This is a genomic window from Microbispora bryophytorum, from assembly GCF_006874465.1.
In the GTDB taxonomy this organism is placed as follows: Bacteria; Actinomycetota; Actinomycetes; order Streptosporangiales; family Streptosporangiaceae; genus Microbispora; species Microbispora bryophytorum.
In genome coordinates this window covers 1-56,648 of the sequence record NZ_VIRL01000021.1, presented here as the reverse complement: position 1 = coordinate 56,648, position 56,648 = coordinate 1, and the positions used below count along the sequence as shown (strand labels likewise).

Here is a 56,648-nt window from a genome sequence, read left to right as displayed (position 1 = left end):
CGTCGCGGCGATGGCCGCGGGCGCGATCTGGCTGCTCGTGCGCTTCGCGCTGAACTACCTCATGCTGCCCGAGTTGCCCACCCCCACGGTCGGCCGGGCGCCGTGGCCGACCGTGCTCCTGCTGGGCGGCGCGCTGGCGGGAGTGCTGATCGCCGCGCTGTGCCGGGTGTTCGCCTGGATCGGCGGGCGGCGCAGGGCGCGCAGAGCCGTCAAGGCGTCGCGCGCCGGCATCGAAGAGGTCGCCGGGGAGCTGATCATCGCGCCCACCAGGGACGAACTCGCCCGCTACGCCAGGTTCGCCGACCGCGTCACCCGCGCCCTGGGGAGTGCCTGACACGACCTGGCGTGATCAAGCTCGGCAGCGTCATGCGGGCGTCATCACGACCTGTGTTCCACGGCCTTCGCCCTGCGGCCCTGCCACAGGTTGTCGGCGGCGAGGGCGCCTCCTCCGCTGAAGGCGATGGCGAGGCTGGCCGCCGCGAGGCTCAGGACGAACTCGACGCCGTCGTCGGCGATGAAGAAGCCCTTGCTGCCGTGGACGAAGACGATCGCTCCCAGCATGTCGAGCGTGAGCAGCGTACCGACCACCGGCAGCAGCAGCCCGAGCACCAGTGCCACGCCTCCGGCCAGCTCCAAGGTCGCGATCACCACGGCCGACACCCAGGGAACAGGCACGCCCTGCGATGCGAAAAACGCGGCCGTGCCGCCGATGCCCGACATCGCGAACTTCTCCCATCCGTTCGCGATGAAGACGGTGCCCAGGCCGATGCGGGCGAGCAGCAGCGCGATCCGCCGTGCCCTCTCGATCAGAGTCGGCTGTTCATCCAACGCCTGGCTACCCATCATGGACGTCCACGGCGGACCGTCGAGCGACGAGACGACATATTCACGACGCTATGGACCAGTCGGATAGGCGGACAATCCCTGTCCGGTCAACGGTCCGTTCGGTAATTCACGTCCTCGGCCGCCCGGCCCACATGCTTCATCCGGGCCGCCGGACGGCGCGACGCTCGACGAACACGTCGGCGACCCCGGCGGCCAGGGCGGCCAGCACGAACATGATGTTGACCAGCAGCGCTTGCTGGAACGACGCCGCATAGATGCCATGAGCCGAGCCCACCGCCGCGATACCGACGGAGGCACCGATGCGCTGTCCCATCTGCAACATGCCGCCGGCGACCCCGGCCTCGGCGACGGGCACCGCCGACAGGGTCAGCGTCTGGTTGGGCGAGACGATCAGGCCGTTGCCCACCCCGGCGACGAACAACGGCGCCGCGATCGCCCAGGCCGCGTTCTGGCCGGAGACCAGTCGCGTGGCGGGTTCGGTGGCGCCCAGTCCGAGTGTGACCAGCACCAGCCCGAACACGACCAGCGGGCGGCCGAACCGGACGACGACCCGGCCGCCCAGGGCGGCGCTGAGCGCCGATCCCAGCGCGAATGCCGCGCTCACCCAGCCCGCCCGCAGAGCGGAATAGTGCAAGCCCTCCTGGAGGTACTGGGTGATGATGAAGAAGATCGCGGTGAATCCGCCGAAGTAGAGCAGCGCGAGCAAGGTTCCGAGGGCGTACGAGCCCCGGCGGAACAAGGAAAGATCGACGATCGGGTCGTGGCGCTTGCCGTACCAGTGCTCCCAGCCCACGAAGCCGGTGAGCACGACGGCCCCGGCCAGTATCAGCAGCCACTTGCCCTGTCCCGGCCATGCGCGTCCCTCCACGAGCGGAAGGATCAGCAGCAGGACGCCGGCGGCCAGGAGCAGCACTCCCACAGGATCCATGCTTTCCCGCTGCCGCTTCCCGGCCGGCCGCCCGGGGATGTACCGGTACGCCAAGATCATGGCGATCAGGCTGATCGGAATGCTGACGTGCAGGACGTGGCGCCACCCCTCGCGCTGACCGCTGAACTGGATGAGCAGGCCGCCGAGCAACGGGCCGACCGCGGTGGAGATGCTCATCGTGGCACCCAGCAGGCCGAACGCCCGGCCGCGCTCCGCCCCCTGGAACAGCTGTTGGATCAGGCCGGTGACCTGCGGAGCGATCACTCCCGCGGCCGCCCCCTGCACGACCCGCGCCGTGATCAGCCAACTCGACTCGGGGGCGGCTCCGGCGGCGGCGCTGGCCAGGGTGAACAGGGCCGCGCCGAAGAGAAACACGTTGCGCCGGCCGTGCGTGTCGCCGAATCGCCCGGCGGGCACCAGCAGCAGCCCGAAGGCGAACGCGTATCCCGACACCACCCACTGCAGGGCGCTCGGCGGGGCGTCCAGCGCGACGCGGATGGAGGGCAGCGCCACGTTGACGATGCTGATGTCCAACCATGTGACGAAACCGGCGATCAGGCAGACGGTCAGCGCCTTCCAGCGGCGGGGGTCGGCACCCATCTGCCCGTGCCTGCCGGGCGTCCCGTCCGCGGGGACCCCGCCGCTCGACCGGTCAGGCACCGGTGCGCGCACCTCGCCCCGGCGAAGCGGCGGGGAGCCGCCCACCCTTCACGGAGATGCCCACACACCAGGTCACAGCCTTCCCCTCACGTGTCCAGCAGCAGTGGTCCCCCTGATCGGGTACCCGTCAGGTCACCGCTCACTTATCGCGATGACAGTCGTCACGGGGATTTGGGAGGCGATCGCCGCCGCGGGGCATGACAGGCGCCTGACAGAGGTTTGGCAGAGCGGCCTGTCACGGTCGGGGCATGCATGAGAACACGGACGTACTGATCGCCGGGGCCGGGCCGACCGGGCTCACCCTCGCCGTGGACCTGGCCCGCCGGGGCGTCCCCTTCCGCATCGTCGACCAGGCGCCCGAGCCCGCGGCCGGCTCCAAGGGCAAGGGCCTGCAACCGCGTTCGCAGGAGGTCTTCGACGACCTCGGGGTGATCGGCCCGATCCTGGCGGCGGCGACGCCCTACCCGCCGCTGCGGGTCAGGATCGGTGCCGTGCCGATCTGGCAGGCCCGCATGCACAGGACCGCCGCGGCCACGGACGCGGTGCCGTACCCGACGGTGCTGATGCATCCGCAGTGGCGCACCGAGGCGGTGCTGCGCGAGCGCCTGGCCGGGCTGGGCGGGAAGGTGGAGCAGAGCAGCGCGCTGACCGGCTTCGAGCAGGACGCGGACGGGGTGACCGCCAGGCTCGGCACGGGACAGAGCCTGCGGGCGCGTTACCTGGTCGCGGCGGACGGCGGCAGGAGCCAGGTGCGCAAGGCCCTCGGCATCGGCTTCGCCGGCGAGACCCGCGAGGAGGAGCGGATGGCCCTCGGCGACGTACGGGCCGAGGGGCTCGACCGGGACCACATCCACGTCTGGGTGCGGCCGGGCAGGGGAATGGTGGCGCTCTATCCGATGGCCGGCACCGACACCTTCCAGATGCTCGCCTCGCTGAAGCCGGGGGTCACACCGGAGCAGACGTTGTCCGGATATCAGCGGATTCTCGCTGAGAGGTCCATGCTGCCCCGGGTGCGCCTGACCGAGCTGCTCTGGTCCTCCCTCTACCGGGTGAACATCCGCCTCGCCGACCGCTACCGGTCCGGCCGGGTCTTCCTGGCCGGGGACGCCGCCCACGTGCACCCGCCGGCGGGCGGGCAGGGGCTCAACACCGGCGTCCAGGACGCCTACAACCTGGGCTGGAAGCTCGCCCGGGTGCTCGCGGGGGCGCCGGAGGCGCTGCTCGACACCTACGAGGAGGAGCGCAGGCCCGTCGCCGCCGGGGTGCTCGGCCTCAGCGTGGATCTCGCCGACAGGAAGTCCTACAAACGTGGCGAGGACACCTACCAGCTCTCGCTGAGCTACCGGGGCGGCTCGCTCGCCCGGCGCGGCGGCGACCGGGTGCCGGACGGCCCGCTGCCGCTGGCGGACGGGACGCGGGCCCGCATGTTCGACCTGCTGCGGGGCCCGCACTTCACCCTGCTGTCCCCCGACCCCGCTCCGCGCGTCCCCGGCGGTCCCGAGGTGCGGGCGTACGCGCCGGCCGGGCCGTACGGCGGCGAGCGGCACACCCTCGTACGGCCGGACGGCCACGTCGGGATCTCCACCTCCTCGGTGGAGGAGCTCGCCGCCTACCTGGCCATGGTCTGACGCCGGGCTACGGCCGCTCGTCTGGGCGCACGGCGTGGGCCGGGTCGGGGTTGGGGACGTCCGCACCGAGGACGGGGCGGGAGGCTTCGATCTGGCGCGGTCCCAGCTCGCTGTCCTCGGCCGCCGCCTTGGCCTCGGCGGCGGCGCGCTCGGCCTCGGCGACCGCCTCGTCGCGCGCCGTCCTCCGCTCGTGCTCCCTGCCGTCCGTCACGGTGGCCCGGCTCGCGGGCAGCGATTCGGTGAACGCCTTCGACAGCGTGCCGAGCGCCGAGGTGACCTCGCTCGGGATCACCCACATCGTGTTGCCCTGACCCTGGGCGAGCTGGGGCAGCACCTGGAGGTACTGGTAGGCGAGCAGCTTGGGGTCGGGGTCGTTGCGGTGCACGGCCTGGAACACCTCGTCGATCGCCTGCGACTGACCCTGGGCCTTGAGGATCTGGGAGGTCCGCTCGCCCTCGGCCCGCAGGATCGCGCTCTGCTTGTCACCTTCGGCCGTGAGGATCTGCGACTGCCGCTGGCCCTCGGCCGTGAGGATCGCCGCGCGCTTGTCCCGCTCGGCGCGCATCTGCTTCTCCATGGCGTCCTTGATGGTCTTCGGCGGGTCGATCGCCTTGATCTCGACCCGGTTGACCCGGATGCCCCACTTGCCGGTCGCCTCGTCCAGCACGCCGCGCAGCTGGCTGTTGATCATGTCACGAGAGGTGAGCGTCTTCTCCAGGTCCATGCCGCCGACCACGTTGCGCAGCGTCGTCACGGTGAGCTGCTCGACACCCTGGATGAAGTTGGCGATCTCGTACTCCGCCGCCCGGGGATCGGTGACCTGGAAATACAGCACCGTGTCGATGTCCACGACGAGGTTGTCCTCGGTGATGACCGGCTGGGGTTTGAACGACACCACCTGCTCGCGCAGGTCCAGCAGCGGGCGGACCCGGTCGATGTAGGGGATGACGAAGTTCAGGCCGGGGCCAAGCGTGCGGTAGTACCTGCCCAGACGCTCGACGTTGCCGGCTCTCGCCTGGGGCACGATCCGGACCGCTCGCAGCACCGTCAGGATCGCGACGAACGCGATGACGATTCCGGCGATCAGTGCAGCGTCCATTGCTCACTCCCGGGGATATACGAGGGCGGTGGCGCCCTCGATCTCTATGACATCGACCGTGGCCCCCGGCGGGATCACGAGCGTCTCGTCGTAGGCACGTGCCGACCACTCCTCGCTGCCGATCTGCACCCGGCCTTCCCTGCCGGTGACCTCCCTGGTCACGTAGGCGGACTTGCCGACGAGGGCGGACACGCCGAAGCGTTTCGGCGGCGGCTGCTTGATGTGCCGGAGCGCGATCGGGCGCACCCCGGCGAGGCCGGCGGCGGAGGCGATGACGAACACGGCGAGCTGGAGCGCGGGCGGCAGTCCGACGGCTGCGACGGCGGTCGTGAGCAGGGCCGCGATGGACAGCAGCCCCAATGAAGCGGTCAGCGTGAAGATCTCTGCCACGCCCAGTGCCGCCGCCAGGATGAGCCAAATGATCCAGGGGTCCATTGCCGCCTCCATAGCGAGGAACGAACACCGCTCGGGTGGGGTTCCTCCTCAAACCTAACGCGTTAGGTCGCGTTGTCCCAGAGGCAGGGCCTTACTCAGGGAACCCGGGGCCTCACCCAGGGGAAGCGGTGACGCGGAACTCGTTGCCCTCGGGGTCGGCCATCAGGATGTGGTCGTCGAACGCCTCCAGGATCGTGCCGCCGGCCCGCACCAGCCGGGCGGCCTCCGTCCTGATCCGCTCCCACCGGTCGGCGGCCGTGCCGTCTCCCGGCACGCGCACGTCGATGTGGAGCCGGTTTTCCGCCGTCTTCCGCTCGGGGACCCGGACGATGGAGAACCGGGGGCCGGCCCCCTCGGGGTCGCAGAGGCAGGCTCCGTCGTCCTCGGCGCCGCCGGCCGGCAGGCCGAACCGCGCGAGCGACTCCTCACTGGTCGCGTGCCGGGCCGCCGGGATCTCGTCGACGTAGCCGAGCGCCGTCTTCCAGAACTCGGCGAGGAGCCGCGCGTTCTCGCAGTAAAGGGTCAGATCGATTGCTACTGCCATGCCTCGACCGTAATGCAGGACGCTGACTCGAACGCCACCGTCTCTGTCAAGAGGCGGTGGAAGGGGTCTCGGCGCCGTCCTGCCGGAGGGCGCTGCCGGCCAGCCAGCGGGGCCAGGAGAGCTGCCAGTAGCCCCAGCCGTTGTTCCATTCCAGGTCGCGCGTGGTGCCGGTGACGATGACGGGATCGCCGCGCAGCGCATGCTCGTAGAACCACCGCGCCTGGTCGGGGCCGACGTTCACGCAGCCGTGGCTGACGTTGACGCGGCCCTGCGCCCACACGTTGTCCAGCGCGTGGACGTACTCGCCGCTGTTGGAGATCCGCACGGCGTAGTCGATGAGTTTGTCGTAGTAGCCGGGGTCGCCCTTGTCGCGGCCGGGCGAGACCATGCGGACCGGGTTGCCCCTGTCCATCGTCAGGTGGATTCCGCTCGTGGTCGTGTATTCCCTGGTGGTCGCCATGCCGGCGCTGATCGGCATGCGCTGGACCACCCTGCCGTCCTGCCGCACCACCATCTGGTGGGTGCGGGCGTCGACCGAGCTGATCATGGCCCGTCCCACGGTGAAGGCCACGCTCCGGTCGGCGGCGCCGTACGTGCCGGGGGCGGCGCGGACGCCGGCGAGATGGGCGGTGACGCGCACCTCGCCGCCGGTCGGCCACCACTTCCGCGGCCGGTAGACGACCTGGGTGGAGCTCGCCCAGTGCCACGCGCCCTCGGCCGGGCCTCGGACCTCCAGCGCGCGCTCGACCGCCGCGCGGTCCTCGACCGGTCTGGTGAACGTCACGACGATCGGCATGCCGATCCCGACGGTCTCCCCGTCGGACGGGACGACCGAGGCGACGGCGAGCTCATGGTGCGGGGTGAGCGTGTGGAACCGGGCCGCGACCTGGGCGGTGACGCTCTGGGACCCGGTCGCGACCGCGTTGACGACATACTGCGTGCCGGGGCGCAGCGTCCACGACGACCGCCACACGGTGTGCGCCGGATCGAAGGCGCCGGGCACCGGGTCGCGTCCCGCGAACGCCAGCACACTGGTCAGCCTGCCGCCCTCCGCCCTGACGACCAACCCCGCCTCGGGCGCGACCGCCACCGCGCCGGAGGCCGGGGTGATCGTGATGCGCGGCGCGGGCGGCACGCGTACGGCGCAGCCCGCGACGAGCGCGGAACAGGCCACGAGCAGCACCGCGAGCAGCCCGGCGAGCAGCCCGGCGAGCAGGGTGCGGGCGGCGGGAGGCGGGGTGCGTGGCGTCACGGGCACCAAAGATAGCGATGGGTGACGACAGAAATACGCTAAGTCGCCGGAAGGATCTTCCCCGACACCTCGCCGAGGCTGACGCCGTGCGAGGTCCACGCGCTGATCGTGACGGTGTCGCCGTCCTCCAGGAAGCTCCGGGTCTCGCCGGGCAGTTTGACCGGATATGCGCCGTTCCAGGTCAGCTCGATGAGCGAGCCCGGCTGCCCGACCGACGACACCGTCCCGCTCGCGAACAGGTCGCCCGTGCGCAGCGAGGCGCCGTTCACGGTCAGGTGGGCGAGCATCTGGTCGGGCGTCCAGTACATGTCGCGGAACGACGGCGTCGAGACCGTCTCGCCGTTCAGTTCGACGTGCAGGGTGAGGTCGAGACCCCAGGGCGCCTGCCGGCGGAGGTAGGCGAGCGGCTCCGGCTCCTGCGACCGGCCCTCGACCCTGGCCTCCTCCAGGGCGTCGAGCGGCGTGATCCACGCCGACATCGAGGTGGCGAACGACTTGCCCAGGAACGGACCGAGCGGGACGTACTCCCACGCCTGGATGTCGCGGGCGCTCCAGTCGTTGACGAGCGCCACCCCGAAGACGTGGTCCTCGAACGCGCCGGCGCGCTCGCCGAGCCGCGTCGGCACCCCGACGACGAAGCCGACCTCCGCCTCGATGTCGAGCTTGCGCGACGGGCCGAACGACGGCCGCTGCCCGCACGGCCGCCTGATCGGCGTTCCCGAGACGACGACGGTGCCCGCCCGCCCGTGGTAGCCGACGGGCAGGTGCCGCCAGTTGGGCTTCAGCGGCTCGTCGTCCGGCCGGAACATCCGCCCAAGGTTCGACGCGTGCTCGAACGAGGCGTAGAAGTCGACGTAGTCGGCCACCTCGATCGGCAGGTGCGGGGTCACCTCCGCCAGCGGGATCAGGTGGTCGCCCGTGGCCGCCGCCTCTCGCGCCCGCGCGCGCGTCTCCTGCCAGGACGCACGGCCCAGGGCCAGCAGCGGGTTGAGGCTGGGCGCCGCGTAGACGTCCCCGCCGAGGGCGGCGGCCAGGTCGAGGACCTGGTCCCCGACCCGGACGCCGACCCTGCGGGGCTCGCCGGGCCGGGAGAACACGCCGTACGGCAGGTTGCCGAGCCCGAAGCTCATCGCGCCCACGTCCACGCGTAGCCGGTGTCCTCGCAGGCCAGGGCGGCCTGGCCGAGGTCGAGCGGGCGGAACGTGTCGATCATGACGGCCATCTCGGTCGTCTCGGTGTGTCCCTGGCGCACGGCCTCGACGGCGGCCTCCACCGCGCCCGGCTGCGGGCCGTGCGTGAAGCCGGCCGGGTGGAGCGAGATCGAGCCGACGTCGATGCCCGACCCCTTCCTGGCGGTGTAGTCGCCGCCCACGTAGAACATGAACTCGTCGGAGTCCACGTTGTGGTGGTTGTACGGGATCGGCACGGCCTCCGGGTGGAAGTCCAGCGGCCGGGGGCAGAACGAGCAGACGACGAAGCCCGGCCCCTCGAAGGTCTGGTGGACCGGCGGCGGCGCGTGGGTCCGCTTCACGATGGGTTCGAAGTCCTGGATGTTGAACGCGTACGGGTAGAGGCAGCCGTCCCAGCCCACCACGTCGAAGGGATGGTGGGCGTAGGTCAGCCGGGTCAGCCCGCCCCGCGTCCTGACCAGGACCGGGACCTCCTCGCCGTCCACGAGCAGCGGCTCGGCCGGCGCGCGCAGGTCGCGCTCGCAGTACGGCGCGTGCTCCAGGAACTGGCCGAACCGGGACAGGTAGCGCTTGGGCGGCCTGATGTGCCCGGCCGCCTCGATCACCAGCGCGGTCACCGGGCCCTCGGGCACCCACCGGTGGATCGCCCCGGTCGGGATGACGACGTAGTCGCCCTCGGCCACGTCCAGCGCGCCGTACGCCGACTCGAACCGGGCCCGGCCGCGCGCGATGTAGACGCACTCGTCGCCCATCGAGTCGCGGTACAGCTCGCTGGGCGCGTCCGTCGCGGCGTACGAGATGCGGACGTCGGAGTTGCCCGCGAGCGGCATCCGACCGGAGACCAGGTCGCCGTCGGGCGTCAGGTCCCGGGTGCGGAAATGGCGCGGGGACAGCGGCAGGTTGGGCGTGAGGCCGGGCGCTCCCGCGTCCACGGCCTCGGCCTTGACGATGGCGGTCGGCGCGTGACGGTGGTAGAGCAGCGAGGAGTCGGAGGAGAAGCCCTCCTCTCCCATGAGCTCCTCCTTGTACAGCCCGCCGTCGGGCGCGCGGAACTGCACGTGGCGCTTGCGCGGCACCTGCCCGACCACCCGGTAGTACGGCATGACGCCTCCTCTGCCGGTCCCTAGGGAGCGCTTGTCCGTTAATCGGACGTATGCGTCCTATATATGTACGACGATTCGTCATGCCGACCGGAATGTCAAGACGGCGGCCACGAGCGCGCCGAGCCCCGGCTGCTGGAACGGCGACCGTCAGCGCGGGGGCTCGGACAGGGCGGACGTGAGGCGGCAGGCGGCCTCCAGGACCAGCGGGCCCACCTTGTCCGCGTCGAGATCGGTGAAGCTGACCACCCCGACGGACGCCTCCAGCCACGGCAGGCCCGGAATCGGCGCCGCGATGCCCTGCGCGCCCTCTTGGAGGTGTCCGCTGCTCGTGTGCAGCGGCGGCTCGGTGCGGCCCTCGCGCCGCGCGAGCAGCGCCAGCCCGGCCGCGCCGCGCGTCAGCGGATGGCGCGAGCCCTCCCGGTAGGCGACGTGGAAGTCGGTCCACGACGGCTCGACCACCGCGACCGCCAGGCCCTCGTCGCCCTCGGCCATGGTCAGGTGCGCGGTCGCTCCCGCCTGCTCGGCGAGCGCGCGCAGCGTCGGCAGCGCCGCCGCCCGCAGCAGGGGGTGCACGGCCTGGGCCAGCACGAGCACCCCGAAGCCCAGGTGCACGCGGCCGTGCGCGTCCCGCCGGGCGAAGCCCTCGGCCTGCAGGGTCGTCAGGAGGCGGTAGACGATCGGCCGGCTCAGGCCCAGCTCCTGGGCGAGCTCGGTCGGCGTGCGGCCCCTGTTCGCGTCGGCGAGCAGTCGCAACAGCCGCAAGCCCCGTTCGAGCGTCTGCGCCGATTCGGCCGCCATCATGCTCCGATTATCGCGGCACCGGTGCGCCTGTAGGCGAAAACCACATTCGACGTAGCCTACGTCGGACGTAGGTCCGTCCGCGATCAAGGAGTGGTGGATGAAGTCGGCGATCGTCGTGGGGGCGGGGATCTGGGGGGCGTCGCTGGCGTTACGGCTGGCCGACGAGGGCTGGCGGGTGACGCTCGTCGAGCAGTACGCGCCGGGCCACGTGCGTCAGGCCAGCGCCGGGGAGACCCGCCTGCTGCGCTGCGCGCACGGCTCGGACGACTGGTATCCCCGGCTGGCCTGGCAGGCCCGCGACGACTGGCGCCGGCTGGAACGGCGGGGCGGCGAGGAGCTGTACGTCGAGTCGGGGCTGATGTGGTTCGCCCGCGACCCGGACGGCTGGGAGACGCGCAGCGCCCGGGTGCTCGAGCGGCTGGACATCCCCTGCGAGCTGCTCGACCCGGCCGAGGCGGCGCGGCGGTTTCCCGGGCTGCGGGGCGACGACCTCGCCTTCGTGCTGTGGGAGCCGAACGCCGGAGTGCTGCGGGCCCGGCGGGCGACGCAGGTGACCGCGCGCCTGGCCGGCGCGGCCGGCGTCCGGCAGGTCCGCGCCCGTGCCGTGCCGTACGGACGCGGCGCCGGGGTCGTGGCGGACGGCGAGGTGCTGACGGCGGACCGCGTGGTGTGGGCGTGCGGCGCGTGGCTGCCGCGGCTGTTCCCGCACGAGGCGGGACACGTCGAGGTGACGCGGCAGGACACCTTCCACTTCGGGGTGCCCAGGGACTGGACCACGCCGCCGCTGCCCGCGTTCTGCGACTACGACCTGTCGGCGTACGGGCACGGCGACTTGGACGGCATGGGGATGAAGGTCACCGGCGACGCCGAGGGCGAGCCGTACGACGCGGAGAGCGGCGGCAGGCGGGTGCTCCGGCACACCGAGGAGCAGGCGCGCGCCTATCTGGCCAGGCGGTTCCCTTCGCTGGTGGGCGCGCCGGTGGTGTTCAGCCAGGTCTGCCAGTACGCGCTGACCAGGGACGCCGAGTGGATCATCGCCGAGATCGACGACGGCGTCTGGCTGCTCGGGGGCGAGTCCGGGCACGGCTTCAAGCACGCCCCGGCCCTGGCCGGATACGTGGCGGAGATCCTCGACGGCGCGCGGGAGCCGGAGGCGCGGTTCGGCCTGCACAGGCGGCCGGTGGCGCGGGGCCTGCGCACCAGCGGCGGCACCATGCCGTAGGGAGGGCGGCCGGCGGGCCTAGGTCGTGCCCTGGCGGGCCTGGCGGGCGCGCAGGACGATCTCCAGCTCGAACCGGACGTCGGGGTCGGAGAGCGCGTCGCCGTACAGCTGCTCGATCTGGCGCAGGCGATACCGCACGGTCTGCGGGTGGACGTGGAGCGCCGCGGCGACCTCCGCGACGCCCCGGCCGTGACACAGCCAGGCGAGCAGGGTCTCGGCCAGGCGGTCCTGCCGGCTCTGGGGCAGGTGGGCGAGGGGCGCGAGGCGCACCTCCGCCAGGGCGGCCACCAGGTCCTCGTCCTTGAAGACGACCAGCGTGGCCATGTGGTCGGCGCAGCGCAGCAGTCCCCGCCGGGGCAGGATGCCGCGGGTGCCGAGGTCGAGGGCCTCCCTGGCCCAGCCGAGCGAGTCCGCGGCGGCGGCGAGCGGCACGGCGGGGCCGATCGCGGCCCGCCATCCGCGCAGGACGCTCTCCAGCGCCTGCACCCGCCCGGGGCCGCCCGGGTCCGGCACCACGAGACAGGGGGCGTTGCGGTCGAGCCCGGTCAGCACGTCCGGCGGCAGCACCGGCAGGGGAGAGCCGCCGTCGCGTTCCTCCAGCGCCACCCCGGCGACCGTGCGGGGGAGCCGCCAGCCGACCGCCCTGGCCAGGTCGGCGACGGCCTCCGGCGAGGCCGCCGGACGGGTGAGCAGCAGGTCGAGCAGCCGCCGGCGGCGGCGCTCCATCTCGCCCGCCGCGTGCGCCCGCGCCTCGGCGAAGCCCTGCGCCGCCGCGTCGGCGAGCTGGTCGAGGTAGACGAAGATGGCCTCGCCCAGGTCGTACAGCGTCCTCGGGTCGAGGTCGAGCTGCTCGGACTGCTCGGTGAGCCGCCGCCACGCCACCCGCGCGCCCAGCCGCATCGCGGTCTGGAAGGGTTCGAGGCCGCGCCCCTCGGAGGCCTCGCCCCTGCCGATCGTCCGGAAGACCTCGGGGTCCCACGGCGCCCGCGGATTCTCGATGCGTTCCAGGAACCCCTGCAGCGCCTGGTTGACCGACAGCCGCAGGACCTTGATGTAGATCTCGTCGTCCGGGCGGGCGTATTCGGGCACCCGCCGCTGGATCTCCGTGATCATCTGGTCCGCGACGTCGCCGATGCGGGGACGCAGCAGCCTCGCGACGCCTGCCGGCACCGCGCCCCAGAACTCGTCGTCGCCTTTCAGCGCCGGCTCAACGCCCGCTGAGCGCTGCTCAACCCTGATCCGCGCTGCTCAGCCAGGCGCCGAACTCCTCCAGATCGATCAGGCCGTCGCGGTCGGCGTCGACCCTGTCGATCGCACCCTGCGCCCCCTGAAGTGTCAGCGGCCGGCCGAGCACCTCCATCAGGCGTACGAGCTCCTCGGCGGAGATCCGCCCGTCCCTGTCGGCGTCGATAAGTTGAAAAGTCGCCGCATATTCGCTCATGCCGTCCTCCTCCGGGATCGCGATCAGCACCCTAGCTGAAAGCACGCTCTGCCCCCAGGGATCGCGGCCAAGCCGCGGGCCCGGTGTTTTGCCGCGGGCCCGTGTTCTGTCGGTGGCGTGTGCCACCATGCCGTCTCATGACGAGCAGCCTGGTGGGGAAGGTCGCACTGGTTGCCGGGGCGACCCGGGGCGCGGGGCGCGGCATCGCGATCGAGCTGGGCGCGGCGGGGGCGACGGTCTACGTGACCGGCCGCAGCACCCGTGAGCGGCGCTCGGAGATGAACCGGCCGGAGACGATCGAGGAGACAGCCGAGCTGGTGACCGCCGCGGGCGGGCGGGGGATCGCCGTGCCGGTGGACCACCTCGACCGCGAGCAGGTGCGGGCCCTCGTGGCGCGGATTGACGCCGAGCAGGGCGCGCTCGACGTGCTGGTCAACGACATCTGGGGCGGCGAGCTGCTGTTCAGCTGGACCGACCGGCTCTGGGAGCACTCGCTCGACGACGGCTTGCGCATCCTGCGGCTGGCGGTCGACACGCACATCATCACCAGTCATTACGCACTGCCGCTGCTGATCCGCAAGCCCGGCGGCCTGGTGGTCGAGGTGACCGACGGCACGGCGGACTACAACGCGGCCAACTACCGCGTCTCGTTCTTCTACGACCTCGCGAAGACGTCCGTGAACCGCATGGCGTTCGCCCAGGCCAAGGAGCTGGCGCCGCACGGGGCGACCGCGGTGTCGCTCACGCCGGGCTGGCTGCGTTCGGAGCTCATGCTGGAGCACTTCGGCGTGACGGAGGCCGACTGGCGCGACGCGCTGGCCAAAGTGCCGCACTTCGCCATCTCCGAGAGCCCGGCCTTCGTCGGACGCGCGGTGGCGGCCCTGGCCGCCGACCCGGAGGCGAGCCGCTGGAACGGGCAGTCGCTGTCCAGCGGCCAACTGGCCCAGGTGTACGGCTTCACCGACGTGGACGGCAGCCGCCCCGACTGCTGGCGATATCTCGTGGAGGTCCAGGACGCCGGCCGGCCCGCCGACGTCACCGGCTATCGCTGACAGAGCCGGTCCGGGCATCGGGGGGACATCGGGCACCTGGGGACATCGGCCACTTAGGGACATCGGGCCTAGGGACATCGGGCACCTGGGGCGCGTGCCTGCCGCGGCCGGGCCGGAACAGGCCCGGCCCGATCGAGGTCAGGCCGCCGCGCAGGTGGGCACGGGGGCGGAATTGGACGCGTTCCAGGAGGCGATGAAGCCCAGCGTGGTGCTCGCGCCGGCGCCGAGGGAGCCGTTCCAGCTCTCGTTCCGCACGGTCACGCTCGCCCCGGTCTGCGTGGCCTTGCCGCCCCACGCCTGGGTCACCCGCTGCCCGTCGGTGAAGGTCCAGGTGACGGTCCAGCCGCTGATGGACGCGGCGCCCGTGTTCCTGACCGTGACCTCGCCCTGGAAGCCGCCGCCCCACTGGTTGGTGATCGTGTAGGTCGCGCCGCAGCCGGAGGGGCCGGAGGAGGGCGAGGGAGACGGCGAGGGCGAGGGGGACGGCGACCTAGACGGCGACGGAGACGGAGAAGGCGACCGGGTCGGCGAGGGACTGGGACTGGGACTGGGACTGGGACTCGGGCTGGGGGACGGCTGCGCGCCGCCGAGCAGGGCCGACAGGGCGGGATACCACTTGTCCGCCATCTTCTGGTTGCCGCTGTCGTCGGGGTGCACGCCGTCGTAGGTGTCCGCGCTCGTGCTGAAGCCGGTCCACTGGTCGACGACCACGATCGGGGAGGCCGTCGTGGTCTTCGCGGCGGCCCAGCCCGGAATCGCGCTGTTCAGGGCGACGGCCCGCTGCGCGCACTCGGCGCAGGTGCTCGGGTTCATCGGGATGATCTGGGCGACGAGGATCTTCATGTTCGGGTTGCTCGCCCGCATCTGGTCGACGAGCGTGCCGTACGCCGCGAGGATCGTGCCGGTCGGCTTGTTGCTCCACACGTCGTTGGTGCCGAAGTGCATCATCACGATGTCGGGACGGGTCGCCGAGAGCCAGCCCGGGAGCTGGTTCTGGTCGGCGACGTTCGTGACGAGGTAGCCGCCGTGGCCCTCGTTGTCGCCGTCGTACGGCACCCCGCACCCCTGGGCGGGCAGCGTCCCCACCATGTCGACGTCGGTGAAGCCGCCGTTCTGCAGCTTGTTCCACAGCAGGGCCCGCCAGCAGCCGGGCGATCCGGTGATCGAGTCGCCCAGGGGCATGATCCGCACCGTGGCCGCCTCGGCGGGCCGGACGACGAGCAGCCCGAGCACCACGAGCAGGGCCGCCATCGCCGCACTCATCCTCGACATCGTGTCCCTCTCTCGTGCCGTCCGGCGCGATGCTAGAGAGCGGCCCGCCGCCGGCCCAGGGATGAGGAGCGGCAAAAGCCCTGACCAGCGGTGATGTATGTACGTTTCATCCGAGGTATGGCGGCGCACACGCGGGCGTCGCTTCCGGCTCGTCCGGTCTCCCCGGGCACAGCGGCCTCTGCCGTCCGCGGCCCGGGGACGGTGCCGTGTTCCACCGCCGGGCACGAGCGAATATGCTGCGTGAGATTAACTTTTCGCACGTCACCGAGAGGATCGGTCCCCATGTACAAGGAGTTCCTCGGCGAGGTCGTGGTGTGGCTGATTCCCATCGTCATCCTCGTGGGCATCGCGCTGCTGGTGACCAGCCACGCCTGACGACACGTCCTGAGGAGGGCCGGGCCGCGAGGCCCGGCCCTTCCCCTTTTTCCGGAAGGTCAAACCCGTCTCTAGCGACAAATCTGCCTGTAGTCGCATGTGCGGCCACACCGGCACAAAAGTGTCACTGACCTGCATTGTTGATCAATCCGATTAGATCATGTGATACTTCGCGAATTGGGCGTTCGTCAGGTGGGGAGCAGACCGGATGTCGATCGATGTTGGTCCGAGACCGACCCGAAATGCGGAGATTCTTCCCTTTTATCGGCTTCTCGCGAAGCACCCACGCGATCCGGTCTCCGCCTTCGAAGAGGTCGGCAGGCAGGCCGCCGGCAAGCTCGTCCGGCTCAACACGGGACCGTTCCGGCCTTATCTGGTGACCCACCCGGACCACGTCCAGCACGTGCTGCGGACCAACCAGCCCAACTATGTTCGCGAGGGCATGTTCTGGGATCCGCTGGTCCCGCTGCTGGGTGGCGGCATCCTGTCGGACGGCGAGACCTGGCAGGAGAGCCGCCGGGTCCTGCAGCCCCTGTTCACCGCGAAGTACGTCGACTCGCTGGCCGAGCGCATGGCCGAGATCCTTGCCGAGCAGATCGACGCCGTCGTGCGCCCCGGGGAACCGTTCGACGTCGTCGACGGTATCTCGGCCATCGTCCATCCGACGATCGTGCGGCTCTTCTTCGGCGACCGGATCACCAGGGACGACATCGCCCGGCTCATTCCCGCGTACGAGGTGGCGGTGACGGCCACGTGGCCGCGTCTGCTGCTGCCGTTCGTCCCGAGCACGGTGCCGCTGCCGGGTGACCGGCCCTTCCGCCGGTCCATCGAGACGATCAACACTGTGGTCTATCCCCGGGTGCACGAGGCCCGCCGCACAGCGGACGAGGGCAAGGACGTGGTGTCGGCGATCTGCCGTGCCCGCGCGGACGAACCCGGCGAGGTGGGGGACCGGCGGATCAGGGACGACATGGTCAGCATGCACGGCGCGTCGACCGAGACCTCCGCGACCGCGCTCACGTGGGTGTGGGTCGCGCTCGACGAGCATCCCGACCTGGCGGCGAAGATTTACGAGGAGCTCGACGAGGTGGTCGGGACGGAGATGGTGCAGCCGTCTCATCTGCCCAAGCTGCGCTTCCTGAAGATGTTCCTGTCCGAACTGGTACGCCTCTATCCACCGGGCTGGATCCTGCCGCGCAAGGCGGTGGAGACGGACGAGATCGACGGGGTCAGGATCACGGCCGGCTCCACGGTGATGGTCAGCCCCTACCTCACGCACCGGCTCGAGGGGTTCTGGGACCGGCCGGAGGAGTTCGATCCCGAGCGCTTCGCGCCGGAGCGGGAGCGGGAGCGGCGGCACCGCTGGGCCTACTTCCCGTTCGGCGGCGGCCCCCACCAGTGCCTCGGCCAGCACCTGTTCATGATCGAGGCGCAACTGCTCATGGCCGGCCTGCTGAGCCGCTACCGTCCCGTGCTCACGGCATCGAGGCCGGTCAGGCCGCGGCTCGCCTCCTCTCTGCGGCCGAACCAGAAGGTCAAATTGACGTTCGTCGAGCGTGCCCGCAGATGATTGTCAAGCACCTCGCGGAGCAGGAGACGGCTCTCGCCGCGGATATGGGCAGGACGTGTGCGCTCGCCACGCGGTGCCAGCGGGATCTCCAAGCCAGCGCCGCGGCGTACGGCGAGCTCTTCCCGGCCAGGCCGTTCGATCCGGCGTTCTTCGCCGCGTTGTCGATGGTCACCGCGTTCGGCTCGCCCTCGGCATCGCCGGACGAACTGCGCGCGGTCGGCCGCGCGTCGCTGTGGATCTTCGCGGTCGACCGCCTGGTGGACCAGGTCGCGGGCTCGCGCGCGGACGCGGAGGCGCTGGTCGCCGAGTGCCTCGCGGCGGCCGAGACCGGCCCGGGCGGGGACGCCCCCGCCGTGGTGCGCTTCCTCACCGACCTGCGGGACGACCTGTCGGCGGCGCCCGCGTTCGCCGCCCTGCGGCCGGTCTGGCTCGACCGGCTCGGGCGGACGCTGCGCGCGATGGTGCGGGAGTGGCGGTGGAAGGAGGAGGACGCGCCCGTCTGTTTGGACGAGTACCTCGACGGCGCGGACGGCTGCGGATCCTCCTTCGTGAACGTGTCCCACTGGATCAGGACGGGCGACCCCTGGACGGTCGGCCACATCGACGAGCTCATGCAGGTCAGCGACGAGGTACAGCGCTACCTGCGCCTGCTCAACGACCTGGCCACCCGGGAGCGGGAGCGCGCCCAGGGCGACGCCAACGCGCTGGCGTTCGGCGCCGGCGTCGCGGAAGTGACCGCGCGCATGAACGAGATTCGCGGCCGCTGCCTGACTCTTCTCGGGCCCATACGAGCGCGCAGCCCGCGCGCTGCGGCCTACCTCGAACGACAGATCGGTTTCAACACGGGCTTCTACGGGCTCGTGGACTATTGGGGCGAGCTTGAACGTGCGTGATGTCTCCCTTGCCGGGCCGGTGGACGTGGCGGCGGCCGTGGGCGAGCTGATGCGGGACCTGATGTCCCGGCCCTGGGGCCAGGTGTCGCCGTCCGTCTACGAGACCGGGCGGCTCGTCACCCTGGCCCCCTGGCTCCTGGGCCACGACGAGCGGGTGGCGTACCTCGTCGCCACGCAACAGCCCGACGGGTCATGGGGCGTGCCCGACGGCTACGGCCTGGTCCCGACCCTGAGCGCCACCGAGGCGTTGCTGTCGGTCCTCAGCAGGGGCGACAACGGCGTGGACCGGGACGTCCTGATCGGCGCGGTCCGGCGCGGGCTGCGCGTGCTGTCCGGCTGGCTGGCGGAGACGGCGGTCGCCACGCTGCCCGACACCCCCGCGATCGAGATCATCGTGCCGGCGCTCGTGTCGCTCATCAACGCGCACCTGGACGGCCTGAGCGAATGCGAGATCGGCCGCCTGCCGATCCCCGAGGGGATGAGCGAGGGGCCGCTCATCCTGATCCGGCAGCGCCTGGAGTCCGGCGGCGCCCCGCCGGACAAACTCCTGCACGCGCTTGAGGTGGCCGGCCGATCGGCGGCCAGCGCCCCGTCGGTCAACCCGACCTCGATCGGAACGGTCGGAGCCTCGCCGGCGGCGACCGCGGCCTGGCTGAGCGGCTGCGCCCTGCCCGATCCCGGCCACCACGCCCGGCGCTATCTGGAGGCGGTGGCGCTGCGGCACGGCGGCCCGGTTCCGGTGGGCCTGCCGATCACCGTGTTCGAGCGCGGCTGGGTGCTGAGCTGGCTCGCCCGTGCGGGCATCCAGTTCGACGTGCCGCCGGAGATGCTGGCCGACCTCCGCGCGGCGATCGGCCCCGAGGGCACGCCCGCCGGAGCGGGGCTGCCGCCCGACGCCGACACCACCTCGGTCGCACTGTACGCGCTGGCGCTGCTCGGCGTGCCGTACGAGCCGGACAGCCTGTGGGCCTTCGAGACGCCGACGCACTTTTGCACCTGGCAGGGCGAGGAGGGTTCCTCGGTCAGTGTGAACGCTCACGTGCTGGACGCCTTCGGCCAGTACGCGGCGGCCCGGCCGGAGCAGGCACCCCGCTACGCCATGGTGCTGGGCAGGCTCGCCGCCTGGCTGCGCGAGCGGCAGCGGGCCGACGGAAGCTGGGACGACCGCTGGCACGCCTCGCCCTACTACGCGACGGTGTCCTGCGCGCTCGCGCTGTACGAGTTCGGCGGGCCGGAATCGGTGGTCGCGGTGCAGTCGGCCGTACGGTGGGTGCTCGCCACCCAGCGTGAGGACGGCTCCTGGGGCCGGTGGGGCGGCACCGCCGAGGAGACGGCGTACGCCGTGCAGCTCCTGCTCATGACCGGCCCCTTGACCGGCGACGGAGGCCGCCCGGAGGCCGTGCGCCGGGGGTACCGCTATCTGCTGCGCGCGGCCGACCAGGCGGACGGGCCGGCGCTCTGGCACGACAAGGACCTCTACCTGCCCCGGGCGGTCGTCCGGGCGGCCGTGCTCGCCGCCCTGCATCTCGCACAGTCCAGTGGACTTGTTGTCCAACAAGCTGGGCAACTATGATCACCTGGGCTGATCTGCATTTCGCTTTATTCGGACATGCTCTCGCCGGATCTTGCGGGTTGAGTGGTTTTCCAGCCCTTTGCTAGGGTGGCGCGAGGCGCGGCGCGGTCTTATCGCTGGACAGTCCGGGCTGCCTTATACGGCGGGCGATTGTTAATGGCCGGTAAACGCGCTGTTAGGGCGTTCTGACTGCTGGGTGGTATGTCTATGCGCTTCCGGAATTCGCGTGTGCGAACCAAGGTCGCGGCCCTGCTGGTGTCACTGACCGCCCTGTGGGCGTTCGCGGCGTGGGTCACCGTCCGGGAGGGCGTCAACCTCATCTGGGCCACCACCATCGACAGCGAGGTCGCCCAGCCGAGCGAGCCGCTGCTGCTGGAACTGCAGCGCGAGCGCCGGCTCTCGGTGACCCGCGCCGCCGACCCCGCCCGGGTGCTGCGGAAGGAACTACAGGACCAGCGGGCCCGCACGGACGCCGCGGTGGGCACCTTCAAGGAGTCGGCCACCAGCGACAAGGTTCACCTCGCGGCCGACGACGCGCTGAGGAGGCACCTGAGCGACACGCTGCGGCGGCTGGACGGCCTGCGCGAGACCCGGTCGGCCATCGACGCCGGGCGACTCGACCGCACGCGGACGGAAGACGCCTACAGCGACGTCATGGACTCCTTCGACGCGATGTACGGCGCGGTCGCCACGCTCGACGACGCCACGCTCGCCAAGGATGGCCGCACGCTGTCGGCCATGAGCCGGGCGCGCGAACTGCTCGCCCGCGAGGACGCGATGATCGCCGGCATCTTCGCCGAGGGCCGGTTCACCGAGCAGGACCACCGGCAGTTCACGCAAATGGTGGGTATCGCCCGGTTCGAGCTCGACCGGGCCGCGGCCGACCTGCCGCCGGACGACCGCGCGGCGCTGGACAGGTGGAGGAAGTCGCCCTCGGTGACCACCCTCCGCAGCCTCGAAGACCAGCTCTCGCTCAGCAGGCAGGTCGGCCGTCCGCCGATGGTGGCGGAGACGCAGTGGCGGGGTGCCGCGGACGCGGCGATGACCCAGCTCCAGAAGGTGGTCATCGACGCCGGTGACGCGCTGGTCGAACGGGCCGTCCCGATCGCCGTCGCCGTCTTCGCCCGCCTCCTGCTGGCCGGTGTGCTCGGCCTGGTGGCGGTCATCGCGTCGATCGTCCTGTCGGTCACCACGGCCCGGGCCCTGGTGCGTCAGCTGGAGAAGCTGCGCGAGGCCGCGCTCGAACTGGCCAACGAGCGGCTGCCCGGAGTGGTCGCCCGCCTCGCCCAGGGCGAGAAGGTCGACGTCAAGGCCGAGGCGCCGCCGCTCGACTTCGGTCCCGACGTCATCGGACAGGTGGGCGCGGCGTTCAACACCGTGCAGGAGACCGCCATCCGCACCGCCGTCGAGGAGGCCCAGCTCCGGCAGAGCATCCGCGACATCCTGCTCAGCCTCGCCCGGCGTACGCAGTCGCTGGTGCACCGCCAGCTCACGCTGCTCGACGTGATGGAGCGGCGCGAGTCGGACCCGGCGGAGCTGAAGGACCTGTTCCGCATCGACCACCTCGCGACCCGCATGCGGCGCAACGCCGAGAACCTCATCGTCTTGTCGGGGGCGTCCCCCGCCCGCGCCTGGCGGCGCTCGGTGCCGATGGTCGACGTCGTACGCGGCGCGCTGGCCGAGGTCGAGGACTACACCCGCGTCACCGTGATGCCGATGGGGGAGACCGCGCTCATCGGACGCGCGGTGGGCGACCTCATCCACCTGCTCGCCGAGCTGATCGAGAACGCGGTGTCGTTCTCCCCGCCGTACACGATGGTGCAGGTGGGCGGCCAGGTGGTGGCCAGCGGCTACGCGATCGAGATCGAGGACCGCGGCCTCGGGATGAGCGCCGAGGACCTGGAGGCGACCAACCAGCGGATCGCCGACCCGCCCGAGTTCAACCTGTCGAGCACCGCCCGGCTGGGCCTGTACGTCGTCAGCCGTCTGGCCGAGCGCCACGGGATCAGGGTGTCGCTCAAGGCGTCGCCGTACGGCGGCACGACCGCGGTCGTGCTGCTGCCGCGCGACCTCGTCATCGAGGGCGGGGAGGCCCTGCCCGAGGAGGAGACCGGTTCCGGGCTCCCGCGGCGGGAGCCCGGGTCCCGGAGGATCGCGCTGGTCGGTGCGCCCGATGCGGCCCCCGAACCAGCTCAGGAGGTGGTTCCTGTGCCAAGGGCTCCCGAGCCGCCCAGGCCTGTGCAGAGCGCCCCACCGCCCGGCGGCGCCGATCCGGACGGTTCCGCGTCCTCGGCCGGGTTCACCCCGTCGGGCCTGCCCTTCCGGGTGCCGCAGGCCAATCTCGCCCCCGCGCTCGCCGAGGAGTCGACGAACGGGGACGAGGCGGAGGACCAGGAGGACCGCTCGCCGGACGACATCCGCAAGATCATGGGCTCGTTCCAGTCGGGGACGAGGCGTGGCAGATCCGAGGCGGCGAAGCTGCTGAGTGACGAGGAGGACAACCTGTGACGCAGAAGACCGGTGCCTCCGCGGACCTCGCATGGCTGCTCGACGACCTCGTCGCACGGATCCGCGAGGTCGAGCACGGCATCGTGCTGTCCACCGACGGCCTGCTGCTGGCCGGCTCGCAGGGACTTCTCGTGGAGGACGCCGAGCACCTGTCCGCCGTCGCCTCCGGCCTGCAGAGCCTGGCGCGTGGAGTCGGCGAACGCTTCCAGGGCGGGTCCGTACGGCAGACCATCGTGGAGATGAAGTCGGCCTACCTGCTCGTGACCGTGGCGGGTCAGGGCGCCTGCCTGGCCGTCCTCTGCTCGGGAGACGCCGACGTCGGCCTGGTGGCCTACGAGATGGCCATGCTCGTCGTGCGCGTCGGGCAGTACCTGACCTCGCCCGCCCGGACCACGATCGACCGGGCCACCGGGAGAGAGGTCCGCCTGTGAACACCGAGTGGAACCCGGACGAGGAGCGCTTGCTCGACGCGCCGACCATCCGGCCGTACGTGATCGCGCGCGGCCGTACGGAGGCGCAGGATCGCTTCGACCTCATCTCGCTCGCGGTGACCGTCCGGCCCACCACGGGAGCCGAGATCGGGCTGGACCCCGAGCATCAGGCGATCGTGCGGCTGTGCCGCAGGCCGCTGTCGGTCGCGGAGATCGCGGCCCATCTGGACCTGCCGGCCGGAATCGTCCGGGTCCTCCTCGGCGACCTGTTCGACCGGGGTTTCGTGGCCGTGCAGCAGCCCCAACCGGAGATGAACGTGCTCGACGAGCGGATGTACAAGGCGGTGCTCGATGGCCTTCGCGCGCTCTGACTCCGGGAAGAACCCGCCGAAGATGCCCACGGCGATCAAGTTGCTGATCGCCGGAGGCTTCGGAGTGGGCAAGACCACGATGGTCGGCGCGGTGTCGGAGATCCGGCCGCTGCGCACCGAGGAGACGCTGACCGACCGCAGCGTCGGCGTCGACGATCTGTCCGGCGTCGAGGCGAAGGCGACCACCACGGTCGCCATGGACTTCGGCCGCATCAGCATCGGGCAGGACTTCGTCCTCTACCTCTTCGGCACCCCCGGCCAGGAGCGGTTCTGGTTCGTCTGGGACGAGCTCGCCCGGGGCGCGCTCGGCGCGGTCGTGCTGGCCGACACCCGCAGGCTCGCCGACTGCTTCCCCTCCGTCGACTACTTCGAGCGGCGGGGCACGCCCTTCGTCGTCGCGGTCAACTGCTTCGAGGGCGCCCCGGTCTTCGACCTGGACGAGGTCAAGCTCGCGCTCAACCTCGGCCCGGACGTCCCGATCATGCTGTGCGACGCGCGCAGGCGGGAATCGGGCAAGGAAGTCCTGATCGAGCTCGTCAAGCACGCGTACGGCAAGCGCCCGACCGCCGCCGCCCACTGACGCTTTCACTGGCTCCTCACCCGGGAGTGTCCGGGTTTCTTGGCGTATGCGCGTTTTATGGCACTATGCGCGATTTACGTTTCGCGGCAGGGCGGGCTTTGCGTACCTCGCTCCTCGCGCGGCCCGCGCCCGAGCAGGCGCCCCTTTTGTTTTCGGATGACCGTTAATGCCGCCTGATTACTCCTGATCAATCCTTTTTGGGCGTAGTGAACCGGCCGCACTTTCCTTTGCCGCCGAGCGCGCGTAACAGGTGCACAACAGCCGTTGATATGAACCTAACCCCCCTGTAACGTCTGCCCCATCGCGAAACTATCGGACAAGTTCCGAAAGTTTCGGTCGGAATCCAGAAGGGAAACCACCGTGAAGTTGAGTCGGCGAGGTGCGGCGCTCTTAGCGGCGTCGGCACTGGTCCTCGGGGGATGTGGTAGTACCGGGAACGACGCCGGCGAGAGCAAGAGCTCAGCCGGCGGCAAGGTGACCGTCGAGTTCTGGAATATCTGGACCACCGACCCCCTGAAGAGCTACGGCGTTCAGGCGATCAAGGATTTCCAGGCGGCGCACCCGAACATTACGATCAAGAGCGTTCCCTACGAGAATGAGGCGTTCAAGGCGAAGCTGACGACGCTCACCCAGTCCGGCAAGGCGCCCGACATCTTCCAGACCTGGGGTGGTGGCGTGCTCGCCCAGCAGGTGGACGCGGGCCTGGTCAAGGACCTCACCGCCGACGCCGGCCCCTGGCTCGGCACCTTCACGGACGCCGCGCTGTCGGCGTACAAGGTCGGTGACAAGCAGTACGCCATTCCGGACGACATCGGCATGGTGGGCTTCTGGTACAACAAGGCGCTGTTCAAGAAGGCCGGAATCACCGAGGCCCCGGGCACCTGGTCGCAGCTCATCGACGACGTCAAGAAGCTCAAGGCGGCCGGCGTCACCCCGATAGCCCTCGGCGGAAAGGACAAGTGGCCGGGCCACTACTACTGGGCCTACCTCGCCATGCGGATCGGCGGCCTTGACGCCCTCAAACAGGCCGGTGACAGCAAGGACTTCACGGGTCCGGCCTTCGTCCAGGCGGGGCAGAAGCTCAAGGAACTGGCCGATCTCCAGCCGTTCCAGAAGGGCTACCTCGGCGCGACGTACGGCGACCCGGGCGGCCAGGCCGCGACGATGGGCGACGGCAAGGCGGCCATGGAACTGATGGGCCAGTGGGCGCCCGCGGTCCAGAACGACGCCGGCAAGGGCCTCGGCGACGACCTCGGCTTCTTCCCCTTCCCGGCGGTCGACGGCGGCCAGGGCGCGGTCACCGACGCCTTCGGCGGCGGCGGCGGCTACGCGATCGGGGCCGACGCCCCCGCGGAGGCTCTCGAGTTCCTGAAGTTCCTCACCGACAGCGCCGAGCACCGCAAGGCCGTCGCGACCGGTGGCCTGCTTCCGGTGCTGAAGGGCGAGGAGGACGCGGTCACCGACCCGAACCTGAGCGTGGTCGCCAAGAACCTCGCCGGGGCCTCCGGGTTCCAGCTCTACCTCGACCAGGCGTTCCCGCCGGCCGTCGGCCAGGAGGTCAACGACTCCGTGGCCCAGCTGATCGGGGGGACCAAGACGCCCGAGCAGGTGGCGCAGGCCATCACGGAAACCGCGAAGTCGGAGTAACTGTCGCGTGAAGACGACGAGACCCCGGAGCCTCAGGCTCCGGGGGTTCACCACGATCCTTCTGTTCCTGCTTCCCGCGCTCGTGCTCTTCTTCGGGCTCGTCGTGGCGCCGATCCTGCTCGCCTTCTACGCGAGCGTGTTCAAGTGGAACGGCATGCGCGGGCTGCCGACCGACTTCATCGGCATGGCGAACTTCACCCGCCTGCTGGCGGACGAGGTCTTCCTGGGCGACCTGTGGCACGGCGCGCTGCTGATCATCTTGTCGGTGGTGATACAGCTGCCCCTCTCGCTGGGCATCGCCATGCTGCTCAACCAGAGGATCTACGGCCGGGCGTTCTTCCGCCTGCTGTTCTTCGCCCCGTACATGCTGTCCGAGGCGATCACCGCGGTCCTGTTCATGATGATCCTTTCGCCCACGGACGGCCTGGCCAACTACATTCTCGGCTGGTTTGGGATCGACCAGCTCGACTGGTTCGCCGACCCGTCGACGGTCATGATGTCGGTGTTCATCGTCATGACGTGGAAGTACTTCGGCTTCCACATGATCTTGTACATCGCCGGGCGCCAGGGAATCCCGAAGGAGCTCACCGAGGCCGCCCAGATCGACGGCGCGACAGGGTGGAACGTCTTCCGCTACGTCACGCTGCCGCTGCTCGGACCCACGATCCGCATCAGTGTGTTCCTGTCGGTCATCGGTGCGATCCAGCTGTTCGACCTGATCTGGATCATCACCGGCGGAGGTCCCTCGCACTCCTCCGAGACCATGGCCGTCACGATGTTCCAGTTCGGCTTCAAACGTTTCCAGGTCGGCTACGCGAGCGCGATCAGCGTGGTGATGTTCCTCATCAGCCTCGTGTTCGCGGTCCTCTACCAGCGATACGTCATGCGCCGTGATCTCGAAGGAGCCTCCACCGTGCTGCGAGACCAGCGATGAGCGCCAACCGCCACAGGCAGTCCCCGACGTCCGGCGGTCCGCTGCGTAGCCTGTCCCTGCACGCGATCGTCGTGGTCACGGCGTTGTTCGTCGGTGTCCCGCTGCTCTACGGCGTGCTGGGCGGTTTCAAGACCACCCGGCAGCTCTCGAGCAACCCGATCGGCCTGCCCTCCCCCTGGGTGCCGGAGAACTACGCGAGCATCCTCGCCTCGGGGTCGTTCTGGCGCATGCTCTGGAACAGCACCTACATCGCGGTGCTGACCACCGTCGTGGTCGTCGCGGTGTCCGCGCTGGCGGCCTACGTGTTCGCGCGCTTCGCCTTCCGGGGGCGTGAGGCGCTGTTCACGATGTTCGCCGCCGGGCTCATGTTCCCGTTCGCGGTGGCGATCCTGCCGCTGTTCGTGCTGCTGCGGATGTTCGGGCTGCTCGACAACCCGCTCGGCGTGATCCTCCCGCAGGCGGCCTTCGGCATGCCGATGACGATCATCATCCTGCGCGGCTTCTTCCGGGCCATCCCGGGGGAGATCGAGGAGGCGGCGATCCTCGACGGGTGCTCTTCGTTCGGCTTCTTCTGGCGGATCCTGCTGCCGATGGCCCGGCCCGCGGTCGCCACGGTCTCCGTTCTGGCCGTCGTGAACAGCTGGAACCAGTTCATGCTGCCGCTCGTGGTGTTCAGCGACGACAGTCTCTTCACCATCCCGCTGGGCGTCCAGCAGTTCCAGGGGCAGTATGCGACGGACGTCGCACGGGTCATGGCCTACATCGTGGTCGCGATGCTGCCCGCCCTCGGCTTCTACGCCGTGGCCGAGCGTCAGCTCGTCAGCGGCCTGACCGCGGGGGCCATCAAGGGCTGATCGGCCTGCACCGCCGTACGGACCCGCGGGCAACGGCAGGACGGGCGCGCCCCAAGGTGATCGGAACGAAAGGCCGGCGGCCTCCGTCCCCGGCCAGGGGGACACCGGGGACGGGGGCAGCACGGATTCGCCGCGTCCGGCGAGGGCCGGCCGGCGCGTCCGGGGCCTTCCGGCCCGGGACGTCACACCCTGCGGAGGTAGCGGGCGGAGGCCCATCCGGGAATGCCGCCGGCGCTGTCCACGGCCACCCAGCCGTGGGTGGCGTCGCAGGCTCCGGCGATGTTCCCGCCGGCCGGTCGCAGCGTGCCGACGCGAGCATGGCGGATGCCGGCGCCCTCGCGGACGTTGAGGAAGCTGCCCTTGCGCACGTGCCGGAGGCGGTAGGCGCACGAGAGCGAGGGCCGTCCGCTCAGGTCGATCCTGTGGAGGTAGCGGGCGGCGGCGAAACCCGAGGTCCCGGCGGCGGTCTTCACCGCGATCCATCCGTTGGCGGCGGTGCAGGCGCCGGAGAAGCCTCCGTCGGCCGGTCGCAGCGTGGCGACGCGGGCGTGGCGGACGCCCGCGCTCTCCCGCACGTTGAGGAAGCCCCCCTTGTGCACGCCCCGGAGCCGGTAGGAGCACACGAGACCGGGCCCCTGCCTGGCCTCGTGCACGACCTGCCCGTAAGGTCCCGACGCGATGGGGTCACCGGGGCCGGGTGGCCGGACCGTCGCGACTCCGGAGGCGGGATGCCCCCGGAGTCCCGAGGCCGGCTCGGCCGCGACCCCCGGGGTGAGGCGCCCCCCGGTGCCGGATCCGGCCTGCCCGGCGAGGGCCGGCGCGGGATGGCCTGCGACGATCCACCCCGTGACGGCCCACGCCGCCAGCGCGGGAACCATGCTCTTCGCCGTGCTCTTCGCCACTGTCACGATCTCTCCCCTCGGTCGGCATCGCCACGCCCGGCCGGGGGGGATCCGGGCCAGTGGTGCTCACCCGAAGTTCTGATCTGATTACCGAGCGTTTACACCTCGGTTGAATTCCCGCCTGGTTTTTTTACTCGACACACCGGGGGAAAAGGGTGATTCCCTCACCCGCTGTGCGCGCCGTGGAAGGGCGTGGTCACTCCCTCGTACGCCAGGTGCAGCATCATTCCCAGGTCGGCGTGGCTGAGGTTGTGGCAGTGGTTCATCCACAGCCCCGGGTTGGCGGCGCGGAAGGCCACCTCCCACACCTGGCCGGGCTGTACGTCGAAGGTGTCGAGCCACAGCGGGCTGCCGGTGACGGAGCGGCCGTCACGCGAGAGCACGAGCACCCGATGACCGTGAAGGTGCCAGGGGTGGGTCTCCCGGCCGCGGTTGACCACGGTGAGCCGGACCAGGTCGCCCTCCCTGACCACTTCGGTGGGGATGTCGGGGAAGGCGGCGCCGTTCACTGTGTGCGCGTACGCCGGCCGGCCGTTCGTCAGCGCGAACCCCCTGTCGAGGACGAGCGTGAAGTTCCGGTCGAAGCGGCTTCGCGAGGTGAACGGCGTGGGGGCGGGGGCGCCGTACCGCGTCAGGTCGAGCTCCGGCCAGCCCGCCGTCTGGCCGTCGGCGGCGGGAACGGCGCCGGAATCGGCAGCGGAATCGGCGGTCGCGCTCGCGCCCGCGCCCTTTGCGGCGGCGGCGCCGTCGCCGGGCGGTCCGCTCTCCGGGGTGATGCGTACGGAGTCGGTGCGGTCGTCGACGCGCAGGAGCACGGGGTCCGACGGCATCGTGAACGCCAGGTCGTACCGGCCGCCCGCCGCGAGTCGCAGGCCGACGCGGCCGAGCGTGCCCGGCCCGTTCAGGTCCGTCCCGTCCACCGCCACCAGCCGGTAGGGCGTGCCCGCCAGCGTGAACCGATGCGGCGTGTTGTCGGTGTTGATCAGGCGCAGCCGTACGGGCGTGCCGGGCGCGGCCTGCCGGACCAGGGGCTGGTCGCGATCGCCCGTCACCGTCACGCCGCCGAGAGTGTGCACGGGCAGCGTGAGGTCCAGGCCCTCGGCCGCGGTCCCCTTCGGCGTCACCACGAGCGTTCCGTAGAGCCCCATGCGGACGCCGAGGTCGGACACCTCATGGGTGTGATACCAGTACGTCCCGACCTGGGCGGCGACGAACCGGTAGACGAACTCCCCGCCGGGCGGCACGGCCTCCTGGGTGAGGCCGGGCACGCCGTCCTCTCCCGAGGGCACGTCGTAGCCGTGCCAGTGCAGCGTCACCCCGGACGTGATGTCCGCGTTGCGCAGCCGGACCTCGACGAGGTCGCCCTGAACGGCGGTGAGCGGCGGCCCGGGGACCTGGCCGTTGAAGGTCCACGCCGGCACCTTCCGCCCCGAGGACAGCGTGACGGTCGCCGTACGGGCCGTCAGCTCGAACCGGCGCACGGCGCCGCCCGGCGGCGGTGCGGCCGGGCCGCGCAGGTCGGTCACCGGCCGGGTCTCCGCTCCCATGAGGGAGGCGGATCCTTCCGAGGCGGAGTGATGCTCGTGGGAGCCGGTGCCGGAGCCGGTGGCGGCCATCGCGGCGGTCCCTCCGGTGGCGGAGCCCTCCGCCGTGGTCTCCCCGCTGGGAACGAAGACGAGGGTGCCTCCGAGCACCGCCGCCACGGCGGTGACCGCCGTCGCCGTCCGCAGCCCGGGGACGTGCGTGCTCATCGCTCTCCAGGTCCCCAGGACGGCCCCCGCGGCCACGGCCAGGAGAAGGAGAGCGGTGCCCGGATCCGCCGGGTATCCGATCAGGAAGGTCTGCACGATCCCGGCCGTCGCGGCGTACCCGGCGCCGAGCAGCGGGACCGCGACGGCGGGAGCCTTGACGGCTTCCCGCGAAGCCGCGTCCGCTCGCCGGGCGGCGCGAAGCAGGCGCGGTCCGGCGAGTGCGGTGGCCGCGGCGCCCGCCGCGACGAGAAGCGGCAGGGCGACGGTGATCTTCTCCTGCACGAACCACCAGCCGGCCCCGGCCAGTGCGAGGACGGACCAGACCCGGGCCAGCGACGCGACCAGGGCCACCGCGAACAGGGCCGCGGCCGTTCTCGGACGGCGGGCCGCGGCGGCCACGCCCGCGCTCATCCACGCCGCCGCGGTCAGGACCGAGACGAGCAGGTCGAGCGCCATGAGCCGGTCGGTCGTCATGACGCGCGAACCGGACGGCCCTCCGCGGCGTCCTCCGACGGTGCGGGACCGGCCGCCACGAGGCGCCGCGCATTGCGGAACACCATGCCGCAGACGCCCATGATCGCCATGCCGTTGATGGCGTGCAGGCCGAGGATCACCAGGGACAGCGGCGTCGTGTTGCCGGTGCTGTCGTCGAACAGGCCGCCGAGCGCGACGATCAGCGCCTGCACGATGATCAGCCCGAGGGGCAGGACGGTCAGCCCGATCTGGCGTCCCGGCGCCCTGGCGGCCGCCGCGGCGGCGGTGGCCACCAGCGACAGCACCGGGATGATCATCATGCCGTTCATGCTGTGCAGGGCGAACGAGGAGTCGTCCTGGGGTTTGTCGAACGCGCCGACGGCCGCGAGGTACATCTGCACCACGGTGGCGGCGAGCAGCAGTCCCGCTAAAGCGGCGTATACCTTGCGCACGCTCTTGTTCCCTTCGGTCAGCGGATTGGGGTTCACGGGGATCGTGTCCCACGTGGCCGGCGGTGTCGTCCCTCGTCGAGAGACCCGTCGGCTACCGCTGGGGGAGTACGCGGGGCCGGTTCCGTCCGCCCCCTGGCGGTATCTCGATGGTGCCGCGGGGGGCCGCCGGCGTCGTCGCACGCGGGAAGGCTCCCGGTCCTACCGCCGCGGGATCAGCGTTGTACGCCGCTACGACCGGGGGAGTACGGTCACCGCGGCCGGTTCGCGACGACGGCCGGGCGGTGGCCGCCAAGCAGCTGTTCGGCCTGCTCGACCACGTCGTCGACCGGGACCTCGGCCACCCACGACTCGTCATGCGGGCACCGCCCCACCCCGGGATCGTGTCCGCTGACGCCGCAGACCGGGCACCGGGCGGTCCAGGAGACCAGCGGCCGGTGGAGAGCGCGGGTGAGGGGCCCGGCGTTGATGAGGTTGCCACACCAGAAGATGCCGACGGTGGCCGTGCCGATCGCCGCGGCGAGGTGCCGGGGGCCGGTGTCGTTGGAGATGACCAGGTCGCACCGCTCGTACAGCGCGGCGAGGCCGCCGATGCCGAGCGTGCCGATCGCCGTGGCGGCGGGCCGCCGCATCGCCGCCGCGACCTCTTCGACCACCTCCCGCTCCTTCTCGACGCCGGTGATCACGATTGGGCGGCCGAGCCGGTCGGCCGCCTCCGCGAAGGCGCGCGCCGGCCAGCGCCGCCGGGGGTCGCTCGCCCCCGGATGCAGCGCGACCAGGCCGGGCGGCGGCTCGCCGTACACGCGGGCGAGTTCGGCGCGGTCGGCGTCGGTCACGGCGATGCTCGGTTCGTACGCCTCGGCCGTCCCGCCGACCAGCGCGGCGACCTCCAGGTAGCGCAGCGTCTCGTGCTGGTAGTAGACGTACGGCACCCACCGGTCGAGCCGTTCGGCGTCCGGTGTGCACAGACCGGCCGTCACCCGGGCGCCGATCGCCCTGACGAAGGGATTGGAGTTGCGCCCGCCGCCGTGGATCTGCACCGCGAGGTCGAACCGGTGCTCGCGCAGCTCCTCGAACAGGCTCTCCGGAGCCCGGTGGCCGCCGTCCGCCGACGACACCCCGGAGATCGGCGGCAGGGCGACGACGTCGTCGACCGGTCCCGGCCTGCCGTCCAGGAACCGGGCGTGCCAGGGGGTGCCGAGGAGGGTCAGCCGGGCCCGCGGATAGGCCCGGCGGAGCGCCTCCAGGGCAGGCATCGCGAGAACCAGGTCGCCCAGGGCGTTGGCCCGCAGTACCGCGATGCGGCGCACGCCCTCGATCAGCGCGCCCATGCCGTCTCGAACACGTAGTCGTAGCACTCGGCCCTGCGGTCGGTGACCGTCGTGGGCAGCTCCAGGTGGTAGGCCCGGCTCGGCAGCAGTCCCGCCCCGCCGTACCTCTCCATGACGCGCAGCTGCGCCACGACGTCCTCACCGGCGTGCCCGGGCGGCACCGACCGCCAGAAGCCGAAGCCGCCGCACTCCAGCAGCCGTTCCCGGTCGTACAGCACGCAGCCGCCGATCCAGGCCACCTTGTACGGCCGCCACTCCCGGGGACCCGGCGAGCCGAGGTGCTCGCGGGCGAGATGCAGTGGGTTGGAAGCGTTGTGGAGGGTGTGGCGCCGCCAGGCCGGCGACTCCCGGCGCACCCGCTCGGGCCGCACGCCGTCCGGCCACTCCTCGTACGGCGCGAGCTCGGCGGGGCGTACGTCGTCGCGGTAGGACAGGCCGTGCAGGGCGTAGCCGGCGAAGCCGCAGCGCAGCTCGCCGATCGCGGACAGCAGGACCTCGATCGCCTCCGGCTCCAGCCACACGTCGTCGTCCAGGTAGAGCGCCAGCCGCCGCGCGGCATGGCCGAGCAGGAACGCGCGTTGCTCGGCCATGCCGCGCGGGGGCAGGTGGCGGTGGACGGCCGCCGGCCTGTCGCGGTGGTCGAGGATCCGCAGTTGCGCCGCCACCAGCGGGTCGTCGGCGACCGGTTCGTGCGACTGGTCCGAGATCACGACGCGGAACCCGGACACGGTCTGCGCCGCGAGGCCCGCCAACGTGACGGCCAGCGCGCCCGTGCGGTCCTTGGTGGGCACGAGAACGTCCAGGTCAGACGGGGCGAACATGCGCGCCTGATACCCCTGAGGTCGCACGGCAAACGGAGCCCGTCCGCCGCTCACGCCCGCCGTGTCCTTCTCCTCCGTGCGCGTCTCGGGTCGTGCCCGGCCACGGCCGACGCCAGGGTGAAGACGTCGGGGACGAGAGGAGAGGGGGGCGAGGTCAGGAGAGGCGTCTGGCGCCGGGGAATCTGATGCGCCGGCGGCCGGCGCAGCCCTGTGATCGGCGGTCGTCCGCGGCCTCTGTCCGCCCGTTGACGTGCGCGGGGCCGTGCGCGTCCGCGCAGTGGGGCTCTGCCGCCCCGGCCGCCGCCGCGCCGATCGCGAGAAGCTCGGGTGGGGCGTGGTCGACCTGCAGTGTGGTGTGGGCGATGCCGTACTCGTCGTGGACCATCCGCTGCGCCGCCTGCCGTACGGCGTGGCAGTCCGCGCCCGGGGCGACCAGGATGTGCGCCGACATGGCGGGATAGCCGCTGGTGACCTCCCAGATATGCAGGTCGTGCACCTCGACCACGTGTTCCAGAGCGGCGGCCTTCCGGCCGATCTCGGCGGGGTTCATCCCGGCGGGGGCCGCCTCCATGAAGACCCGGCCGGAATCGCGCACCAGGTCCCATCCGGCCTTGAGCATCAGGGCGGCCACGACCAGCGCGGCCAGGGCGTCGGCCCGGCCCCAGCCGGTCAGCCAGATCACCGCGCCGGCGACCGTGGTGGCGATGAAGGCGAACAGGTCGTTGAGGATGTGCTGGAAGGCGCCCTCGATGTTCAGGCTGCCGCGGTTGGCCCTGCTCAGCAGCCAGGTCGCGGCCAGGTTCACCGCGATTCCGGCGATGCCGGTCGCGACGACGTACGCGCCTTCGACCTCGGGGGGCTCGATCAGCCTGCGTATGCCCTCGTAGACGAAGTAGACGCTGAGCAGCAGCAGCGTGATGCCGTTGATCTGGGCGCTGATGATCTCGGCGCGTTTCAGGCCGTAGGTGAAGCCGCCCTGCGGCGGACGGGCGGCGATCCGCATGGCGATGATCGCGAAGGCGATGGCGATGGCGTCGGTGAGCATGTGCCCGGCGTCGGAGACCAGGGCGAGGGAGTGCGCGATGACGCCGATGACGACCTCGACCGCCATGAAGCCGAGGATGAGCGCCAGCGCGCCGGTCAGCAGACGCCGATCGGCCTCGGCGCTGACCGCGTGCCCGTGCCCATGTCCATGTCCGCGTCCGTGCGCGTGCCCGCGCTCGCCCCCGTGACCGCGCTCGCGCCCATGCCCGCGGTCGTGCTCGCCCTCCCGCTCGTGTCCGCGCTCGCGGTCGTCATCCGTCCCTGTGCGGTGCCCGTGCTCGTGCTCGCGGTCGTCACCCGTCCCGGTGCGGTGTCCGTGCTCCTTGCCGGTCTCACCCATCGCTCCGGTCCTTCTCCTCATGTCCGATGTGTGTGATCGCCAGGTCGAACAGCAGCCGCACGTGCGAGTCCGCGAGGCGGTAGTAGGCCATCCTTCCCGCGCGCCGCACCTTCACCACGTTATGGGCGCGGAGCAGGCGCAGGGCGTGGGACGCGGCCGACATGCGGTGACCGGTCGCCGCCGCGAGATCGCACACGCACATCTCGCCGCCCTCCAGCAGCGCCGCGATCAGCCGCAGCCGCCCGGGGTCGGCCAGGAGGCCGAAGACCTGCGCCAGGTCCTCCACCGTCTCCTGGGCCGGCATGGCCCCCCTGACGGTCTCCACCCGGTGCGCGTCCACCACGGGGAGCGTGCAGGAGTCGGCCGTCACGAGATCCACAACACTTGAACGATCGTTCACGTGTGTGAGTGTAGGTCGCGGGCGGCTCATGTCAACGCGTTCCCGCTCCCTTTTGCCCAACCCGCCTCAGGGCTCACAGTTCAGGGGCGAGGGACCAGGTTCAAAGGCGCGCGCTCAGAGTCTCAGGGGTGCGGGCCGACCCGCCTCGGATCCTCTGACCGCAGCAGTCATTGGGTCTTTACTATTAGGAAACTTTCTTTTACATTTACGCCACCCCCAGCAGTGAGGAGCACACATGCGAAGAACGCTGACCTTCCTCGCGACGGCGATCATCGGCATCGGCGCCACGCTCTTCGTCGCCGCACCGGCTCAGGCGCACGGGTACATCTCGTCGCCCGCGAGTCGCCAGGCGATGTGCGCCCAGGGCCGCGTTCCCAATTGCGGCGACATCGTCTACGAGCCGCAGAGCGTGGAAGGACCGAAAGGTCTGCGCAGTTGTAGCGGGGGCAACGCCCGCTTCGCCCAGCTCGACGACGAGAGCAAGCCCTGGCCGGCCACCAGCGTCGGCAACACCGTCACCTTCACGTGGTCGCTGACCGCCCGCCACTCGACCAGCACGTGGGAGTACTACATCGGAGGCACCCGGATAGCCGTCTTCGACGATCACGGGGCGCAGCCGCCCGCCACCGTCAGCCACAGCGTGAGCCTGGGTGGACGGACGGGCCGGCAGAAGGTGCTGGCGATCTGGAATGTGGCCGACACCGCCAACGCGTTCTATGCCTGCGTCGACCTCCAGGTCGGCGGGGGCGGGACTCCCAGCCCGACGCCCACTCCCAGCCCCAGGCCCACTCCCAGCCCGACGCCGACGCGCACCCCGAGCCCGTCTCCCACGCCGACGCGTACCCCCACGCCCACTCCGACCATCCCCGGTGGCACCTGGGCCGCCGGCACGGCGTACAAGGTGGGCGACCGGGTCACCTACGGCGGGGTGACGTATCGGTGCATCCAGGCCCACACGGCGCTCGTGGGCTGGGAGCCGCCGAACGTCCCCGCGCTGTGGCAGAAGGTCTGAGTCGGACCGGTCCGGGCGGGTCCGGGGTGCCGGCGGTCAGGCGAGGTGGACGTGCACCTCGGCGCCCTCCATGAAGGCCCGTGAATACGGGCACTCCCCGTGGGCCTGTTCAACCAGCCTGCGAGCCGCCGCGGGCTCGACCCCCGGCAGACGTACGGTCAGGTCGGTGGCGATCGTGTAGTCATCGGCGGTGCCGCGTTTGCGCAGCGTGACGGACGTCTCCACGGTGGCGTCGCAGGTGCGGACGCCCTGCCGCCCGGCGACCAGCGTGAGCGAGTTGTGGAAGCAGGAGGCGTACGCCGCGGCGAGCAGTTGTTCGGGGTTGGTCGCCCCGCCGGGGCCGCCGAGTTCCCCCGGCGCCTTGACACGGACGTCGAGCATGCCGTCGTCCGACGCCACCTTGCCGAGTTTGGACGAGGCCCGAGCCGTGTAGAGGTCGTCATACGGTCCGTCGCCGCGCTCAAGCCGCTCAAGCCGCTCAAGCCGTGCGGGCCGCTCGGGCCGCTCGTGCCGTGCGGGCCGCTCGTGCCGTTCGGGCCGCTCGTGCCGTTCGGCGGGGCGGCCCTCGGGCATTCGCCCGGTGAGCTCCGCTTCGACGCCCGGCCCCGAGTAGTCGGGCCCGGGCGCCCGGTCGCTCGGCAGGTGGGTGAATCGCCGTATTTCCTCGCCCATCGCGCGTCCTCGTCCGCTCATGTCGAGCCTCGGTCGGGATCGCGGGGTCACGTACCCCCTTGGGCTCTCCGATATCGGACTCTGGGGGCAAAAGTTCCCGCCAGCGCGCTGTGCTACGGTCCCCGCAGGTATTCCCGGTGAATCGTGAAATGTCGGCAACGGTGGCGAGGAGTGGGTGGGGGATGAGTGGGGCTGTCCGGTGGGGGGTCCTCGGCACGGCCGGCATCGCCGCGCGGGCGTTCCTGCCCGCGTTGCGCGAGGCCGGCGGGGGTACGGCCGCCGTGGTCGCCGGCCGCGACCTGTCCCGCGCCGAGGAGTACGCCGCGCGGAACGGCGTCACCCAGGCCGTGCGCGGTTACGAGGCCGTCATCGAGGACCCGTCGATCGACGCGGTCTACATCCCGCTGCCGAACGCCCTGCACGCGCAGTGGACGATCGCCGCCCTGGAAGCGGGCAAGGCGGTCCTGTGCGAGAAACCGCTGTGCCTCACCGCCGCGGAGGCCGGAAACGTCATCGAGGTGGCGCGCCGGTCGGTCCGGCCGCTCTGGGAGGCGTTCGTCTTCCCGTTCCACCCGCAGACGGCCCGGCTGCGCGGCCTGCTCGCCGGAGGCGCGATCGGCGAACTGCGGGAGATCTGGTCGTCCTTCCACTTCACCATGGAGGGCACCGAGGACATCCGGCTTGAGGCGGCCCTCGGCGGCGGCGCGCTCTACGACGTGGGCTGCTATCCCGTACGGCTCGCGCACCTGCTGTTCGGCGGCGACGCCGTCGCCGGCCACGCCGTTGCGGTCAAGGGCGAGGCGGGGGTGGATATCGAGACCGCCGGCGTCCTGGAGTTCGACTCCGGCCGCCTGATGATGAGCTGCGGCTTCGCCCTGCCGTTCACGACGTACACCCGCCTGGTCGGCACCGGCGGGGAGATCCGGCTGACCAACCCGTTCCACCCCGAGCCGCACGACGGGCTCGAAGTGTGGCGTGACGGACGCCTGATCGACCGGCACGAGCCGGGCGAGGGCACCGCGTTCTCCTGGGGCATCCGCCACATCCACGAGGTGCTGCGCGGGGAGGCCGAGCCCCGGCACACGGCGGCCGACGACTCCCTCGGCACCGCCCGGTCCCTCGACATGCTGCGCTGACCCGCGCCGCGCTCCGGCCGCCTGCCGGGGCGCGGTGAGCTCCGCGGAGCGTGCGCGGGAAGCGGTTTCGCACCCGAGCTCGGCCGTGGCCGCGATCACCCGCCGATCATGTCGGCCACTCCGGGAGGCGACCACCCGTGGTATGCATGGCCGATGACGATCCCCCGGCCGTACGACGCGGTGCTGTGCGACTTCGACGATGTCATCCGCTTCCACGACCAGACGGAGCTCAACGAGCTGGAACGGGCGATGGGCCTGGCCGAGGGCACCACGACGAAGGTCGTCTTCGCGCCCGAGGTGGACCGGCCGGCGCTGCTGGGGCAGATCACCGTCGAGCAGTGGACGGAGGCGGCCGAGGCCGCCCTGGCCCTCCAGGTGCCGCGGGAGCAGGCCCGCGCGCTGGTCACGGCGTTCGTCAAGGCGCCCGTCCGGGTTGACGACGACGTGCTCGACCTGCTGCGCCGGGCCCAGGAGCACGTGCCCGTCGTGCTGGTGACCAACGCGACGCTGGACCTGGAGGACGACCTCGCCTGGCTGGGCCTGACCCACTTCGCCGACGAGGTGGTCAGCAGCGCGCGGGTGGGAGTGGGCAAGCCCGACCCCCGCATCTACGAGATCGCCGCCGAGCGCGCGGGTGTGCCACTCGGGCGGTGCCTGTTCGTCGACGACCGGGAGGAGAACGTGGAGGCGGCCAGGGCGCTCGGCCTGACGGCCGTCCTGTTCACCGACGTCTCCGACCTGGAGGCGGCACTCGCGCCGCTGCTGGGCTGACCCCTCAGCCAAGCCTTTCCGGCGCTTGCGCCTCGGTCCGTACGACGCCGGCGATGACCGAGGTCACCATCTTGTGGACGGCGTCGGCCTGCGGCGGTCCGCCGTCCCTGTCCGCGAACAGCAGGTGTGAGGCCCCCAGCAGTGTGGGGGCGAGCGTGTCGACGTCGGCGTCCGCCGCGATGCGGCCGAGGTCGCGCTCGGCGGTGAGATAGGCGGCGAGCATGGCCGCGGCCTCCGTGAGGAGCGGGAGGCCGGGGCCCGGCCTGGCCTGGCGCAGCCGGGCGCGCAGCGCGTCGCGGGAGATGATCAGGCCGACGACCGCCACCGCGACCGACCCGAACAGGTCCGTCAGCACGGTGGTGAGGTTGCCGGCGACGGTGCCGCTTCCGGCGGAGGCGCGCAGGGCGGCGGCCTGACCGTCGATCCTGGCGATGCCGTCGAGCACGAGCTCGGCGAGGAAGGCGTCGAAGTCGGCGAAGTGCCGGTGCAGCACGCCCTTGGCGCAGCCCGCCTCGGTGGTGACCGCCCGGCTGGTCAGCGCGCTCGGCCCGTCCCTGAGCAGGACCCGCTCTGCGGCGGAGAACAACTGCTCCCGCACGTCGCGGAGGGCAACCCCCGTCGGCACCGTTCCATCCCCTCCTGTCCGTCCGCCGACTTTATCCGAATTGACGAGTGGGCACTTGCCCACTCATAGTGGGCGCATGCCCACTTCAGTCTCCGAGAACGAACCACACAAGGCCAGGGGAATGGCGGAGTCGTTCGGCGTGGACGCCGAGCGGTACGACCGGACCAGGCCGCCCTATCCCGACGCGATGGTGGAGCGCATCGTGACCGCCTGCCCCGGGCCGGACGTCCTCGACGTCGGCTGCGGCACCGGCATCGCCGCCCGGCAGTTCCGGGCGGCAGGCTGCACGGTGCTCGGCGTCGAACCCGACGCGCGGATGGCGGACTTCGCGCGCCGTGCCGGATTCGAGGTCGAGGTGGCGACCTTCGAAGCCTGGGACCCCGCCGGCCGCACGTTCGACGCGGTCGTCGCCGGAACGGCCTGGCATTGGATCGACCCGGTCGCCGGAGCGGCGAAGGCGGCCGGGGCGCTGCGTCCCGGTGGCCGGCTGGCGCTGTTCTGGCACGTGTTCGAGCCCCCGGCCGCGGTGGCGGAGGCCCTCGCCGCGGTCTACCGGCGGGTCGTGCCCGACTCGCCGATCAGCTTCCAGCCGGCGACGTCGTCCGTGGATCCCTATCAGGGGCTGTTCGCCAAGGTCGCCGGCGGGATCAGGGACGCGGGCGCGTTCGGCGACCCCGAGGAGTGGCGCTACGACTGGCAGCGCTTCTACACCCGCGACGAGTGGCTGGACCAGCTGCCCACGTCCGGCGCCCTGACCTGGCTTCCGCCGGACAAACTCGCCGAGGTGCTGGCGGACGTCGGGGCCGCCATCGACCGGATGGGAGGGGGCTTCACGATGACCTATGCCACGGTGGTGGTCACCGCGGCGCGCGCCTGACCGCCACGACCGCGGCGCAGCGCCTGACCGCCACGACCGCGGCCCGCGCCCTCGGCACCGGCGCGTGCAGGCTCGCCGTACGCGCTCTCGCGTGGCCGGACGGCGGTCAGAAGGCGTAGCGGACCCGGCAGTACGGGATCTGCTCGGCGATCAGGTCGGTGAGCGCGGTGACGTAGCGGCCCTTGTGGCCGGTCTTGTAGCGGACGTTCCAGCCGCCCGTCTGCGAGCGTTTCGGCTGCTGGAGGTCGGGACGCCACAGCACCTCCTCGGCCTTGGGATGCCAGCCGAGGTTGACCTCGTGCAGCCGGTCGTTGTGCGTGAGGAAGATGACCTCGGCGGCGAGCTGGGCGCGGGCCGCGGGGCTCAGCGCGTCGTCGAGCTGCCCGAGCAGCTCCGCCCAGTCCTCCAGCCAGCCGTCGCGGACGACCACCGGGCTGAAGTTGACGTGCACCTCGTATCCCGCCTCGACGAAGTCGCCGATGGCCGCGATCCGGTCGGCGACAGGCGAGGTGCGGATGTCCAGCAGCTTGGCGTCGGCGGCCGGCATCAGGCTGAAGCGTACGCGCGTACGGCCCTGCGGGTCCCAGCCGAGCAGATCGCGGTTGACGTACTTGGTGGCGAAGCTCGCCTTTGCGTTCGGCAGGCCGCGGAAGAGGCCGACCAGGTCGCGTACGTTGTCGGAGACGGTCGCGTCCACCGAGCAGTCGGAGTTCTCACCGATGTCGTAGACCCAGGCGTGCGGGTCCACCTGGTCGGGCACGGGCTTGACCCCCTGCCGCCCGGCGTGCCTGGCGAGATAACCCGTGATCTTGTCTATGTTGGCGAACACCGTGATCGGGTTGCTGTAGCCCTTGCGGCGCGGCACGTAGCAGTAGGCGCAGGCCATCGCGCAGCCGTTGGCGGTCGAGGGCGCGATGAAGTCGCTCGACCGGCCGTTCGGCCGCGCGGTGAGCGACTTCTTGACGCCGAGGACCAGCGCCTCGGTCTTGATTCTGACCCAGCGGGCCACGTTCGCCTCGTCCCCGTACAGCTCGGGAATGCGGTGGTGGGCCTCGATCTCGATTCGCTCGGCCCCGGGGAACCGATCGAGGATCTCCCTGCCGCGCGGCAGCTCGGCCGCGGCGGGCTCGACGTAGATGCGGCGGATGTCCAGCAGTCTCCGGCCTTCGTTCACCTAGGTATAACACCTCGATGAAGGCGTGACTTCCCAGGTCAGAGGGCATGCAGGTGCTGGTCGGCCGGGCACGCGTACGCCGTCCTGGAGGCCAGGGTCCAGGTCCGCACGACGGCTGCGCAGCGGCGGCAGCGCGCACGTTTGTAGACCCATCGCTCGTCCGGCGCGTCCGGGTCGCTGACCACCTGTCCGGCGTCCCGGCCCAGCGCGAGGTAGCGCACCGCCGCGTCCCACAGCCGCCCGGCGGCCTCGGCGCCGATGTCGCGGGCGCCGGGGTCGAGACCGGTGAGGAAGAGCAGTTCCGCCCGCCAGGCGTTGCCGACCCCCGACCACACGCTCTGGTCGAGCACGGCCGCGCCGACCGCGGTGCGGGCGGCGAGCAGGCGTCGCACGGCTTCGGCCCTGTCGGTGTCGTTTCGCAGGGGGTCGGGGCCGGTCGCGGCCCGCAGCGCCGCCAGTGCCTGCTCGTCCATCGGCTCGCAGCGGGCGGGCGCGATCAGGTCGAACGCCGCCTCGCCGGTCGCCAGCCGCAGCCGGGTGCCCCTGCGTGGTTCGGCCGCCGGGTCGTCGTACCGCAGGAAGAGGCCCTGCATGCCGAGGTGCACGTGGATGGGCGTTGCGTCCTCCACCCGGTAGAGCAGGTGCTTGCCGAGTGCCTCCACGCCCTCGACGACCCTGCCGTCGTACGGCCGCGCGTCGAACCTGCCCTGCGGGCTCGTGGCCCTGACCACGCGCCCGGCGAGCGCCTCGTGCTGCTCGTCCGCGTAGCGATGGACCAGATGCCCCTCCGGCATGCCCTCGTCCTACCCGCGCCGTGTGGAGTCACCACCGGAGCCGGGCCGTTTTCCGGTGCTGTCGGTATCCGTACGGATACCCTCCGCTGAATGGTCGTGGATGAGGAGGTCCGATGCGCACCTGGTTCGAGCCGCATGAGGCCGAGGAGTTCGAGGCGGCCAAGGACCTGCTGGTCCGCCGCTGCCTCGTCTGGGCGGCGGAGCGCGGCATGGCCGCCGAGCCGCCGGTGCTGGGGGCGGCCCTGGACTTCCGCCACCACAGCGTGGACGGCCGGCTGGCCTACTGGGACGAGGCGCAGGTCCGGAGGTTTCTGCTGGAGTGGATCCCGCGCCACGCCACCGCTCGCCGGAAGCCGCCGGGCACCGCGCCTAACATGGCGGCGGGCACAGCGTCTAACGCCGTGCCGAACACCGCACCGGACAGCCTGCTGACGCTGCTGCGGTACATCGCCGCGAAGGGGCTGCGCGACCCGCGTGGCGCCACCCTGGCCGAGCTGGAACAGGCGGTGAAGGACGTCGCCGCGTCCGCTCCGGCGGCACTCGACAGGGCGGCACTCGACAGGGCGGAACTCGACAGGGTGGCCGAGGCGCAGTTCGCCCGTCCGCACCTCGACGGGCAGCGGGCCTTCCCGCAGCCCCCGCTGACCCTGCCGCCGGCAGGCGAACTCGCCGAGGCGGCGGCGCGCAGCGACGTCGTACGGCGGCTCGCGACCCTCGCCGACTGGGTGGGCACCGAGGGGAAGCCGCTCACCGAGGCCGGTCACCTTCGTCTTGCCGATGCCCGGCAACTGGCCGAACTACTCGGCACCGGTGAGCGGGATCCGGAGGCGCGCGGCGCCGAGGACCTGCCCGATGTCGGTCTCCTGCTCGCATGGGCGAAGCACGCCCGGATCGTCCGCGCGTCCAAGGGCCGGCTGCTCCGCGTCGCCAAGGCCGCGCCGCTCCTGCACGATCCCGAGAAACTGTGGTCGCGGGCGTTCGAGGCGTACTTCGAGCTGGGCCGCGATATACCGTCGTCGTCGTCGCTGCTGTGGTCGGTCTTCGACGAGCTGATGCCCGACGTGCTCTACAGCATGTACGGCATGGCGAGCCCGATGCCGACGGCCCGGCTGGAGGAGACGGTCTGGCTGGTCTACCAGGACCACGTGCCGTCCGGCCGCGTGCCGGAGGAGACCTGGCGCGACCGGCTCGCGCGGGAGCTGACGCGGGCGTTCGAGGTGCTGGCCGAGCTCGGCGCTGTGGAGCTGAGCCACGGCGTGGCCGACGCGCTTTACTCCAGCGACCTCGTTGGCGACCTCGCCGGCGAGCTCCCAGACGACGATCCCACCGCCGGCGCCGCGCCCACGCTGCCCGCCGAGGCGCGGGCCCGGCTGCTGCGGCGTCTCGCCGAGCCGGGCCTCCTCGTACGGCTGACGCCACTCGGCGCGAGGGCGGCGCGCGAGCGGATGCTGGCCGAGGGCCGGGACGCCCCGCTGATCGGCGAGCTCGCGGACGCCTCGGCGGCCGAGCTGCTGGGAGTGCTCGTGGAGCACTACCCGACGGACGCCGCCGCACGGGAGCTGGACGGCTGGCTCGCGGCGCACGGAGGCGACCCGGGGCCGCTGCTGGACGCGGTCCGCGCCTGTTCCTTCCGCACCCGGGCGGCCGCCATGCTCTCCCTCCTGACCAGGATCCATCCGGGCCTGCGGTTGATGCTGCCCGGCCTGCGTACGGATCCGGTGCTGGGCCCCATCGTCCTGATGGAGCTCGCCGACGGCGGGGATCCGGGCCACGGCCATCTCGGCGCCGACGAGAACCTGCTGGTGACGACGGAGGGCGTGCTCGGCCTGCTGGAGCTGGCCGGCCCGGAGAAGGTGCTGGAGCAGTTGCGCGCCATGGCGGGGCCGAGCGCGCTCGCCCTCGTCGAGGCGATGGCCGCCTCCGGCCACCCCGCACAGGAGAGCATGGAGGAGCTGCGCAGGCTGGTCCTCGACACCATGCGCGCGCGGTCCCATCCGCTCAGGTTCGTGCCCGGCCCGCGCCCCGGCGCCCGGGGCCGCACCGGCGGACGGAGGCGCAGGCGGTGAAGCGTCACGGCGTGCTTGGATGAGGTCATGGATCTTGACCGGGCACACGCGTTCGCCGAGACCTGGGTGGCCGAGTGGAACGCCCACGACCTCGACCGCATCATGCGGCACTACGCCGACCACGTGGTGTTCCGTTCCCCGATCGCGGCGCGGCTCGTCGAGGGATCGAACGGCACGATCCGCGGCAAGGACGCCCTGCGGGCCTACTGGGCCGAGGGGCTGCGGCGCAACCCCGATCTGCGGTTCGAGGTCGTCGGCGTCTACGCGGGCGTCGACTGTGTCGTCGTCAACTTCCGGAGGCAGACGGGGGCGCTCGCCAACGAGGTGCTGGTCTTCGAGGACGACCTGATCGTCTCCGGGTGGGGCACGCACGGCCCTGAATGAGTCCGTTTCCTGCGATACTTCGGCGGTGTCCGAGCGGGATCCGCTGCCCGAGGTGAGTGCGCGCCGCGTATGGCCGTGGCTGGTCCTGGCGGTGCTCGCCGCGGCGGCGCCCATGGGTCTCCCGATCGGGGGGCCGGGCGGCTTCCTCGGTTACCAGCCGCTCCTCTCCTTCCTGGGGCTCTTCATCGGGGTCGCCGCGCGCCGGTTCTTCGGCCTGGACATCATGATCGCGTGGTGGCTGACGATGCTCGTCCTGGTGGCGGCCGTCTTCCACCGGCATCTGCGGAAGGCGAGGTGGGGTGTCGTGGCGCTGCTCGGCGTCTTAGTGGTCGTCAACCTGGTGGTCGCGATCGACGAGTTCCCGCGTTCGGTGATCGTGGCGGACATCAGCGCGGGCAGCCAGCCCGACTACTCGTCTCCCGGGAGACTCCTGCCCGCCCTGCTCACGACCATCGCGTACGGCGTCGCCGCCGTGGCGTTCGCGCTCGGGTCGAGGAGCCCGGGAAGGCGGACCGGCAACGGAAGCACCAGTAAGATGCCACGGTCCAGATAGACGGAGATCCACCCTGGAAGGGCTGCACGTGGCGCAGAAGGTGATACTGGTTGACGACCTCGACCATTCCGAGGGCGACGATGTGGCGAGACGGGAGTTCCCGCTGCTGAACCGGACCTTCTCCATCGACCTGTCCGACGCGAACCAGCAGCGGCTGAGCGAGGCTCTCGCGTTCATCGACGAAGTGCTGGAGAACGCCCGCGAGGTGAAGCAGGCGTCGCGGGCCAAGAAGGCCGCGGACGCCTCCCCGCGGCTGCGCGGCTACACCCAGACGGACGTGCGCGAATGGGCCCGCGAGCAGGGGCTGGACGTGCCCGCGCGCGGGAAGATGTCCGACGAGGTCGTCGAGCAGTTCATCGCGGCGCACCCCGATGCCAGCCCCGATGCCGGCCCCGACGCCGCCGCCGAGGACTCCACCGGTGAGTCCGCCGCCGACCACGCAGAGGCATCCGCGGGGGCGGCCGCCCCGCGCGTGGAGGCGGCCGTCCCCGCCTGAGCCGTCACCCGGAGCGGGCGGCTGTCTCTGAGCGGACGTCTCTGAGCGGATATCTCTGAACGCTGCCTTTGAGCGCTGCCTCTGACGCCGGCGTTCCGGAGCGGACGCTCCGGAGCCGGCACTTTCGGTCCGGATCGGGTGTCGCCCGGCCCGGCCGCTGTGACAGGCAGCCGGGCCGGGCGACCGCTCACGCGCCGCTGCCCTCACCTGCGCCGCAGCCGAGGAGTGGCGCGCAGGAACCTTCGTGCTGCCGGTTTCGACCACCGTCCACAGGCAACTCCAGCCTTGGGACGCTCTTGGGCCCTGAATCTCGGCCTGTCCAAGTTTTCCGTAAGCGGGCTTTCCTAGCGTCTCCGCCGACGCCCGATCAGGGCGATCTGCAATCGGGGCACAGCGAAGGAAACACTCATGCGGCTCGGATACACGGTCCCCCAGTACGGCGCGTTCGCCGACCCGGAGTTCATCCGGCAGGCGAGCACGGATCTCGAATCCATGGGCTACGACAGCCTGTGGGCGGGCGACCGCATCCTGCTGCCGCTCACGCCCAGCGATCCGTACCCCGGAGGGGACGGAACGGTCCCCCCGGCCTTCGGGACCTTCTTCGACCCGCTCACCGCACTGACGCTGGCCGCCGTCAGCACGCGCGAGATCCGGCTGGGGACCAGCACGCTCAACGCGCTGTGGCAGCCGCCCGTCCTGCTCGCCCGCACGCTGACCTCGCTCGACCTGCTCAGTCACGGACGGCTGGATGTCGGCATCGGTCTCGGCTGGCTTCGTGACGAGTACACCGCGACCGGGGTGCCGTGGCGGGGGAGGGGCGACCGGCTGGAGGAGACGCTCGACGTGATGGAGGCCGCCTGGACCGGTGACGTGGTCGAGCACAAGGGCGCGCTGTGGACGGTGCCGCCGTCGCACATCGACCTGAAGCCCTGCCAGCGGCCGCGCCCTCCGATCCTGCTCGCCGGTTACACGCCTCCGGCGCTGGAGCGAGTCGGCCGGCGGGCCGACGGCTGGCTGAGCGCGGCCATGCCGATGGCCTACCTGACCTCCCTGTGGGACCTGGCGCTGGAGGCCGCGTCCCGCGCGGGCCGGGACCCGTCCGCTCTGCGCATGGTGGTGCGGGTCAATCCGGAGATCACCGACTCGCCGGCGCCCGCCGACCAGGTGCCGCACGCGGGAACCGTACGGCAGGTCGCCGACTATCTGCTGACCCTCGCCGCGGCCGGGGCCCACGAGGCGTTCGTCGACCTGCAGACGGCGAGCTCTTCGCGTGAGCAGTTCCTCGACGTCGCGCACGCGCTCGTCACCATGCTGCGGGCGGGCTGAGAGCGCGCTTCGCGCAACGCTGAGCGGCAGTCCGGTGGCTGTTTGTAAGAAAGGGGTTACATTTCCTGACAGCGCCGCGCACAATAGGGGGCGATCTTTCGTGGTCCGGCGTCGGCCGGATCAGCCAGCCCGTCGAACAGGCTCTTCCTCATGTCCGCCCCCGTGCCCTCACCAGGAGAAAGTCCGGATCGATCTTCAGGAGAAAATCCGGATATACGCGGAAAAAGCCGAAACAAACAGGAGGAGCACTCCAACAGCCGATCCGGATTGGTCACCACGGCACTGACCGCGGCGGTCACCTCCGTGGCGACGCTGGTGGTGACAGCGGTGGCGACGCCCTTCTCCAACAGGCTGCAGAGTCTCATCGAGCAGGCGCCGGTCACTCCGCTCATCACCGTTCCCGTGTCCGTCGGGGCGCTCGTGAGCATCTGCTGCTACCCGTTGTGGCGGGGCAAGGTCAGGACGTCCGGCCGATGGGCGGCGGCCGTCGCCGCAGTGGTCCTGTGGCCTTTACGCCGGATCCAGTGGCCCCAGGGACTTCGCAGCTGGGCGGGCCGGATGCTGGTGCCCCTCGCGGTCGGCTACATCGCCGCGTGCCTGGGGGCGTTCACCGGCCTGGTGGGGTTGGTGGTCTTCAGGGTGGTCGCCCCGCCCGGCGCGTGCGAGCCCCCGCGAGAGTTGCGTGTCATCACCGCTCTCGAGAACGTGACGGCGCTGCGGGAAAGGGCCGAGGCTTATACGAAGGAGCAGCGGACAGACGGCTGCGCACCGGTTCGGATAGCGGTCGGCGTCGCGCCGACGATCGAGGAAATGCGCTACGGCTTCCGTAATGAGTGGCTCCGGGACGACGCGCTGCAAAACGACGAGCCCTATCGCCGGATGCTCGGCCTGACGCCCGACGCATGGATTCCCACCGGTTCCGCCGAGTTCGACCTCGTCGTTCAGGATGTGTCGGAGAAGGGCGGTGAGAAGACGGGAAACGGGGGCGTGCCGGAGAAGGCGGGCAGCCTGAATTCCCTCCTGCGCAAGAGGAACGAACAGGTGGGGACGGACCACATGTCGATCGCGGTGTTCGGCGCGGCGAAGAACGATCTCCTCACCAGCGAGCTGGAGAGCGCGGGTTACCCGCTTGCCGGGATCGTGGAGCGGGCCCGGAGCAAGGACATGTCGCTCGTCTACCCGCAGCCCGCGTTCTCCACGTCCGGCGCGATCGTGGCCACGACCCTGAGCCGGGCCGAGCCTCGGTCCGGCGACACCGCACTGCGTGCGACCTTCGACAACAGCGCCAACGCCTTGCTGTGCCATCTGAGAGGCGCCGGCCAGGAGGCGGCGGACGGGGAGGGAGCGGATGAAAGCCGGGCTGACGAGGACTGGACTGATGAGGACTGGGCGAGGCTGGTGGCGTTGGTTCCGTCGCACAGCGCCGATGAGTACAACCGCGGCAGCGACATGGGCATCGAGGGGTGCGCGCACAATCCACTCGCGGGAAGAGCGGCGCTGACCGCGGTCTCCTCCGTGGACCTGCCCACGCTCGACTATCCGTTCGTGGAGATCGACTGGTCGGAGGATCCGGCCCGCCGGGAGGCGCTGGACGCCTTCGCCACGTGGCTCGCGCACAACAAGCTGTTCGAGCCCGCCGGGGAGGGACCACAGCCGTCGTCGCCGGCCCGGATATCCGCGGACGCCGCCAGGCCGGGTCACCGGGTGGATCTCCAGATGATGATCGACGGATCGGGATCCATGGCACGGTCTCCCACCGCGTCCGCCTCCGCTCTGCACGACGCCCTGGCCGAGGTCAGGCAGATCCTCACCGACACCGACCAGGTCTCGGCGGGCAAGTTCTTCGCCGACGACCGCGGGAGCGCGAAGGCGCCCATGGCGCGGGAGGGCGACGCGGGCGGTGGACAAGGCCCGAGGGGGTACGGCGAGATCCTTCAATGGATCGCGGACGACACGCAGTCGGGATTCGACGAGCCGATCTCGACACTGATCGGCGGATTGAGCCGCCCGGCGAACTCGCTCGCCGTCATCACCGACGGGGGCCCCTTCAACGACGAACCCGACCATGGGGACGCCGGGCGGTCCATCAGGCGCGCTCTGGAAGCGGCCGCGGACGTATCGAACCTCTACATCCTCACCTTCGGGGGAAAGTGCCCGGACGGTCTTGAGACCCCACGTGCGGTGCGGCCATCGGTGTCCGCGTCGCCGTCCGGCGAGCCGCCCGGGTCCTCGGAGCCGGTCGCCAAGCACGTCGTGTGCGACGACGCGGCCGGTACGGATGTCGCGGGAGCGCTCGGACGGATGATCTTCCAGTTCAGGGAGTGGTCGTGATGGCGGGGGGATCCCTCGGAGCGTTCTGGAACCGCTGGTACGAACGCTTCACGAGGTTCCACCTCAGGCTCGCCGCGGCCTGCTTCCTGGCGGGTGCGGTGTTCGTGATCGCGGTGAGCCAGCACTCCGGGGCGTCGTCCTCGCCCGACGCCTGCCCCGGTCGCCCGGACGACCTCGTCATAGGGACAGGGGCGGAGATCGGCGCCGGCGGCGTACGCCACGACGTGATCAAGGAGTGGAACGACGAGCAGCGCAAACTGAAGAAGAAGCCGCTGAAGGCGACGCTGGTCGAGATCTCCGAGTCCTCCGACGAGCAGCGTTCCGAACTGGCCGCCGCGGCGCAGTCGAAGCGATGCGCCTATGACGTGCTCCTCCTGGACGTCGCCTACATCACGGAGTTCGCCAGGACCAACTATCTGGAGAAGTTCGAGCTGGACCCCGAGAAGCTGGGCGGCATCCCGGAGCGCTACTTCCTGCGGCAGTCCCTGGGGACCGGGCAGGTCGATGGAGAGCGGTTCGCGGTGCCGTTCGCCGCCGACGCTCCGCTCCTGTACCGGCGAACCGACGTACCGGCTCCGCCGCCGCAGGACACGAAGAGGTTCCTCGAACTGGCCAAGGAGCACGGCTACGCGGCGCAGTTCGACGACTACGAGGGCGGCACCGTCAACCTGCTCGAAGCGATCCTCTCGGCCCAGAGCCAGAAGGCCGAGGACCAGAAGGCCCAAGACGGCCCCGTGGTCGTCGACGACGGGGGAGACGTCGTCCTCGACGAGGACGGCAACGGCAAGAAGGTGATGGACGCCCTCGGTGCCTGGCGCGATGCCCTGTTCACGGTCAAGGACGGCACGCGCACGCTGCGGGACGAGAGCGTGTTACGGGAGGAGAGCAGCCTCCAGGCCTTCCGCACGGGCCGCGTGGGCTACATGCGCAACTGGCCGTTCGCCTTCAACCGGCTGGCCGCCGACCCGCTGATGCGCGACGACGACGGGACCCTGAGGTTCCAGGTGCTCTCGTTCCCGGGGACCGGGGTGCTGGGAGGCGTCGACCTCGCCATCGCCAAGGACTCGCCGCACAAGGAGGAGGCCAGGGATCTCATCTACTACCTGGTCTCGGAGGACGTCCAGGAGAGATTGTTCGCCTGCGCCGGCTATCCGCCGGTGGTCGCGGCCCTGTATGAGCGGTACGAGAGGTCGGGGACCGCGCGAACGTGCGGAGAGCTCGCGTCCGAGGGCGCGGACGGCGCGGCCCGCCCGGCCGAGCGGGACACCGAGATCACGGGCGGGCAACTCGCGAGGTTCGCCCGCGAGGTGCACCAGGCGGTGGACCACGCGAGGCCGCGTCCCATGTCCGCCTACTACGCCACGTTCAGTCAGGTCTTCCGATCATGTTTGCTTCCCGTGGCGACGACCACGTCCGGCGCGGCTCCCGACTTCCGCCACTTCTCCGACGCGCTCAGGGACGCTCTCGACGGCAGGCTGCGGTCGGACGACCCCTGCCGCCCACCCGCGCAGGCAGGCTAGAAATCGGACATTTCGGGATAAAGGCGACATAAGTGCGCAGCGAGGGCTGTTGTTGTGACAATGGTCATTAAACAGCGTAGATCGCCGTTTATCGCCCGTTCTGTCGGGAAACAATGACGTCGCGGGGCAATGACCACTTAACGGTCATTAAGCGCCATTCCCCATTATTGAGGAATGGTGCACATATTAGGCAGTTGATCCTTTAGAGGGGGACGAAATGCCCAAGCTCAAGAAGGTCATCGCCGGACTCGCACTTTCCACCGCGCTCGGCGGTGGTGCCCTCGCCCTGGGCGCCACAGCCGCGAGCGCGTCGACCGTCCCAACCGGCTGGGGTTGTACCAACCCGTGTAGCACGGGGATCGACAACGGGTTCAACAACACCTTCGAAAACACCGGCCTCCAGAACGGGTGCTTCGGCAACGGGGGCTTCGGGAACGGGTGCTTCCAGAACGACTGCTCCCGGAACAGCTGCTCCAGCTCGGACCTCGACGACATCCTCTGGGATGTCTGCGTCGCGGGCCACTGCTCCAACATGCTCCCCGGGATGGTTGACGAATAGAAAGCCGGTCAGACGGCCTGCGGAACGAACCGCGTGCTTCGGGGCGAACGGCTGTAAGGCCCGGGTGACTGCCTCATGAGCACCGTGGCGTCGGCTGATGTGAGAGATGCTCCGAAGGGCGAGGGTTCGCACATGAACGCGCCGATGAGCACTATCGAGCTCGGAAGCGTTCATTCCGCAGAACAGGGACAAGGGCTCCGGCGACTCAACCGCCGGAGCCCAGGCTTCTCCCCGAACACGGCGCCGATCGCGGCCGGGCGCCTCCCGAGTTAGACGCCGGGATTCGGGCCCGGATCACCGTACGGAGCCGAGCACCGCCCACCGGCCGGACCGCAGCCTGGCCAGCACGGTGACCATTCGAATCAGCAGGAAGGCCGACAGCCCCGACCAGATCCCCACCAGCCCCCAGCCGAACCGCAGCGAGGCCCACACCACCGGCAGGAACCCCAGCACCGCCCCGCTCGCCGTCGCGGTGCGCAGGTATGCCGCGTCCCCGGCGCCGAGCAGCACTCCGTCCAACGTGAACACGACACCGCCGATCGGCTGCAGGACGACGAAGAACCACCATGCGCCGGGCATCTCAGCCAGCACCGTCGCGTCGGTGGTGAACACGTGGGGGAGGGAACCGGCCAACGCCGCGAACACCACGCCGAGCAGGCTCCCGAAGACCAGCCCGCAGCCGGTCACCTGCCAGGCCAGGCGGCGTGCCCGTTCCGCGTCGTTCGCGCCGAGCGCGGCCCCGACCAGCGCCTGGGCGGCGATGGCCAGCGCGTCGAGGACGAAGGCCAGGAACATCCACAGCTGGAACACCACCTGGTGGGCGCCGGCCGCCGCGGCGGAGGTGTGGGCGGCGACCGCGGTCGCCGACACCCAGCACGCCTGGAAGGCCAGGCCGAGCAGCACCAGGTCGCGCGCCAGGCCGAGCTGGGCGCGCATCGCGGCCGGAACCGGAGCGAGCGGCACGCCCTCGGCCCGCAGCGCCCGCACGAACAGGCTCGCGGAGATCAACTGTCCGGCCACGTTGGCGACCGCCGAGCCGTCGATCCCCCAGCCGAGTCCGTACACCAGAGCCGGGCACAGCGCGGTGGAGATCACGTTGCCCGCGAGCACGTAGCGCAGCGGGCGCCGCATGTCCTGCACGCCGCGCATCCAGCCGTTCCCGGCCATGGTGACCAGGATCAGCGGAGCGCCGAGCAGGGCGATCCTGAGCCAGCTCACCGCGGCGCCGGCGACCCGGCCGTCACCGGTGAGCAGACCGGCGACCGGCGCGGCGAGCAGCTGTCCCGCCACGGTGATCACCAGCCCGGCGACCGCGGCGAGCCAGGTCGCCTGCACCCCCTCGGCCACGGCATCGGCACGGCGGCCGGCGCCGTGCAGCCGGGCCGCGCGGGCGGTCGTGCCGAAGGACAGGAACGTCATCTGCGAGGCGATCTGTGCCAGCACGATCCCGCCGGCCGACAGCCCCGCGAGCGGCACCGCGCCGAGATGGCCGACCACGGCCGTGTTGACGAGCAGGTAGAGCGGCTCGGCGGCCAGGACCCCGAGCGCGGGCACGGCGAGCGCGAGTATCTGACGCAGCGGGGCCCGGCCCACGTGCTCACCCACGTGCTCACCCATGCGTTCCTCCAGGAAGGCCGACCGGCCGGACGTCGCGGTGAGCCGTGTCGCTCGCCGCGGCACCGGGCGCGGAGAAACGCAATCATCTTGCTATTGCGACTTATTCGCAACAAGCTTCTCGCGGTCGCGGTCGCGGTCGCGGTCGCGGCCAGCGGGCGGGGCCGACCTGCATGCCTTCATGGCGCCGGCCCCCGCCGGGGAGGCGAGGGCCGGTCTCACGGTAGGTCAGGACGTGGGATTCGGGGTCGGCGTGTCCGTGGGCGTGGGCTCGGTGGGAGTCGCGGTCTCGGTGGGAGTCGCGGTCTCCGTGGGCGGCGTGGCCGGGTCCGGTGTCGGGGCCGGCGGTTCCGTGGGGACGACCGTCGGCGTCGGACAGGGCTCAGGGGCGCGCCAGGCGGGCTTCCCCGAGTGCCACTTCAGCGAGTACGGAGAGTTCTTGCTGAGGTACCACAGCCGCTTGCTCGGCCGCGAGAGGTCGAAGACGTAGGCGGCCGCCGCCGTCTCCCCCTGAGGGGCGGCGGGCGTCGTCTCCTCGGTCTGCGGGGGAGTGGAGCTCGCCTGGCCAGGGGGAGCGGCGGGAAGCGGCGCGGTCTCACTCGGAAGCGGCGCCGGGGCGCTTTCCGCAGGTGTCGGCGTGCCCTCGGAGGGAGCCGGCGCGCCCTGCGAGAGCGACGGCGTGGGCTCGGGAGCCGTGGGTGTGGTTTCTGGAGTCGTAGGTGTGGTTTCGGGAGCTGTCGGCGTGGTTTCGGGGGCCGTCGGCGTCGTCGGCGGCGGTGGCGGGGCGGACGGAACCGGAGCCGGGCTCGGCGGGGTGGGGGCCGGCGTGCCGGGCTGGGCGGCCGCGATCACCGAGATCCAGGCGTCCTGCCGGATCTCGCCGCCCCGGCGGGCGGTGAGCACCCGTGTGGAGTCACCGATCGCGTACGACCGCTCGAAGCCGTCCTGGCTGCGTACAGTGATCGAGTCATCGGCCGCGGCGACGACCTGCCCGGTCTGGGTGAACACCGTGACGGTGCCGCATCCGTCCTTGGCCGGCACGATCACCTCGCCGTGCAGCGCGCCGAGGAACGGGCCCACCAGGGGCACCTCGGGGGTCGGCGTCGCCGTGGGGGTGTCGGTGGCGGTCTCCGCCGGGGTGGCCGTCGGCGTGATCGTCACGGTGGCCGTCACGACAGGATCCGACGTCTCGGCCGGTGGGGTGACGGGGGTGGCGGCGGATGCCGCCGTCGCTCCGGCGCCGACGGACGCCGTCAGCGCGAACGCGGTCGCGAGGATCATGGGTTGGGAGATGCGCCGGCTCGGCCCGCCCGGTCCGGACGACCGTCCTTTCTCCAGGCGGTGGGGGTTGGTCGGCTTCACCGTTCCTCCGTATCGATCGATTCGATGGTCTCCGCCGAACGGGGCGGCGGCGGTCGTACCGGAGCGCTCTGCCCCGATACCCGACTGAAGTGATCGGTCAATTTGTTGCCAAACTGTGTCACTTCCGAGGGATTGTGGAGACCTTTCCCATATCCACCGAGTCCATGCGGGCGAATTTGCGGTGCTGAGGCGGCTCGTGTGGTTTCGGCAGGTCGCAGGGGATGAACCGATTTGAGATTCGGACGTCATCTGGGACGGTCACGCGACAGGTGGCACGACCGACGCGTGCGTGCTGTCGCTTCGCGCCGGCTGCCCGCACCATGCCCGCAACCATGCCCGCACCATGGCCGCATGACGGCGCATGACGAGTTGCCGGCTGTGGGTGAAGGTGTTCTTCGGGCCGGGCGGGGTGTGGTTTCCCGCACCCCCGAACGGCCGCATGCCTCATGGCGGCTCGGCACCGCGAGAAGGCAGCATGGGTACGTGCGAGTGGAGGATGACGGCATGGGCGGAGCCGCTGCCGCCGGTGACGGGCCGGCCGCGATCGAGGTGGGGCCGCCGTGCGCGTGATGCTGGCCGAGGACTCGGCCCTGTTGCGCGAGGGCCTGGTGCGGCTGCTCAAGGAGGAAGGCCACGACGTCCTGGCCGCGGTGGGCGACGCCGACGCGCTTCTGGAGGCGGTGGACGGCGACAGCCCCGACGCGGTCGTGGTCGACGTACGGATGCCGCCCACCCACACCGACGAGGGCCTGCGCGCCGCGCTGGAGCTCCGGCGGCGCCGGCCGGAGGTCAAGGTGCTGGTGCTGTCGCAGTACGTCGAGAAGAAGTACGCCACCGAGCTGATGAGCGGCAGCATCGACGGGGTCGGCTACCTGCTCAAGGACCGCGTGGCCCAGGTCGGCGACTTCCTGGACGCGCTGGAGCGGGTGGGCGCGGGCGGGACGGCGTTCGACCCGGAGGTGGTGCGTCAGTTGCTCGCGCGCACCAGCCACGCCGACCCGCTGGCCCGGCTCACCGCCCGCGAGCGCCAGGTTCTGGAGCTCATGGCCCAGGGCCTGACCAACGCCTCGATCGCCCAATCCCTGCACGTGTCGCAGAGCGCGGTGGAAAAGCACGTCAACGCCCTGTTCGACAAGCTCGCGCTGTCGCACACGACCGGCTACAGCCGCCGCGTCCTGGCCGTCCTGCGCTACCTCGGCTCCTGAGCCGCCACGGCACGCCGGCCACGGTTCGCCGCTCGGCGTCGGCGCGGTGGGCTCGCCCGGGAAAGCGGGATGGCTCGTCCGGGAAAGCGGGATGGCCGAAAGCCTGGCGAAGGGGCGGCCGGCGTCGGCGTGCGCTCAGTTGAAACTTTCATCACAAGCGTCGCGCACGCGCTGTCTGCCGGGCCGGGAAGGCCAGGTGAGTGGCGTTCCGGGCGCGCGACGCACACCCGGGTCTCGATCTTCCTCTTGACGCGACCCGGTGATTCCTAGTTTGCTCCGCCATTACCACCGGAATCGATACCCGCGGCCACGACACCCCGCGCCGCGGACATGTGTGAGCGCTAACACGCCTCGGCCCCGGGAAGGAGGGTCTCCATGATCGGAGACGGCCCGCAGTCGCGTGCCACCACCCCAGAGGCGTCCGGGCGTGGCCGGCATCGGGAGGGGGCGCTTTCCTGACGGGCCTCGCCCGGTCGTATTCGCTCCGTTGCGCCACCACCTCCAGGCAGTCGAGGGAGAGGAGCCCCGGATTTGCCAGCATGTTAGCGCTAACAGCTTCGAGCTCGCGGCCCCCCGTGATCCAGCCGACGATCCGCGCAACCACGCTGCCGCCTTCGTGGACGGCGTGATGCGCACCGGTGGCCGGCTGCCCCTGCCGGCCCTCTCAGACCACTGCGGTTATCCCCCGGTGTGGCCGCGTCGCCACGCCTTCACCCCCCCAAGGAGAACGAAACAATGGATTCACCCCCCATTCGTGTGACGAGCGGCCGGCGTCGCTCGCCGGTCAGTGCCGGCGTGCGCTTCTTGACGGTCCTGGCCACGGCGCTGGCGACGGTGCTGGCGGTCGCCGTGGTGTGGGCGATGCCGGCGTCGGCGGCGGCGGCGCCGCTGGTCAGCGCGCAGTCGGGCCGATGCCTGGACGTGACGGGCAACACCGACGCGCTGGGCACCGGCCTGCAGATCTATGACTGCAACGGCCAGGCGAACCAGGCCTTCGAGTTCACCTCCTCCGGTGATCTGCGGACGTTCAACGGCACTCGGTGCGTCGACGCCTACGGTCAGGGCACCACGAACGGCACCCAGGTAGTCATCTGGTCCTGCAACGGGCAGAACAACCAGAAGTGGCGCCTGAACAGTGACGGCACGATCACGGGCGTGCAGTCGGGTCTGTGCCTGGACGTGAGCAACTACGGCACGGCCAACGGGAGCGTCGTCCAGCTGTGGGCCTGCCACGGCCAGACCAACCAGAAGTGGACCACCTCCGGCGGAGGCGGCCCGACCGCGACGCCGTCCCCGTCGACGCCGACCGGCACGTGTAACCTTCCGTCGTCGTACCGCTGGAGCTCGACCGGCGCGCTGGCGAGCCCGAAGTCGGGCTGGGCCTCGCTCAAGGACTTCACCAACGTCGTCTACAACGGCAAGCACCTCGTCTACGCGACGACGCACGACA

At 71.2% G+C, this 56,648-nt stretch carries 53 protein-coding genes and 1 pseudogene (1 of these 54 running past the window's edge); 29 read left to right on the top strand and 25 right to left on the bottom strand.

Annotated features, from left to right (window positions below; all coding sequences use genetic code 11):
• Positions 1 to 334, top strand: partial view of a YfjP family GTPase gene (locus tag FLX07_RS29510; protein WP_142574961.1) — the end only. It extends 1,349 nt beyond the left edge of the window; only the last 334 of its 1,683 coding nucleotides appear in the window; the start codon falls outside the window, past its left edge; its stop codon occupies positions 332 to 334.
• Between the two features lie 44 nt (positions 335 to 378).
• On the opposite strand, the gene FLX07_RS29505 is transcribed toward FLX07_RS29510, so the two are convergent.
• Positions 379 to 846 carry a DoxX family protein gene (locus tag FLX07_RS29505; protein WP_223854278.1) on the bottom strand — a complete coding sequence of 156 codons (468 nt, stop codon included), beginning with the start codon at positions 844 to 846 and terminating at the stop codon, positions 379 to 381.
• A gap of 136 nt (positions 847 to 982) precedes the next feature.
• Positions 983 to 2,434, bottom strand: a complete 1,452-nt coding sequence (locus FLX07_RS29500) for an MFS transporter (RefSeq protein ID WP_229689942.1) — start codon at positions 2,432 to 2,434, stop codon at positions 983 to 985.
• A 248-nt stretch (positions 2,435 to 2,682) separates the two neighbouring features.
• Between FLX07_RS29500 and FLX07_RS29495 the strand changes: the two genes are divergently transcribed.
• Positions 2,683 to 4,062: an FAD-dependent monooxygenase gene (locus tag FLX07_RS29495; protein WP_142574960.1), complete on the top strand. Its 1,380-nt coding sequence runs from the start codon at positions 2,683 to 2,685 to the stop codon at positions 4,060 to 4,062.
• A 7-nt stretch (positions 4,063 to 4,069) separates the two neighbouring features.
• Here FLX07_RS29495 and FLX07_RS29490 read toward each other — a convergent pair whose 3' ends face one another.
• The 7 genes from FLX07_RS29490 to FLX07_RS29460 all read right to left on the bottom strand — a co-directional run bounded on the left by FLX07_RS29490 (position 4,070) and on the right by FLX07_RS29460 (position 10,486).
• Positions 4,070 to 5,161 (bottom strand): SPFH domain-containing protein, encoded by a 1,092-nt coding sequence (locus FLX07_RS29490; protein WP_142574959.1) that lies wholly within the window; start codon positions 5,159 to 5,161, stop codon positions 4,070 to 4,072.
• Positions 5,162 to 5,164: 3 nt separating this feature from the next.
• The gene (locus FLX07_RS29485; RefSeq protein WP_142574958.1) at positions 5,165 to 5,596 is read right to left on the bottom strand and encodes an NfeD family protein; all 432 of its coding nucleotides are present in this window, start codon (positions 5,594 to 5,596) and stop codon (positions 5,165 to 5,167) included.
• A gap of 112 nt (positions 5,597 to 5,708) precedes the next feature.
• Positions 5,709 to 6,140, bottom strand: coding sequence for a VOC family protein (locus FLX07_RS29480; protein WP_142574957.1), 432 nt, complete (start codon positions 6,138 to 6,140; stop codon positions 5,709 to 5,711).
• Positions 6,141 to 6,186: 46 nt separating this feature from the next.
• The gene (locus tag FLX07_RS29475) at positions 6,187 to 7,392 is read right to left on the bottom strand and encodes a L,D-transpeptidase (protein WP_229689941.1); all 1,206 of its coding nucleotides are present in this window, start codon (positions 7,390 to 7,392) and stop codon (positions 6,187 to 6,189) included.
• A gap of 38 nt (positions 7,393 to 7,430) precedes the next feature.
• A complete protein-coding gene (gene fahA, locus FLX07_RS29470) occupies positions 7,431 to 8,522 on the bottom strand; it encodes a fumarylacetoacetase (protein ID WP_142575025.1) in 1,092 nt (363 codons plus the stop codon).
• On the bottom strand, positions 8,519 to 9,685 hold the full coding sequence (locus tag FLX07_RS29465) for a homogentisate 1,2-dioxygenase (RefSeq protein WP_142574956.1): 1,167 nt from the start codon (positions 9,683 to 9,685) through the stop codon (positions 8,519 to 8,521). The genes fahA and FLX07_RS29465 overlap by 4 nt, the downstream gene beginning before the upstream one ends.
• A gap of 147 nt (positions 9,686 to 9,832) precedes the next feature.
• On the bottom strand, positions 9,833 to 10,486 hold the full coding sequence (locus FLX07_RS29460; protein ID WP_223854277.1) for an IclR family transcriptional regulator: 654 nt from the start codon (positions 10,484 to 10,486) through the stop codon (positions 9,833 to 9,835).
• Positions 10,487 to 10,583: 97 nt separating this feature from the next.
• On the opposite strand from FLX07_RS29460, the gene FLX07_RS29455 reads away from it, so the two are divergent.
• Positions 10,584 to 11,708, top strand: a complete 1,125-nt coding sequence (locus FLX07_RS29455; RefSeq protein ID WP_142574955.1) for an NAD(P)/FAD-dependent oxidoreductase — start codon at positions 10,584 to 10,586, stop codon at positions 11,706 to 11,708.
• A gap of 18 nt (positions 11,709 to 11,726) precedes the next feature.
• Here FLX07_RS29455 and FLX07_RS29450 read toward each other — a convergent pair whose 3' ends face one another.
• A complete protein-coding gene (locus tag FLX07_RS29450; protein ID WP_229689940.1) occupies positions 11,727 to 12,878 on the bottom strand; it encodes a PucR family transcriptional regulator in 1,152 nt (383 codons plus the stop codon).
• 58 nt (positions 12,879 to 12,936) lie between these two features.
• A complete protein-coding gene (locus FLX07_RS38745; RefSeq protein WP_308424436.1) occupies positions 12,937 to 13,278 on the bottom strand; it encodes an EF-hand domain-containing protein in 342 nt (113 codons plus the stop codon).
• Positions 13,279 to 13,286: 8 nt separating this feature from the next.
• On the opposite strand from FLX07_RS38745, the gene FLX07_RS29440 reads away from it, so the two are divergent.
• Positions 13,287 to 14,201, top strand: coding sequence for an SDR family oxidoreductase (locus FLX07_RS29440; protein WP_142574953.1), 915 nt, complete (start codon positions 13,287 to 13,289; stop codon positions 14,199 to 14,201).
• Between the two features lie 138 nt (positions 14,202 to 14,339).
• Here FLX07_RS29440 and FLX07_RS29435 read toward each other — a convergent pair whose 3' ends face one another.
• A complete protein-coding gene (locus FLX07_RS29435; RefSeq protein WP_223854276.1) occupies positions 14,340 to 15,464 on the bottom strand; it encodes a cellulose binding domain-containing protein in 1,125 nt (374 codons plus the stop codon).
• 592 nt (positions 15,465 to 16,056) lie between these two features.
• Between FLX07_RS29435 and FLX07_RS29430 the strand changes: the two genes are divergently transcribed.
• From FLX07_RS29430 to FLX07_RS29385, 10 genes are all read left to right on the top strand, one after another.
• Positions 16,057 to 17,418: a cytochrome P450 gene (locus FLX07_RS29430; RefSeq protein WP_142574951.1), complete on the top strand. Its 1,362-nt coding sequence runs from the start codon at positions 16,057 to 16,059 to the stop codon at positions 17,416 to 17,418.
• Positions 17,415 to 18,311: a terpene synthase family protein gene (locus tag FLX07_RS29425; protein ID WP_142574950.1), complete on the top strand. Its 897-nt coding sequence runs from the start codon at positions 17,415 to 17,417 to the stop codon at positions 18,309 to 18,311. Before FLX07_RS29430 ends, FLX07_RS29425 begins: the two co-directional genes overlap by 4 nt.
• Positions 18,304 to 19,884 (top strand): prenyltransferase/squalene oxidase repeat-containing protein, encoded by a 1,581-nt coding sequence (locus FLX07_RS29420; RefSeq protein ID WP_229689948.1) that lies wholly within the window; start codon positions 18,304 to 18,306, stop codon positions 19,882 to 19,884. The genes FLX07_RS29425 and FLX07_RS29420 overlap by 8 nt, the downstream gene beginning before the upstream one ends.
• Before the next feature lie 228 nt (positions 19,885 to 20,112).
• On the top strand, positions 20,113 to 22,392 hold the full coding sequence (locus FLX07_RS29415; RefSeq protein ID WP_229689939.1) for a sensor histidine kinase: 2,280 nt from the start codon (positions 20,113 to 20,115) through the stop codon (positions 22,390 to 22,392).
• On the top strand, positions 22,389 to 22,823 hold the full coding sequence (locus FLX07_RS29410; protein WP_142574947.1) for a roadblock/LC7 domain-containing protein: 435 nt from the start codon (positions 22,389 to 22,391) through the stop codon (positions 22,821 to 22,823). The genes FLX07_RS29415 and FLX07_RS29410 overlap by 4 nt, the downstream gene beginning before the upstream one ends.
• On the top strand, positions 22,820 to 23,194 hold the full coding sequence (locus FLX07_RS29405; protein ID WP_142574946.1) for a DUF742 domain-containing protein: 375 nt from the start codon (positions 22,820 to 22,822) through the stop codon (positions 23,192 to 23,194). Before FLX07_RS29410 ends, FLX07_RS29405 begins: the two co-directional genes overlap by 4 nt.
• Entirely contained in the window at positions 23,175 to 23,774 is a 600-nt protein-coding gene (locus FLX07_RS29400; RefSeq protein WP_142574945.1) for a GTP-binding protein, read from the top strand. The genes FLX07_RS29405 and FLX07_RS29400 overlap by 20 nt, the downstream gene beginning before the upstream one ends.
• A gap of 360 nt (positions 23,775 to 24,134) precedes the next feature.
• Positions 24,135 to 25,421 carry an extracellular solute-binding protein gene (locus FLX07_RS29395; protein WP_142574944.1) on the top strand — a complete coding sequence of 429 codons (1,287 nt, stop codon included), beginning with the start codon at positions 24,135 to 24,137 and terminating at the stop codon, positions 25,419 to 25,421.
• A gap of 7 nt (positions 25,422 to 25,428) precedes the next feature.
• Positions 25,429 to 26,355 (top strand): carbohydrate ABC transporter permease, encoded by a 927-nt coding sequence (locus FLX07_RS29390; protein WP_142574943.1) that lies wholly within the window; start codon positions 25,429 to 25,431, stop codon positions 26,353 to 26,355.
• Complete coding sequence (locus FLX07_RS29385) at positions 26,352 to 27,209, top strand: carbohydrate ABC transporter permease (RefSeq protein ID WP_142574942.1); 858 nt, start codon at positions 26,352 to 26,354, stop codon at positions 27,207 to 27,209. The genes FLX07_RS29390 and FLX07_RS29385 overlap by 4 nt, the downstream gene beginning before the upstream one ends.
• A gap of 182 nt (positions 27,210 to 27,391) precedes the next feature.
• On the opposite strand, the gene FLX07_RS29380 is transcribed toward FLX07_RS29385, so the two are convergent.
• From FLX07_RS29380 to FLX07_RS29350, 7 genes are all read right to left on the bottom strand, one after another.
• Positions 27,392 to 28,117: an SH3 domain-containing protein gene (locus FLX07_RS29380; protein WP_142574941.1), complete on the bottom strand. Its 726-nt coding sequence runs from the start codon at positions 28,115 to 28,117 to the stop codon at positions 27,392 to 27,394.
• A gap of 158 nt (positions 28,118 to 28,275) precedes the next feature.
• Positions 28,276 to 30,336: a multicopper oxidase family protein gene (locus FLX07_RS29375; RefSeq protein ID WP_142574940.1), complete on the bottom strand. Its 2,061-nt coding sequence runs from the start codon at positions 30,334 to 30,336 to the stop codon at positions 28,276 to 28,278.
• Positions 30,333 to 30,824, bottom strand: coding sequence for a DUF6220 domain-containing protein (locus FLX07_RS29370; RefSeq protein WP_191049469.1), 492 nt, complete (start codon positions 30,822 to 30,824; stop codon positions 30,333 to 30,335). The genes FLX07_RS29375 and FLX07_RS29370 overlap by 4 nt, the downstream gene beginning before the upstream one ends.
• Positions 30,825 to 31,036: 212 nt before the next feature.
• Positions 31,037 to 32,116, bottom strand: coding sequence for a glycosyltransferase family 9 protein (locus FLX07_RS29365; protein WP_142574939.1), 1,080 nt, complete (start codon positions 32,114 to 32,116; stop codon positions 31,037 to 31,039).
• The gene (locus tag FLX07_RS29360; RefSeq protein WP_142574938.1) at positions 32,104 to 32,937 is read right to left on the bottom strand and encodes a glycosyltransferase; all 834 of its coding nucleotides are present in this window, start codon (positions 32,935 to 32,937) and stop codon (positions 32,104 to 32,106) included. The genes FLX07_RS29365 and FLX07_RS29360 overlap by 13 nt, the downstream gene beginning before the upstream one ends.
• Positions 32,938 to 33,091: 154 nt before the next feature.
• Entirely contained in the window at positions 33,092 to 34,321 is a 1,230-nt protein-coding gene (locus FLX07_RS29355; protein WP_142574937.1) for a cation diffusion facilitator family transporter, read from the bottom strand.
• Complete coding sequence (locus FLX07_RS29350) at positions 34,314 to 34,721, bottom strand: ArsR/SmtB family transcription factor (RefSeq protein ID WP_229689938.1); 408 nt, start codon at positions 34,719 to 34,721, stop codon at positions 34,314 to 34,316. The genes FLX07_RS29355 and FLX07_RS29350 overlap by 8 nt, the downstream gene beginning before the upstream one ends.
• Before the next feature lie 235 nt (positions 34,722 to 34,956).
• Between FLX07_RS29350 and FLX07_RS29345 the strand changes: the two are divergent.
• A pseudogene (locus FLX07_RS29345) lies at positions 34,957 to 35,463 on the top strand (lytic polysaccharide monooxygenase auxiliary activity family 9 protein); the annotation flags it as partial.
• 120 nt (positions 35,464 to 35,583) lie between these two features.
• The gene (locus tag FLX07_RS39000) at positions 35,584 to 35,733 is read left to right on the top strand and encodes a carbohydrate-binding protein (protein WP_464467518.1); all 150 of its coding nucleotides are present in this window, start codon (positions 35,584 to 35,586) and stop codon (positions 35,731 to 35,733) included.
• Between the two features lie 36 nt (positions 35,734 to 35,769).
• Here FLX07_RS39000 and FLX07_RS29340 read toward each other — a convergent pair whose 3' ends face one another.
• Positions 35,770 to 36,405: an Ohr family peroxiredoxin gene (locus FLX07_RS29340; RefSeq protein ID WP_208762449.1), complete on the bottom strand. Its 636-nt coding sequence runs from the start codon at positions 36,403 to 36,405 to the stop codon at positions 35,770 to 35,772.
• 182 nt (positions 36,406 to 36,587) lie between these two features.
• Between FLX07_RS29340 and FLX07_RS29335 the strand changes: the two genes are divergently transcribed.
• Both FLX07_RS29335 and FLX07_RS29330 read left to right on the top strand, forming a co-directional pair.
• Positions 36,588 to 37,541, top strand: coding sequence for a Gfo/Idh/MocA family protein (locus FLX07_RS29335; RefSeq protein ID WP_167748434.1), 954 nt, complete (start codon positions 36,588 to 36,590; stop codon positions 37,539 to 37,541).
• A gap of 153 nt (positions 37,542 to 37,694) precedes the next feature.
• Positions 37,695 to 38,312: an HAD family hydrolase gene (locus FLX07_RS29330; protein ID WP_142574933.1), complete on the top strand. Its 618-nt coding sequence runs from the start codon at positions 37,695 to 37,697 to the stop codon at positions 38,310 to 38,312.
• Positions 38,313 to 38,316: 4 nt separating this feature from the next.
• Here FLX07_RS29330 and FLX07_RS29325 read toward each other — a convergent pair whose 3' ends face one another.
• Complete coding sequence (locus FLX07_RS29325) at positions 38,317 to 38,937, bottom strand: TetR/AcrR family transcriptional regulator (RefSeq protein WP_142574932.1); 621 nt, start codon at positions 38,935 to 38,937, stop codon at positions 38,317 to 38,319.
• Positions 38,938 to 39,013: 76 nt separating this feature from the next.
• On the opposite strand from FLX07_RS29325, the gene FLX07_RS29320 reads away from it, so the two are divergent.
• Complete coding sequence (locus FLX07_RS29320; protein WP_142574931.1) at positions 39,014 to 39,814, top strand: class I SAM-dependent methyltransferase; 801 nt, start codon at positions 39,014 to 39,016, stop codon at positions 39,812 to 39,814.
• A 106-nt stretch (positions 39,815 to 39,920) separates the two neighbouring features.
• Here the strand turns inward: FLX07_RS29320 and FLX07_RS29315 are convergent, their stop codons facing one another.
• On the bottom strand, positions 39,921 to 40,988 hold the full coding sequence (locus tag FLX07_RS29315; protein ID WP_142574930.1) for a spore photoproduct lyase family protein: 1,068 nt from the start codon (positions 40,986 to 40,988) through the stop codon (positions 39,921 to 39,923).
• Positions 40,989 to 41,026: 38 nt separating this feature from the next.
• A complete protein-coding gene (locus tag FLX07_RS29310) occupies positions 41,027 to 41,782 on the bottom strand; it encodes a DNA-formamidopyrimidine glycosylase family protein (RefSeq protein ID WP_142574929.1) in 756 nt (251 codons plus the stop codon).
• Positions 41,783 to 41,895: 113 nt separating this feature from the next.
• Between FLX07_RS29310 and FLX07_RS29305 the strand changes: the two genes are divergently transcribed.
• The 8 genes from FLX07_RS29305 (at position 41,896) to FLX07_RS29270 (ending at position 51,017) form a co-directional block, all read left to right on the top strand.
• Entirely contained in the window at positions 41,896 to 43,848 is a 1,953-nt protein-coding gene (locus FLX07_RS29305) for a hypothetical protein (protein ID WP_142574928.1), read from the top strand.
• Between the two features lie 27 nt (positions 43,849 to 43,875).
• Positions 43,876 to 44,232, top strand: coding sequence for a nuclear transport factor 2 family protein (locus FLX07_RS29300; protein WP_142574927.1), 357 nt, complete (start codon positions 43,876 to 43,878; stop codon positions 44,230 to 44,232).
• A gap of 25 nt (positions 44,233 to 44,257) precedes the next feature.
• Positions 44,258 to 44,785, top strand: a complete 528-nt coding sequence (locus FLX07_RS29295) for a hypothetical protein (protein WP_142574926.1) — start codon at positions 44,258 to 44,260, stop codon at positions 44,783 to 44,785.
• A gap of 40 nt (positions 44,786 to 44,825) precedes the next feature.
• A complete protein-coding gene (locus FLX07_RS29290; protein ID WP_229689937.1) occupies positions 44,826 to 45,281 on the top strand; it encodes an Lsr2 dimerization domain-containing protein in 456 nt (151 codons plus the stop codon).
• Between the two features lie 408 nt (positions 45,282 to 45,689).
• A complete protein-coding gene (locus tag FLX07_RS29285) occupies positions 45,690 to 46,607 on the top strand; it encodes a TIGR03619 family F420-dependent LLM class oxidoreductase (protein WP_142574924.1) in 918 nt (305 codons plus the stop codon).
• 267 nt (positions 46,608 to 46,874) lie between these two features.
• Positions 46,875 to 48,938: a hypothetical protein gene (locus FLX07_RS29280; protein WP_142574923.1), complete on the top strand. Its 2,064-nt coding sequence runs from the start codon at positions 46,875 to 46,877 to the stop codon at positions 48,936 to 48,938.
• On the top strand, positions 48,938 to 50,458 hold the full coding sequence (locus FLX07_RS29275) for an extracellular solute-binding protein (protein ID WP_142574922.1): 1,521 nt from the start codon (positions 48,938 to 48,940) through the stop codon (positions 50,456 to 50,458). Before FLX07_RS29280 ends, FLX07_RS29275 begins: the two co-directional genes overlap by 1 nt.
• A gap of 217 nt (positions 50,459 to 50,675) precedes the next feature.
• Positions 50,676 to 51,017 carry a hypothetical protein gene (locus FLX07_RS29270; protein ID WP_142574921.1) on the top strand — a complete coding sequence of 114 codons (342 nt, stop codon included), beginning with the start codon at positions 50,676 to 50,678 and terminating at the stop codon, positions 51,015 to 51,017.
• A gap of 294 nt (positions 51,018 to 51,311) precedes the next feature.
• Here the strand turns inward: FLX07_RS29270 and FLX07_RS29265 are convergent, their stop codons facing one another.
• Positions 51,312 to 52,634 (bottom strand): MATE family efflux transporter, encoded by a 1,323-nt coding sequence (locus FLX07_RS29265; RefSeq protein WP_142574920.1) that lies wholly within the window; start codon positions 52,632 to 52,634, stop codon positions 51,312 to 51,314.
• A gap of 225 nt (positions 52,635 to 52,859) precedes the next feature.
• The gene (locus FLX07_RS36720; RefSeq protein ID WP_167748433.1) at positions 52,860 to 53,993 is read right to left on the bottom strand and encodes a hypothetical protein; all 1,134 of its coding nucleotides are present in this window, start codon (positions 53,991 to 53,993) and stop codon (positions 52,860 to 52,862) included.
• A 560-nt stretch (positions 53,994 to 54,553) separates the two neighbouring features.
• Between FLX07_RS36720 and FLX07_RS29250 the strand changes: the two genes are divergently transcribed.
• Positions 54,554 to 55,198 (top strand): response regulator transcription factor, encoded by a 645-nt coding sequence (locus FLX07_RS29250; RefSeq protein WP_142574917.1) that lies wholly within the window; start codon positions 54,554 to 54,556, stop codon positions 55,196 to 55,198.
• A 795-nt stretch (positions 55,199 to 55,993) separates the two neighbouring features.
• Positions 55,994 to 56,648 (top strand): RICIN domain-containing protein (locus tag FLX07_RS29245; RefSeq protein ID WP_244311172.1); only part of this gene is annotated, 655 nt, incomplete at its 3' end.

What these genes read in the sequence shown, in the direction of transcription:
- FLX07_RS29400 (WP_142574945.1), top strand. Translation starts at nt 23,175, where the DNA reads ATGGCCTTCGCGCGCTCTGACTCCGGGAAGAACCCGCCGAAGATGCCC.
- FLX07_RS29485 (WP_142574958.1), bottom strand. Translation starts at nt 5,596, where the DNA reads ATGGACCCCTGGATCATTTGGCTCATCCTGGCGGCGGCACTGGGCGTG.
- FLX07_RS29490 (WP_142574959.1), bottom strand. Translation starts at nt 5,161, where the DNA reads ATGGACGCTGCACTGATCGCCGGAATCGTCATCGCGTTCGTCGCGATC.
- FLX07_RS29425 (WP_142574950.1), top strand. Translation starts at nt 17,415, where the DNA reads ATGATTGTCAAGCACCTCGCGGAGCAGGAGACGGCTCTCGCCGCGGAT.
- FLX07_RS29480 (WP_142574957.1), bottom strand. Translation starts at nt 6,140, where the DNA reads ATGGCAGTAGCAATCGATCTGACCCTTTACTGCGAGAACGCGCGGCTC.
- FLX07_RS29275 (WP_142574922.1), top strand. Translation starts at nt 48,938, where the DNA reads ATGGCGGGGGGATCCCTCGGAGCGTTCTGGAACCGCTGGTACGAACGC.
- FLX07_RS29465 (WP_142574956.1), bottom strand. Translation starts at nt 9,685, where the DNA reads ATGCCGTACTACCGGGTGGTCGGGCAGGTGCCGCGCAAGCGCCACGTG.
- FLX07_RS29330 (WP_142574933.1), top strand. Translation starts at nt 37,695, where the DNA reads ATGACGATCCCCCGGCCGTACGACGCGGTGCTGTGCGACTTCGACGAT.
- FLX07_RS38745 (WP_308424436.1), bottom strand. Translation starts at nt 13,278, where the DNA reads ATGGTGGCACACGCCACCGACAGAACACGGGCCCGCGGCAAAACACCG.
- FLX07_RS29305 (WP_142574928.1), top strand. Translation starts at nt 41,896, where the DNA reads ATGCGCACCTGGTTCGAGCCGCATGAGGCCGAGGAGTTCGAGGCGGCC.
- FLX07_RS29440 (WP_142574953.1), top strand. Translation starts at nt 13,287, where the DNA reads ATGACGAGCAGCCTGGTGGGGAAGGTCGCACTGGTTGCCGGGGCGACC.
- FLX07_RS29505 (WP_223854278.1), bottom strand. Translation starts at nt 846, where the DNA reads ATGATGGGTAGCCAGGCGTTGGATGAACAGCCGACTCTGATCGAGAGG.
- FLX07_RS29285 (WP_142574924.1), top strand. Translation starts at nt 45,690, where the DNA reads ATGCGGCTCGGATACACGGTCCCCCAGTACGGCGCGTTCGCCGACCCG.
- fahA (WP_142575025.1), bottom strand. Translation starts at nt 8,522, where the DNA reads ATGAGCTTCGGGCTCGGCAACCTGCCGTACGGCGTGTTCTCCCGGCCC.
- FLX07_RS29270 (WP_142574921.1), top strand. Translation starts at nt 50,676, where the DNA reads ATGCCCAAGCTCAAGAAGGTCATCGCCGGACTCGCACTTTCCACCGCG.
- FLX07_RS29300 (WP_142574927.1), top strand. Translation starts at nt 43,876, where the DNA reads ATGGATCTTGACCGGGCACACGCGTTCGCCGAGACCTGGGTGGCCGAG.
- FLX07_RS29340 (WP_208762449.1), bottom strand. Translation starts at nt 36,405, where the DNA reads ATGGGCGAGGAAATACGGCGATTCACCCACCTGCCGAGCGACCGGGCG.
- FLX07_RS29385 (WP_142574942.1), top strand. Translation starts at nt 26,352, where the DNA reads ATGAGCGCCAACCGCCACAGGCAGTCCCCGACGTCCGGCGGTCCGCTG.
- FLX07_RS29265 (WP_142574920.1), bottom strand. Translation starts at nt 52,634, where the DNA reads ATGGGTGAGCACGTGGGTGAGCACGTGGGCCGGGCCCCGCTGCGTCAG.
- FLX07_RS29320 (WP_142574931.1), top strand. Translation starts at nt 39,014, where the DNA reads ATGCCCACTTCAGTCTCCGAGAACGAACCACACAAGGCCAGGGGAATG.
- FLX07_RS29430 (WP_142574951.1), top strand. Translation starts at nt 16,057, where the DNA reads ATGTCGATCGATGTTGGTCCGAGACCGACCCGAAATGCGGAGATTCTT.
- FLX07_RS29435 (WP_223854276.1), bottom strand. Translation starts at nt 15,464, where the DNA reads ATGAGTGCGGCGATGGCGGCCCTGCTCGTGGTGCTCGGGCTGCTCGTC.
- FLX07_RS29375 (WP_142574940.1), bottom strand. Translation starts at nt 30,336, where the DNA reads ATGACGACCGACCGGCTCATGGCGCTCGACCTGCTCGTCTCGGTCCTG.
- FLX07_RS29355 (WP_142574937.1), bottom strand. Translation starts at nt 34,321, where the DNA reads ATGGGTGAGACCGGCAAGGAGCACGGACACCGCACCGGGACGGGTGAC.
- FLX07_RS29495 (WP_142574960.1), top strand. Translation starts at nt 2,683, where the DNA reads ATGCATGAGAACACGGACGTACTGATCGCCGGGGCCGGGCCGACCGGG.
- FLX07_RS29335 (WP_167748434.1), top strand. Translation starts at nt 36,588, where the DNA reads ATGAGTGGGGCTGTCCGGTGGGGGGTCCTCGGCACGGCCGGCATCGCC.
- FLX07_RS29365 (WP_142574939.1), bottom strand. Translation starts at nt 32,116, where the DNA reads ATGGGCGCGCTGATCGAGGGCGTGCGCCGCATCGCGGTACTGCGGGCC.
- FLX07_RS29310 (WP_142574929.1), bottom strand. Translation starts at nt 41,782, where the DNA reads ATGCCGGAGGGGCATCTGGTCCATCGCTACGCGGACGAGCAGCACGAG.
- FLX07_RS29460 (WP_223854277.1), bottom strand. Translation starts at nt 10,486, where the DNA reads ATGATGGCGGCCGAATCGGCGCAGACGCTCGAACGGGGCTTGCGGCTG.
- FLX07_RS29360 (WP_142574938.1), bottom strand. Translation starts at nt 32,937, where the DNA reads ATGTTCGCCCCGTCTGACCTGGACGTTCTCGTGCCCACCAAGGACCGC.
- FLX07_RS29455 (WP_142574955.1), top strand. Translation starts at nt 10,584, where the DNA reads ATGAAGTCGGCGATCGTCGTGGGGGCGGGGATCTGGGGGGCGTCGCTG.